Below are 57671 nucleotides of genomic sequence, written 5' to 3' on the forward strand. Positions count from 1 at the left end.
GCCGGCTTCCTGCCGGACGATCGCGCAACTGTCGTGCAACCGCTCGTCGGCAATGCACTGGGTGCGGCATTCACGGCGCTGGGCGGCATGACGCTCTATCTGCTGGCAACCCGCAAGCGCGCACAGGCAGACGCCACGACGCTGTTCTGGCGTCTTTCGATGGCGAGTCTCGTTTGCTGCTGGCCTGTGTGGTTTCTCGCAGTGAATACCGGTCGCACCGCCTGGTTCGTAACGTTCGGTGTACTCGTGCTGGTGGGTTTTGCGTGGTCTGCCGTCAACGGCATGCTCTACAAGATTCTGCCGTTCCTGCTTTGGTACCACTTGCAGGCGTCATTGCCGATGCCGATGAACATCGTGCCAAAAGTAAAGGACATCATTGAGGACCGCACGGGGAAACGGCAATTCGCCGCTCACCTCGTTGCAGTGCTGCTACTTGTCGCGGCAAGTCAATGGCCGGCGCCGCTCGCACGCGTAGCGGGTCTTGCATTGATCGTATCGGCGGTATGGCTGGGCGTGGTTATCGTGAACGCGCTCAAGTGCTATCGGCGCGTCAGCCTTCTTATCGAATCGAAATTAGCCAAGCCGGCTGCGGATGCGCGCCGCCCGGAATAGGGATGCCGTGACCAGATTGCCTGCCTGGAAATGAATTCCGGCAGGCTGGTTCGCTCTCAATTTGCCTTCTATTAAAGGCAGTCTGGCAAGTGTTCGTGTCGCAGCCGCGCGCGAAGAAATATGAACGGAAACTCGCGAAGGCGCGCATTGGCTCGACGTAACGAGTCAATGGCAAGCGAGAGCGGATTCAAATTCTCGTATCGCGCCAACGCCTGTGCAAACCGGACAATTTCATGGCGTTCTACCTTTCGGTCCGGCTCTGTTCGCAGCGATTCGAGTGTGCGCGATATCCCGTTTTTCGGCATGAAGCCGAAGGCGAGACACAGCATGTGAATCGCGTCATAGAGATCGGCATTGAGACCGATCATGTCCGAGCGAGGATCGACTGGTGCGCGTCTGGCCGCTCGCGAGCGCACGAACGGATCGAAAATGGGTAATAGCGGTCTGCCGAACCCGCGCAGTATCTTTTCCGCGCAGTGATTTTCCGCGAAGAACGTAACCGCCGCGCCGCCTTCGCGTGGCAGCGCTTCAAGGTAGTAGTAGCTCCCGTCGTCGGAAACAGGGCCGCACGGCAGCTGCTGCCCGGGCATGTTTCTGAAATGAGCGAGTGGTGTAACGTAGTGCGTCTCCCAAACGCCACGTACATGGGGTTGATCGTGTAGCCGTCGCATTGTCGTTTACTCGAAAGTCCGTCGCACGCGTATAAATTTAGAATTGCGACGGTTTTTAGTATTGCTATTCGTTTTTGTCGGCCTACCGTTCTTCAACGGTGAACGGCCGCCGAACTACCGCCGAACTACCAGCGGCCGTTGCCAAAACCCGATCGGTTCAGCCCGATAGTTACCCGCGCGTGAGCGGCACGAGTGGAATAACCGTTGGCGCCCCTGAAAGCAGGCGTGCCAGAGTCTGTGGCTCAATCGCAAGATCCGCCAGCGTATATTCGTCAAGAACGGCCATGTATGCGCGCGATGCACGCTCCAGCATGCCGCGCAAACCGCAAGCCGGTGTGATGGTGCATTTGTTTTCTGCGGCATTGAAGCATTCGACGATGCGAAAGTCCGGTTCAGTCGCACGCACGACGGAGCCAATGGTAATTTCGTTGGCCGGGAGCCCCAGACGCATGCCTCCCATACGGCCTCTCGTCGTGCTCAGATAACCGGCCCGTCCGAGCGTATGAACGATTTTGCCAAGGTGGCCGCGCGCAATGCCCAGTGAATCGGTTAACTCCTGAATCGTGGCGAGCTCCTCGCCGCGTGCTGCGACGTAGGTCAGAACCCGCAGGCTGTAATCGGTAAAATCAGTCAGTCTCATGAATCACCTTATGAAAGCGTCCTGTTTGCAACAGTTTTCGTGTGTTTGAACAGACAGGTTGGGCTGTATTTCCATGTCCGCGTAGCCACCGTGCTCCCATGGAAATGGACTGCCTCGCGCCTTGCTCCCTTCTTGAGCCAAAATTTCTAGGACTCGCTCAGGTTTAGCGATTCACTGCTCCTACGTGAGTTGCCATCACATTCGATTGCTGCACAGCATTGCGGTATCCATGCCGTGCAGAACAGAAATCGATTCAATCGCGCGAACCACGAGTACGGAAGTGGTCAATGAACTTCACCCGCGCAATCGCGTTGTTCGCGATCGGCGCAGGTTTCCTGCTCGACACAACACAACTGGAATCTGTCTTCCCTTGTTCTTGCGTTCAGGGGAAATACACGTTTACTCCAGCTTGTTTACGAAGCGCCGGATACCTTCAGTCGGCCTGCTGGCGATGAGTCGATCCGGCGCTTTCAACATCTGTCTTGTTGCCGACTTAGCTGCCGCAACCTGCGCCGCCAGCGCCGCAACCGCAGCCGGAGCCGGAGCCCGAAGAGGTCGATTGGCTGGACGTCGCGGCTTCCTCGCCGGTGACGGCGATCACCATATCGATGACGACGCCTTGCGCGCCACGCTCGACGTACTGGATGCGCACCTGATTGCCATAACGCTGCTGGATCTGATTCAGCAGCGGCAGGGGATCGTGGTCATTGATGAAGCGCATCGTGTCGCCTTGCTCGAGCGATTCGAGGGCACCAAAAATCGCAGCGTGGCGGAAGCGCTTTGCAATGCCTCGGGCATCGAACTGGAATACGTTGAGCTGGGTGACGGTCATGGGGACTCCGGTGAAAAAAATAGTGCTTATTTGTGCACTGCGTAAAAAATAGTGACTGCGTTACGGATGTTGGGGGCGGGTTTCGCGAAACGGAACTGCTTCAAGATGCCGCGGGGCCGGTGCTGCATGGCTGCCCTGCGTCAATTTGGCCTGGGACATGCCCGTGGCCGGCGTGCCGATGGCGCATCTACGGTCTTGTAAAGCATCGAGTTGCAGGAAAGTGCCCATCCGATGGTCTGATGGAAGCCATATTAAAACATTCATCACGCGTACATGTTAACCTGGATCATAGATTACAAGTGCATTCGTTGCAAACAGTAAGGTGGGACAGATGCTCGCAGTCGCGCGCGAGCGTGACGAACCGGGGAATCCGGTTGCTTTTGTGGCGCAGGCTTTATAAGGGTCTGAATGGTGCGGATGCATCTATCGAGTCATGCGCGCGTTTAGCGGGCGCATCGGGCGCAGCCCCGCTAAACCCCGCCGCATTCATATCACCCCCAGCAGCTCCTTTAACTGCACCGCACGGGAGCGGCTTACCGGCACCACGCTTCGTTCAACGTCATCCATCACGAGATTCAGACTTTCGTCGGCTTTAACCAGTTCGACGGCGAACGGCAAGCTCACGATATGGCTGCGGTGCACGCGCAGGTAGACGCTGCTGTCCAGACGCAATTCCAGATCCGCAAGCGACAGGTTCGACAAATAGCGGTCGTCGCGCGTAACGATCGTCGTGTAGTGGCCGTCGCCCTGGAAGCGCACGACGTCCTTTAGATCGATCAGAATCACGCGATTCTTGCGAAATACCGGAATCTTGAAGAGGCGCCGCGGCGGCGTTGTCATCCCGGTGAGAACGCCCGGCGAGGGTTCCGTCGTGAGATCGGTGAGATCGTAGAAGAACATGCAGGTGCCGCACGCGCCGTGCAGGCCCGACATGTGCGACGCCTTGATCATGAGAACGTGATCGGCAATGCTGGTCAACACTGCGGGCAGCGCCGAATCTGCTTCGTGGCCGCTTGCGTCGCCGGATTGCAGCAGGTCGCGCAGTTTGTCGCGGCTTCGGGCCGGGTGTAGCTGCACGACGTCCATGCCGAACAGCGTCTCGCGATCGACGCCGGGCGACTGCTCGTCTACGGTGCCGAGAATCCGCAGCGCGACGTCGTTAAATGCACTGACGCGTCCTTCTGCATCGAGCCACACCACGCCCGGGCTGAACTGCTCCAGCCGGTGCTGGAATGTCACGGCGCCGCGTGTGTCGGTAGTGGACAGGGTGTGAGGGGGCGGCTTCATCGAGGATTCTCCCTGATGCGCCCGCGGCTTTGTGCACGGCGTCATCCGTGCGGGAGGCGGTGCTTCCGTTTTATGTCGTTTCCGCTTTTCATGCAAGTTTTCCGCCGTTTGGTGAATTCCGATGACCGCTCGCGAATTCACATTGAATTGCTGCATTGCATTGTGAAATCCTCGACTTCATGCGGATAACAACAAGGAGGCTGATGTGATTCCTCGACCCTTCGAATATCACGCACCTCAAACCTTGCACGAGGCGCTCGCGTTGCTCGGCGAGCATGGCGAGGCGGCGAAACTGCTCGCGGGCGGACACAGCCTCTTGCCGATGATGAAGCTGCGCTTCGCGCAGCCCGATCATCTGATCGATCTCGGCAGGCTTGCCGAACTCAAAGGCATCCGCGAAGAGAACGGCGCGCTGTGGATTGGCGCAATGACGACCGAAAACGAACTGATCTGGTCCGAACTGGTGCAAGCGTGTTGTCCGTTGCTCGTCGAGGGCGCGAGGCAGATTGCCGATCCTCAGGTTCGTTATCGCGGCACGCTGGGCGGCGATCTTTCGCACGGCGATCCCGCCAACGACCATCCCGCGCTGATGATCGCCCTCGATGCTTCATTCGTCCTGCAAGGCGCGGACGGCGAACGCGTCGTGCCTGCCGACGGTTTCTTTGTCGGCGCCTACGCGACGCTGCTGTCCCCCGGGGAGATCATGACCGGCATCCGTATTCCCGTTCCCGCAGCCAACACCGGCTATTGCTACGCGAAGCTCAAGCGCAAGACCGGCGACTTCGCCACGGCTGCGGCTGCGGTGACGTTGCGCGTCGTGGGCGGCAACGTCGAGCACGTTCGCATTGCTCTGACGAATGTCGGCGACACCGTGCTTCGCGCGGTGGATGCCGAGCAGGCGATGACCGGCAGGCCATTCGACGCACGTGCGGTCGACGAAGCGGCCCGGCTCGCGATGGCGGCATGCAATCCAGCGCCCGATCTGCGCGGCGACGCGGACTACAAGCGCGCGATGGCAGGCGAGATGACCCGCAGGGCGCTCAGTGTTTCATACGAGCGTGCGGTCGGCCCGGCACAACCCTGAGCGGCGAGGAGAACACAAAATGGCCAGCAAGACGATGGTGTCGTTCACGCTCAATGGCGGCGAAGTCGATGTCGTCGTCGAGCCGCGGGAGCTGCTCATTCACACGCTGCGCGAAAAATGCCGGCACACCGGGCCGCACATCGGCTGCGACACATCGCATTGCGGGGCATGCACGGTCGATTTCAACGGCATGTCCGTGAAATCGTGCACGCTGTTGACCGTGCAGGCGCAAGGCGCGGATATCCGCACCGTCGAAGGGCTCGCGCAAGGCGGTGTATTGCACGCGCTGCAGGAGGGTTTCATGCAGGAACACGGCCTGCAATGCGGCTTCTGCACACCGGGCATGTTGATGCGTGCGTACCGGCTGCTACAGGAGAATCCCGATCCGGATGAGGCGGAGATTCGCTACTGGATGGCCGGGAACCTGTGCCGCTGCACGGGTTATCAGAACATCGTGAAGGCCGTGCAATACGCGGCGCGCAAATTGCGCGGCGAAGCGGTCGAAAGCTCGCATCCGCTGATCGCGGCGGACGCGGTGCACGCGCAATGACCACCGGGAGAAACGTCATGGGCGATCAAGACGCCAATCTCGACCGACTTGCGGCGCTGGAAGGCATGGGCTGCTCGCGCAAGCGCCGCGAGGATCCGCGTTTCATTCAGGGCAAGGGTACATACGTAGACGACATCGTCATGCCGGGCATGTTGTTCGGCGTGATGGTGCGCAGTCCATATGCGCATGCGCGCGTAAAGCGCATCGACAAATCGCGCGCGCTCGCGCATCCGGGCGTGCACGCGGTACTAAGCGCCGACGATCTGAAGCCGCTCAAGCTGCACTGGATGCCCACGCTTGCAGGCGATGTTCAGGCTGTGCTCGCCGATGAAAAAGTCTGCTTCCAGAATCAGGAGGTGGCGTTCGTCGTTGCCGACGACCGCTATGTCGCTGCCGATGCGGCCGAGCTGGTCGAAGTCGAATATGAGGAGTTGCCGGCGCTCGTCGATCCGATGCGCTCGCTCGAACCCGATGCGCCCGTGATCCGCGAGGATATCCGTGACAAGAATACCGGCGCGCACGGTGCGCGCAGACATCCCAATCATATTTTCACGTGGACGATGGGCGACCGCGACAAGACCGACCGCGTGTTCGAAAGCGCCGACGTCACGGTGAAGCAGGACATCCTGTATCCGCGCGTGCATCCCTGTCCGCTCGAAACATGCGGCTGCGTCGCATCGTACGACAAGGCGTGCGGCGATCTCACGGTCTACATCACATCGCAGGCGCCGCACGTCGTGCGTACGGTCGTCGGGCTTTTGTCTTCGATTCCGGAATCGAAAATCCGCATTATTTCGCCCGATATCGGCGGCGGTTTCGGCAACAAGGTGGGCGTGTATCCGGGCTACGTCACCTCGATCGTTGCGTCGATCGTGCTCGGGCGTCCCGTGAAATGGATCGAGTCGCGCAGCGAAAACCTCTCCACCACCGCGTTCGCGCGCGACTATCACATGACCGGCGAACTCGCCGCCGACAAGGATGGACACATCAAGGCATTGCGCGTGCATGCGGTGGCCGACCATGGCGCATTCGATGCGTGCGCCGATCCGACGAAATGGCCCGCCGGCATGTTTCATGTCTGCACGGGTTCGTACGCGATTCCGAATGCGTTCGTCTCGGTGGACGGTGTGTACACAAACAAATTTCCGGGCGGCGTCGCGTATCGCTGCTCGTTCCGCGTGACGGAGGCGGTGTACGTGATCGAGCGGATGATCGACGTGCTCGCGCAAAAACTCGGCATCGACAAGGCCGAGATTCGTCTGCGCAACTTCATCCGCAAGGATCAGTTTCCGTACGCGACGCCGCTCGGCCTCGAATACGATTCCGGCGACTACGAGATCGCGTTCAGGAAAGTGCTCGCCGCGGTCGATTACGACGCGTTGCGCGCGGAGCAGGCGCGGCGCCGCGCCGATCCGGACGCGGAGTGGCTGATGGGCATCGGTGTCGTGAACTTTACGGAAATCGTCGGAGCGGGGCCGTCGAAGATGTGCGACATCCTCGGCGTCGGCATGTTCGACTCGTGTGAGATCCGCGTGCATCCGGACGGCTCGGCCATCGCACGCATGGGCACGATCACGCAGGGCCAGGGGCACCAGACCACGTATGCGCAGATCATCGCCTCGGAGGCCGGTATTCCGGCGTCGCAGATCGCGGTCGAGGAAGGCGACACGTCCACCGCGCCATACGGGCTCGGCACGTACGGTTCACGTTCGACGCCGGTGGCAGGCGCGGCGGTCGCCCGCGCCTCGCGCAAGATTCGCGAGAAAGCGCGCAAGATCGCGGCGCACCTGCTCGAAGCGAGCCCCGACGACGTGGAGTTCGATCTGGACCGCTTCGTGCTGAAGGGCTCGCCGGATCAGTTCAAGACCGTGAAAGAGGTTGCCTGGGCCGCGTACAACAACGTGCCCGAAGGGATGGAAATGGGCCTTGAAGCGGTGGACTATTACGATCCGCCGAATTTCACATTCCCGTTTGGCGCGTACGTGTGTGTGCTCGACGTGAACCGCTACACCGGCGAGATTCACGTGCGGCGCTTCTATGCCCTCGACGACTGCGGCACGCGAATCAACCCGATGATCATCGAAGGGCAGATTCACGGCGGCCTGACCGAGGGCTTCGCAGTCGCGCTCGGCCAGGCGTTGCCTTACGACGAATCGGGCAACCTGCTCGGTGCGACGCTGCTCGACTATTTCGTGCCGACGGCAATGGAAACGCCGCATTGGGAAACCGACTTCACCGTGACGCCGTCGCCGCATCATCCGATCGGTGCGAAAGGTGTCGCCGAATCGCCGCACGTGGGCTCGATTCCGTGCTTCACGGCGGCCGTCGTCGATGCATTCGCGCATCTCGGCGTCACGCACATGGACATGCCGCACAGCGCGTTCCGCGTGTGGCAGCAATGCCGCGAACTCGGCTTGACGCGGCCGGTTTGAAACGATTGGCGACACGCGGGAGGGACGTGAATGAAAGTCGTACTCGACAGGGCCTTCCCGCTTGCTGCGGGTGCGGACCTCGCCTGGCAATTGATGCAGGATATCGAAGCCGTGGCGGGTTGCATGCCGGGCGCGAAAATCACCGAGCGCGTTGACGATACGCATTACAAAGGCACGATCACGGTGAAGCTCGGACCCGTGACGATGGCGTTCAAGGGCGACATTGAAGTGCTGGCGCTCGATGCCGCCACGCGCAGCCTGCATCTGCTTGGCAAGGGCACGGATTCGACCGGTAGCTCGGCGGCGACGATGGATCTCTCGGCCGCTGTGCAGCCCGAGGGAGAGACCTCCACGCTCGCGGGCAAGAGCGAGGTCACGATGAGCGGCAAGGCGGCTGCAATCGGCGGCAGGCTCATGGGGCCGGTGTCGGAGCAACTGCTCAAGCAGTTCGTCGCGAACTTCGCGGCGCGGCTCGACGCGATGAAGGCGCAGCAACCTACGGTAGGCGCGACGGATGCGAATGCATCGACCGCACCGGCTGCACAAGCGGCACCGCCCGCACAACCCGCCGAACTCAACGGCTTCGCGTTCTTTTGGGCGATGATTCGCGACTGGCTGCGCGGGCGTTTCTCGCACAAGGCGCCCGGACGTTGAGTCGCATCATGGCGCCGACCGACCGCATGCCTGATGTCGTCACCCTGCAGGCGAGGCTCGCGAATCACGGCTTTATCGCCGAGTGCAGTTTTGCAGCCGCGCTGCTCTTGACGATGGAAATGCGCCGCCCGCTGCTGCTGGAGGGCGAGGCGGGCGTCGGTAAAACCGAAGTGGCGAAAGCGCTTGCCCGCTTGCTCGATGCGCCGCTGATCCGGCTGCAATGCTACGAGGGGCTCGACGCGCACGCGGCGCTTTACGAGTGGAACTACGCGCATCAACTGCTGGCGATCAAGCTGTTCGAGCAAGACGCGCGGCCGCTGCGCGACAAGGAGCAGGACATTTTCTCGGAGCGTTATTTGCTCAAGCGCCCGCTGCTCGAAGCGATTACGACAACGCCCGCGCCCGTGTTGCTGATCGACGAAATCGACCGTACCGACGAAGCCTTCGAAGCCTATCTGCTCGAACTGCTTTCGGATTTCCAGATCTCGATTCCCGAACTCGGCGTGATCCAGGCGACCGAACGGCCCTACGTGATCCTCACCTCGAACGGCACCCGCGAAATCTCGGATGCGCTGCGCCGCCGCTGCCTCTATCAATACGTCGACTATCCGTCGTTTCAGCGCGAACTGATGATTGTGCGCATCCGCGTCCCGGAAGCGCCCGAAGCGCTCGCGCGCCAGGTCGTCGAATTCGTTCACGCGGTGCGGCAGATGGCGTTGCACCGCAAGCCTGGGCTCGCCGAGACGCTCGACTGGGTGGCGGCACTGCTGCGCCTTGGCGTGAGCGCGCTCGATGAGGACGGCATCGAGCGCGTCATGGATTCCCTCGCCGCACTCGTGAAGACGCGCGAGGATCAGGCCGGGCTCACGCGGCCTGTCGTCGAAAAGCTGGTGGCATCATGCTGAGCAGTCACGACCGCGTTGCTGCTCAAACGCACGCTCCCGATCTCGCCGATGCGCTCCTCAAGCGTTATGCCGGCTTCGCGGGATGGTTGCGCGCGAACGCATTTTGCGTGACGAGCGCCGACGTTGCCGATTCGATGGAGATCGCCCGGCGCATGGGCCAGTTCGACCGCGATCTGCTGCGCTGGAATCTGCGTGCGCTGCTGTGTTCGCGTGCGCAGGACTGGCGGCGGTTCGACGATCTGTTCGACGCGTACTTCCGTGCGCCGAACCGGCACGAACTGGCTGAAGTCCGTGCGGGCGGCGCCGGGCCGCTCACGCGCGACGAAACAGGGCGCACGCCGCCCGACGCGAGCGAGGGCACGCCGGTCTCGCTCGCGGGACGCGGCAGCGCACCGGGCGAGGGCGCGACGGCTGACGAAGGCGCCACGCAGGCCGATTCGCTCGCGCTCGCGGACTTCCGCCATCTGAACGATCGCAGCGAGCTGTTCGCCATCGATGCCGCGATCCGCCGCTTCGCGCGACGCCTGCGCGGCATCGAAACGCGCCGCGAGCAGCGTGCGAACGAAGGACGCGTCATCGACTTGCGCTGGACGATCCGCCGCAGCGTATCGCGCGGCGGCCTGCCGATCGACATCGGCTGGCGGCGCAAGCGGCGGCAGCGCCCACGCATCGTGCTGATGCTCGACGTGAGCCGCTCGATGAGCCTCTACAGCTTCTTCCTGCTGCGGCTTGCGCGTGTGCTCGGCGAGCACTTGCCCGACGTGCACAGCTTCGTCTTCCATACGCGGCTTGTCCGCGTCGACGCGGCGCTGCGCGACCCCGATCCCCGGCGCGCGCAGGAACGCCTGCATCTGATTTCCGAAGGCTGGGCTGGCGGCACGCGCATCGGCGAGAGCCTCGCCGCGTTCAACCAGCTCTACGCGCCGCGCTTGCTGCATGCGCGCACGGCGGTCGTGATCGTCAGCGATGGATACGATGCGGGCGACCCGGCGCTGCTCGGCGAATCGCTTGCGGCAATCCGGCGGCGCTGCCATTCGCTGGTATGGCTCAATCCGCTCGCCGGACGCCCGGGGTTCGCGCCGGTCAGCGCGGGCATGCAGGCGGCGCTGCCGCACCTCGATCTGTTCGCAGGCGTGCGCGATCTTGCGAGCCTCGAACGCGTGTTTCCTCACATTCTCGGTGCGCTGCAATGAATGCCGACACGACCGAAACCGTCACGAGCACAGCAGACCTGCTGATGTTCGAACAGCAACTGATCGCTGCGGGCGCACCGTTCGCCGTCGCGACCGTGATCCGCGTCTCGCCGCCGACTTCGACGCAGGTCGGTGCGCAAGCGCTCGTGGAAGGCAACGGGACCTTGCATGGCTGGATCGGCGGCGGCTGTTCGCAGGCGATCGTGATCGAGGCCGCACGCCAGGCGATGCGCGCCGGTCAACCGAGGCGCGTGCGCATCAGCAACGAGCCCTCCGTGCACGATCCCGATGTCGAAGCGCACGCGATGCCGTGCGCGAGCAACGGCGCGATGGAGTTGTTCATCCAGCCGACCGTTCCGGCGCCGCTCGTGGTCGTGTTCGGTGCGACGCCCGCTGCGCAAGAGGCCTGCGTGCTCGCGCAACGCGTGGGCTTTCGCACGTGCGTTGCCGCCGACATCGCGCGTGAGCGTGAGGGCGTGTCGCGCTACGACGCCGCGGCGCTCGATCGGGCGGGCGCGTCGTTCGCCCTGATCGCGACACAAGGCGACGGCGACGAGGATGCGCTCGAAGCGGCCTTGCGCAGCGGCGCAGCGGCGGTGCTCCTCGTCGCGAGCCGCCGCAAGGCCGGGCGGCTGAGCGAGACGATGCGCCTGCGCGGTATCGACGACGCAAGACTGGCCGCGCTGCATGCGCCAGCGGGCCCGGCGATTCACGCGCACACGCCGCAGGAGATTGCGCTTGGCGCGGTGGCCGGGCTTGTTGCGTTGCGGCACGAACTGGCGCAAGCCGCGGCGCTCGCGCGGCAAGGCGAGGTCGCCACGGAAGCCGTGCCGCCGCTGCCGCCGTGCGAGGCAATGGGTGCGACCGGAGCCGATGCGGGCCGCTACGTCAATCCCGTGTGCGGCATGAGCATCGAGATCGCGAAGGCATTGCATGTGGTCGAGTATGGCGGTCAAAAGGTCTATTTCTGCTGCGACTGCTGCAAGGCTGAATTCGAGCGTGCGCCCGAGCGCTACCTCGCTGCCGCGTCGCAACGTTCCGATTAACGACATGAGCGGGGCCGATAAAAATAATGGATAGCCTGGTGTTTTCAGCTGTCGTTCTGGCCGCGGGTTTTTCCTCGCGCATGGAAGGCCGCCACAAGCTGTTGCTGCCTCTGGGCGGCGAGCCGGCGGTGCGGCGCGTCGTTCGCGCTATCGTCGCCGCACAACCGCAGGAAGTCGTGGTGGTGACCGGATTCAACGCGCCCGCCGTATGCGAGGCGCTGGACGGCCTCGATGTGCGCTTCCAGAACAACGCGCGCTACTGCGAAGGGCAGATGACTTCGGTGGCGACCGGCGTGGGCGCGCTGCGGGAACCGTGCGATGCGGTGATGATCTGCCTTGCCGACCAGGTGCTGATCGAGACCGCCGATTATCGGGAACTGGTCAAGGCCTTTGCCTTGCTGCCGTACGGTTCGATCCTGGTGCCGATGTTCAGGGGCGCGCGCGGTAATCCGGTTATTTTCGCGGCGAGCTACGCAGCGGAGGTCGTGAGCGGCGATTTGAATCCCGGTTGCCGCAAGCTGATCGCCGAACATGGCGACAAAGTCTCTATCTATGAGGCGTCCGATGACCGCTTCTGCGCGGACATGGATACGCCCGCCGATTACGCGCGCATGGTGGCGCGGATCGGATCCGATGCGGGCTAATCGATGTGCGCGGGCGCGACGCCCGTCGTGCCCGTCAGTAAGAAGACGCCTCAAGCCACAGGTTGATCCCGATGGTGTCGTTGCGAACGCAATTGACGCCGGTCATGCCCGATTCGCCGTGGCGTGAAAGATCGCGGGCGATATTTGGCCGCATTTCAGCCGGAAAGCGGAATCGGCGCTCGTCCCGGTGCGTTTATGACCATACAGTCAGGAGGGAATGTGTAATTTGTGTGGCGCAACGGGCGACATATCCTCATTTAGATGCATGCCGCCATGACGAACGTCAATATATGCACGCGCAATCCGCTGCGCAAACGGCGTTTCCAGGGAAGAATGCCGAAAAAACTACCATCTTGATCATGCTTTACGGACCAAAAGACATGTCACTCAAACCGCCTTTGGAACCAGACGATCTCCCGCTCGTATGCACGGGTTACAGCGATATGGACGCGAAGCGGATGATGCAGAATGTCGCGGGCGCGCTTGCCGCAGTCGCCGTGGCAGTCGTCGTGGCTTCGGGGCCGCTCGTCGTCGCAACGGGCGCGCCGCTTTTTGCAGGCTTTTTCGCTGCTAAAGGCGTCGGGACGATCTGGGGCTGGCTCGACGATCTTTGAGGCTCTTCAGGCCGAGGATTTCGGCGATGCACCGGACGCCTCGCGCATCGCCGGAATCGACAGCCGGAAATATCACTTCGTGCCAACGGCACAAATGAGCGGATGCGAAGGAACGTCGTTGCGGTTGATCGCAACGGACGAGAAACCCGCTTCAATCAAGCTATTCGTCAGCTTCTCGGGGCGGAATGCGTCGTAGGGCGGCCGCTCCTTGTCACGCACGGTGATGGCTACGAGGCCGCCGCGCTTGACGACACGGTATAACTCGCTCAATCCGCGCGCGGGCGCGGGCCAGAAGTAAATACAGTTGATCGAATAGACCTTGTCGAACGAATTGTCTGCGAACTGCAGATGATCGGCCGAACCGAGGGTGAGCCGTACACGCCCCTCGGCGACCGCATCGTGATTCAACCGTTCCGCCGCGGCCAGCATTTCGGGAGAGTGATCGACACCCGTTATGCGGACCGAAGCATTCAATTGCGACGCGAGCCTGATCGCGGCGCCGGGTCCAAATCCGACTTCAAGCATCTGTTCGTTGTCGCGGATGTCGAGCAGCGACAGCGTCCACTCGTTGTCCGGGCGATTGTGCCAGCGCATGACGCCGCCCAGCATTCGCCCGACTAGTCCGTGCGGCAACCCGGGTTGCCCCAAGCGATCATTCATGCGCACTCCCGTGTTTGCCCGGACGGTTGTCGTCGATCGGCCGCTATTTGCCGATGTCACGCCAAAAGCAGCGACGGGCCGGCCGACCCGCACATACTATCGCGGTTCAAGCAACGGGTAGGCGAGCGCGCAGATATGTGACTGGATGCGCACGAGGTCGCTGAGCACAGCCAGATGGAGATAGCGGCGACGGTGCATCTGGCGGCGCCGTACGATCCGCGTGCGTTACGCGTGAAAAGCTGAAATAGAAGCGCACGCCTGCAAACGGCCGGTGACTTGCCGTCCAGTCTTTGCACATAATGGCGCCATGACTTCAGCCGGACCTGGGCATGAACCTCCATCGTCTCGATCTCGTTTCGCTTTCGCTTTTCGCACTCGTCGTTCGCAGCGGCAGTATCAGCAAGGGCGCCGAGCTTGCTCACCTGGCCGTCGGCGCCGCAAGCAGGCGCATCGCGGATCTCGAAACGGCCATCGGCACCGCGTTGTTCGATCGCCATTCCCGTGGTATTACGCTGACCGCAGCCGGTGAGGCGCTCATGCGCCACGCGCAGCGCATCCTCAACGACGTCGACGTGATGACGGCCGACATGTCCGAATACGCGGCTGGCGTCGTGGGCGTGGTGCGGCTCTGGGCGAACACGTCGGCTGTGACGCAGTTTTTGCCGAAAGACATTGCCGCATTCAACGCCGCGCGGCCGGAAATACGGATCGAACTGGAAGAGCAAAACAGCGAACAGGTTGCCTTGGCCGTCGTGGACGGCGCGGCGGATTTCGGCATCATGGCCGACCAGATGCCGACGTTCGGCCTTCAAACCCTGCCATACCGGCGCGACCGGCTGGTTCTCGTCGTTCCCACCGGCCATCCGTTGACGCAGCGCGATTCGGTCTCTTTTGTAGACGCGCTGGAATTCGACTTTGTCAGCCTCTCCCGCACCACCTCGCTCGCACGGCGCCTTCACGCCGCCACCGCGTTCACGGGCAGTCAGCTCAAGCTGCGCATCCAGGTGCGCAGCTTCGACGCGATGTGCCTGATGGTCGCTGCCGGACTCGGCATCGCCGTGCTGCCCGATGCCGCCGTGCGCCCGCACCTGCGCTCGATGGGCCTGCGCAAGATAAGCCTCACGGAAGACTGGGCCGTGCGCGAATTGCTGATCTGCGCGCGCGACCTCAGTGCGCTGCCGAAACCCGCGCGCTTGCTCGTCAGGCATTTGACGGGCGACGCGCAGGATACGCTCACGACATCCTGATTTACCCTGGGTTCTGTCGAGCTTTCGCATTTTGCGAAAGCTCGATTCCGCACTGTTGCATTCCATGTGCGCGACCGTGCGTGGAGAATGCGTCTACACCAACCGCATCTTTCCCTCGATTTTTCCCGCGATTTTTTCCGGACGGGGCTTAAGGATGCGGTCTGTAGTCTTCTCCGTCTTTCGCCCTATATCGAGGAATTCTCCCCATGAGCGGCCAGCCTTCCTTTGCGGCAACGCCTTCCGCGCTCAAGGGCGTGCGTGTGATCGAAATGGGGCAGTTGATCGCGGGCCCGTTCGCCGGCAAGACGCTCGGCGAATTCGGTGCCGAGGTCATCAAGATCGAGCCGCCCGGCGCGGGCGACCCGCTGCGCAACTGGCGTCTGATGAAGGAAGGCACCTCCGTCTGGTGGCAGGTGCAGTCGCGCAACAAGCGTTCGCTGGCGCTCGACCTGCGCGAAGCGCAAGGGCAGGACATCGCGCGCAAGCTGATCGCCGAAGCCGACGTGCTTATCGAAAACTTCCGTCCCGGCACGCTCGAAGGCTGGGGCATGGGTTACGAGCAACTGGCGGCGCTGAATCCCGGGCTCATCATGCTGCGCATCTCCGGTTACGGGCAGACCGGGCCGTATCGCGATTTGCCGGGCTTTGGCTCGATCGGCGAGGCGATGGGCGGGCTGCGTCATCTGACCGGCGAGCCCGGGCGTGTGCCGGTGCGCTGCGGCATTTCTATCGGCGATACGCTTGCTGCACTGCATGGTGTGATCGGCGTGCTGACCGCGCTCTATCACCGCGACGCGAATGGCGGCCAGGGGCAGGTCATCGACGTCGCCTTGCACGAGGCCGTCTTCAACGTGATGGAAAGCCTGATTCCGGAGTACAGCGCGTTTGGTGCCGTGCGCGAAGCTGCCGGTAGCGCGCTGCCCGGCATTGCACCGTCCAACGCGTATCGCTGCGCCGACGGCTTTGTGCTCATCGCGGGTAACGGCGACAGCATCTTCAAGCGGTTGATGACGGCGATTGGCCGAAGCGATCTCGCCGACGACCCCACGCTCGCCAACAACGCCGGCCGCGTGGCGCGCGTCGACGAACTGGACGGCGCCATCGAAGCCTGGACCGCACCGCGTTCGAGCGCGGACGTGCTCGCCGCGCTTAGCGCCGCGCGCGTGCCGACGGGCAAGATCTACACGGCCCGCGATATCGCCGAGGATCCGCATTTCCGCGCGCGGGACATGATCCTGCGGCAGACCACGCGCGACGGCTACGACATCGACGTGCCGGGCATCGTGCCGAAGCTTGCGGGCACACCGGGTTCCGTGCGCACGTCGGCGCCGAAGCTCGGCGACGATACGGACGCGATCCTGCGCGAGATGGGGCTGGCGGAGAGCCAGATTGCCGAACTGCGCGCGAAGGGAGCGATCGCATGACGATCTGGAACGGTGGACAGCGACGCGTCCATCTGCAGGAAGTCGGCACGCGTGACGGCTTTCAGGCAGAAAAGGCCTTCGTCGCGACGGATGAAAAGATCGCGTTGATCAACGCGCTTTCGCATACCGGGGTATCGAAGATCGAAGTGACGGCGTTTGTCTCGCCGCAGGCGATTCCGGCCTTGCGCGACGCAGAAGCCGTACTCGGCGAAATCGAACGCGTGCCGGGTGTGGTGTATACGGCGCTCGTGCCCAACGTGCGCGGCGCCGAACGCGCGATCGAGGCGCGCGCGGACGAGCTGAACCTCGTGATGTCGGCCACCGTGAGCCACAACGTATCCAATCTGCGCATGACGCGCGAGCAGTCTTTCCGGGGTTTGAAGCAGGTTGCCGCGCTTGCGCGCGAAGCGGGGATTGCGGTCAACATCTCGCTCTCGTGCGCCTTTGGATGCCCGATGGAAGGCGACGTAGCGGATGCCGAGGTTTTCGTGTGGGTGCAACGTTTCGTCGAGGAAGCGGGCGCGCATGGCGTGACGCTGTGCGACACGACCGGCATGGCGTATCCGCAGCAGGTCGAAAGGCTCACGGCGCAGTGCATCGCGCGCTGGCCGGAGACCGAATTCACGCTGCATTTCCACAATACGCGCGGCATGGGACTCGCTAATGTGCTCGCCGCGATCGATGCGGGCGCAACCCGTTTCGACGCTTCGCTCGGCGGCATCGGCGGCTGCCCCTATGCACCGGGCGCGAGCGGTAATGTCTGTAGCGAAGAAATCGTGCACGCGCTCGAACTCATGGGCTACGACACGGGCGTCGATCTGGGCGCGCTTCTTGAGGCGTCGAAGCGCCTGCCCGCGCTGATCGGGCATGACACGCCCGGGCAGATCGCAAAGGCAGGACGGCGGCTCGATCTGCATCCGCGGCCAGCCGACTTCGATGCAATCCTCGCGCGGGCCATCGAGCGCGAAGCCGCTTCTCGCCCGCACGGCTGACACGTTTTTTTATAAAAAACATCGAACCTCAAACAGGAGACAACATCATGCAAACCACCTCTGGCGCACAGCCGCCGAATTCCGCCGCGAGCACGCGTAACGCCTGTAACGCCTGTTATGCCTGTAACGCACGTAGCGGCATGACCTCACCCGGTTAAAAGCCGAAGCGGGCACCGCCCGCTCGATCCTGCGGCAAGCATTCGCTTATCTGGGTTTAAACGAAGTGCCTCGCCGTGCCGGCTCCGATAAGCTGCATGCTGTGTCGCGTATCAATGCCTGCCGATACAGCGCGTGGCGATCTGCGTTGCCTTGCGAGCGCGCGCCGCATCGGTCATCCATCGCATTCATATCTCACAACATGTAATGAGGCATCACGATGTCCATTGAAAAATCCGCGGAAATCGCCGCCCGCTTCGACCGGCTGCCGCCGTCGCGCACCGTCTGGTCGATGGTGATCCTGCTCTCGCTCGGCGGCGTGTTCGAATTCTACGATCTGTTCTTCACGGGCTATGTCGCGCCGGGCATGGTGCATTCGGGACTCTTCACGCCCGAGTCACTCGGCTTCTTCTCGGCGCTCGGGCCGCTCAAGGTGGCCGGTTTCGGCACCTTCGTGTTTTCGACGTTCGCCGGGCTGTGGGTCGGCGCGCTCGTGTTCGGCCAGGTGGCCGACCGCTTCGGGCGCCGCATCATCTTTACGTGGTCGCTGATCTGGTACATCGCGTGCACGGCCATCATGGCGTTCCAGACGACCGGGCAGGCGCTGAATATCTGGCGTTTCGTGGCCGGTATCGGCATTGGCATCGAACTCGTCACGATCGACACGTATATCTGCGAGTTGATCCCGAACGCCGAGCGCGGGCGAGCCTATGCGGTCAACCAGCTCATTACGTTCAGCGTGGTGCCCGTGGTGGCGTTTCTCGCGTTCATCCTGAAGAACACGCATCCGATCGGCCTCGACTACTGGCGTGTCGTGATTCTGATCGGCTCGGTGGGTGCGATCGTCGTGTGGTTTCTGCGCCGCAGCATTCCGGAAAGCCCGCGCTGGCTCGCGCGCCACGGTCGCGTCGAAGAAGCCGAGCGCATCGTCGCGGAGATCGAGCGCCGTGTCGCCGCCGAAAAAGGCATCGCGCTGCCGCCGCCCGGGCCCATCAAGGTCGAGAAGGGCGGCCACGGCTCGCTCATCGAAGTGCTGCGCCCGCCCTTTCTGCGGCGCACGGTTCTCCTCTCGATCTTCAACATGGCGCAGGTGATCGGCTTTTACGGATTCGCGGCGTGGGTGCCGACATTGCTGATCAGCCGCGGCGTGCACGTGACGGAGAGCCTTGGCTACGCGTTCGTGATTGCCATCGCCAACCCGTTCGGGCCGCTGCTTGGCGTATGGTTCGCGGACAAGGTCGAACGCAAGACGCAGATCGTCGGCGGCCTTGCGATCATGGCGGTCGTGATCGCGCTCTTCTCGCAGGCCTCGGAGCCGTCGCTTCTGATCGTGCTCGGCGTGATCTTCACGCTGGCGGCGAACGTGATGTCCTACGCCTACCACGGCTACCAGGCCGAGCTTTATCCCACCCGCGTGCGCGCCCGCGCAGTCGGCTTCGTGTATTCGTGGAGCCGGATTGCGGCGGCGTTCGCGGGCCTCGCAATCGGCATCCTGTTGCATCATTACGGCGTGCCGGGCGTGGCGGCTTTCATCGGAATGGCGATGCTCGTCGGGATCGTGATGACGCTGCTCGGACCGAATACCCGCGGCCTCGCGCTCGAAGAAATCAGCCACTGAGCGCGTAAAAGACGACACATGCCGCCGCATGCCGCCCATTCATGTGGCGGCATGCGGCGGCGGTTTTTTTCTACGGATATCGTACGATCCGCAGTCGGCGGAATGCCTGTTTCCGATTAGCCTTCTTGCGCCGTAACGGCGTAGCGCGGCGCGGGCACATTGCTCGACAGGTGCCCCGACATCGTCCGGCGCGCGGCCTCGTAAGCTTCCCATTCCTCTACCGCGTGCAACGACGGGATCGTCACGACCTCGCGGCGATCGAAGCCGGTCAGCGCGGCGTCGACCATGGCGTCAGCCGACATGACGATTTCCTGGGGCAGATGTTCGAGCGGCAGGCCGCCGGTTTGCCAGAAATCGGTCGCCGTTGCGCCGGGCAGGACGGCTTGGATCTGAACGCCCTTGCTGGCGAGTTCGTGATGCAGCGACTGGCTGAAGGCCAGGACGAACGCCTTGCTGCCGCCATAGACGCCGTTGAGAATCTCCGGCGCGATCCCGACAATCGACGAGATGTTGATGACGGCCCCCTTGCCGCGTGCGACGAAACCCGGAACGGCTGCATAGGTGAGGCGCGTGAGCGCTGCGACGTTCAGGTCGATCATCTGGCTCATGGCATCGACATCGCTTTCGAGCAGCGGGCGGTGCGTGCCGACACCGGCATTGTTGACCAGCAGCGTGATGCTCGCGTCGCGCTTCAAGGTTGCTTCAACGGCGAGAACGGCGTTCCGGTCGGTCAGATCGGCTTCGATGATCTCGACGTTCTGGTGCGTCTCGTCGGTGATGCGCCGAGCGAGGGCGTCGAGGCGCGCGCGGTTGCGGGCAACGAGAATCAGGTCATAGCCGCGCCGCGCCAGCCGGTCTGCGTAAATGGCGCCAATGCCAGACGATGCGCCGGTAATGAGCGCGGTACCTTGGTGAGCCTGCGTCATGATGTAACTCCCTTTCAGAGATCTTCACGGATTGCGTGAAGCTATTCTGGCTTCGTTTGACGATGGCGGAAATGACGTATATGGTCGTGATTTAGGTCATTCCTCCACGGGAGGCGGACGTGCACCGCATTGGTTATCTTTTAAGCGACGGCTTCCAGATCATGGCGCTCGCGACCCAGACCGTTTTCGAGTGCGCGAACATGGTCGCGGGCGAGCCCTTCTACAAGCTCGAGAATTTTTCGGCCGAAGGAGGCGACGTGCGTTCGTCGCTTGGCCTGACCGTGGGCACGCGGCCGTTGCGAACGCGCGTTGCGGTCGATACGTGGATGGTGGCGGGCGTCAACGATCCGCTCACGTCGCCCGCGCCTGTCGACGTGCTTGCATTTCTGCGCAAGGCGGCTGGACGCAGCCGCCGCATCGCGGGCATCTGCACGGGCGGGTTCGTGCTGGCCGAAGCCGGGTTGCTCGCGCAACGGCGCGCCACCACGCATTGGGCTTTCGCGCGCGACTTGCAGAAGCACTTTCCGGATATTCGCGTGGAAGACGACCGCATCTACATTGTGGACGGCCCGATCTGGACTTCCGCCGGGATGACCGCGGGCCTCGACCTCGCACTGGCGATGGTGGAGAAGGATCTCGGCGCTGAAGCGGCGCGCTCGGTGGCGCACAAGCTCGTCATGAATCAGCGGCGCTCGGGCGGGCAGTCGCAGCACTCCGAAATGCTCGATCTTGCGCCGAAATCGGACCGTATCCAGGACGCGCTGAACTATGCGCGCAAGAACCTGAACCGGGCGCTGAGCGTCGAGGAACTGGCCCAGGCGGTGCACCTGAGTCCGCGCCAGTTCAGCCGGGTATTCACGCTTGAAACGGGCAAATCGCCCGCCAGGGCGATCGAAGGGCTACGGCTTGAAGCGGCTCGGCTCATGATCGAGCAAAGCCGGCATCCACTCGATGTGATCGCAACGGAAACCGGCTTTCGCGATCGCCGCCACATGCGCGAAGCCTTTCTGCGCGGATTCGGACGGCCGCCGCAGGCCGTGCGGCGCGACGTGCGGGAGTCCGATTAATCCTCACGCGTCGCGCGCTGCCGTGCAGCGTTAAGCGGATCCGCGCCGCTCAGGCCGTCGCGCTGTCGAGTGCCGGATAGTCCGTGAGGCCCGTCACGCCTTTGGCCTGAAGTGGCGACGAAAACGGTTGCTGATTGCCTGGCAGGCTCGTATGGCTGAGTTGGTCCACGTGCCTTCCCCGCGAGAAGATGCAGCGGCCCTTGGTGTGAACCGAATCCGTTACCGTGAGCCGTCCGTCGATTCGACTTGACGTGGGAATGTCAGATGTCCGCGCGTAACCCTTGCCAAGTTGTTAAGTGCTGTCAAATGTGAGGTTTGTGATTCAATTTGCATTGCTTGTAAATTTTAATTTAACGAAGCCCATGTAAAAGAGTTGATTTTATAAATTGGAATTCTGGATATGCCGATACCTGCATATGTGTGGCTTAAAGATGTTGGCGGAGCAGAGATCAAAGGGTCGTCAACCGTCCAGGGCCGGGAAGAAAGTATTGAAATTATAAGTTTCGGGCACAGTGTGAGGCTGCCGATTGATGCTGTTAACGGAAAAATAACCGGCACACGTGCGCATTCGCCGATTTCATTCGAAAAGGAGTTTGATTCTGCGACGCCTTATCTTTACAAAGCTGTGGCGAAGGGACAAACGCTGCAGTCCGCCGAAATCAAGTGGTATCGAATCAACGATGCGGGGAAAGAGCAAGTGTATTTCGTGATGCTGCTCGAAGGCGTCAAGGTCTGCGGCATCAATCCCGGCATGGCTAATGCAAAACTTGCGCAGGCATCCATGCTCAATCACGTTGAAGCGGTGTCCATGATGTACGAGAGCATCACGTGGCACTACCTTGACGGCAATATCAAATATACCGATTCGTGGAATGACCGCGCATAAGGAGGGCGGCAATGGCTTATCAGGGTAAGTTTCTGGTGAATAATGCCCCGTTGTCACCGCTCACAATTTTTGGCGTCGGCACTTTCAACGCCTACTCGGGCAACGATCAATTCCGCAATCGGGGTGGCTGCACGATGGTGCCTAATAACGGCCCCATCCCCGCCGGTAAATACTGGATCGTAGCCCGCCCCACGGGCGGCCTCTACTCGCAGACTCTCGCATGGTCTAAAGACACCCTGAATTCGGTCGTAGGCCATGCGACCCATCATGAGGAGTGGTTTGCGCTCTATCGTGATGATGGGGCGATTGATGATGTGACGTGGATCAACGGTGTCAAACGCGGGCAGTTCCGGTTGCATCCGGCAGGCGGACGCGGGATTTCGCTAGGCTGCATCACCCTGCCCAGTTATACGGATTTCGCGAGAATCCGTAACGCGCTGCTTCACACCGTGAAAATTCCTGCCCGAAACTCGGGGATTCGTGCCTATGGATCAATTGAGGTCATCACGTATGGCAACACTTGTCCGTAGGGCGTTCAAGGTCATTCTGTTCTGCGGCCTGTTCCGTCTTTTGCTGCCGTACGTCCATCCCTACCCCGTGGAATGGACAGATAGTCAGGCGCTCACATGGTTGCACGTTGCGAACCGGTTAGGCATCCGTGACCCCGATGATCTATTTTTTTTGGTGACAGTAGCCATGAACCTCATCGCAACCACGCTTGCGTATATGGCGATCATGAAGCTATGGCGGCTCTACAGGAAAAAGCCTTAAAGGCGCACACGACGAACAAACGCCCCGATGGGGCGTTTTATTTACCCGCGCTGGCCCGCTACGCCCCGCCAAGCCCGTTTAGCGCAATGGAGGGTTTAGTGGGGGGGGGAATATCGAACTGACCGTGGCGGTACTGGCCTATGTGGCAATCATGAGGCTCTATGGTGGTGCTGCCGGACAAAGAAATTGAGGTGATCACGCATGGCAACAATTGTCCGCAGGTTCTTCAAGATTGCGCTGTTTATCGGGTTGCTTCTTATTTCAGTTCGTTATATCCCGCTCTCCAATGAATGGACAGCAGGCGAGGCGCGTGCATGGTGGCGTGCTTCGGACTGGCTTGGTGTCCGCGATCCCGATGACTTGTATTTCGTGGTGTGGGTGACTATCGAACTCGTCGTGGCGGTGCTCGTCTATGTGGCGATCGTGGAGTTATGGAGCTACTACCGGACGAAGCCATAGGCGGACGCTTCGCCAGAGCGCTTTCTTTGTGCGCACGGCGTGAGCACACGCAGTCGTCAGGGTTTTGTTAAGGTACGCATCACTCAGGCCAGCCAGATTCGCTGGTTGCTTGCTGAATTTGGTTGGCCATTCCACAGGGTATTAGGCACCTGGCCTAGGCGGTGCATCTGAGTCCGCGTCAGTTCAGCCGGGTATTCACGCTTGAAACGGGCAAATCGCCCGCCAGGGCGATCGAAGGGTTAAGACTTGAAGCCGCACGCCTGATGATCGAACAAAGCCGGCATCCACTCGATGTGATCGCAACGGAAACCGGCTTTTGCGATCGCCGCCACATGCGCGAAGCCTTTCTGCGTGGATTTGGCCGGCCGCCGCAGGCGGTGCGGCGCGACGTGCGGGAGTCCGATTAATCCTCACGCGTCGCGCTTTACGTAGATCTGATGCCGATGCGCGCCGCTCAGGCCGCAGCGCTTTCGAGCGCCGGGTAATCCGTGAGCCCCTTCGCGCCGCCGCCGAACAGCGTCTCGCGATGATGCTGCGCGAGCGGCGCGTCAACGCGCAGTCGCTGCACCAGATCCGGATTGGCGACGAACGGGCGGCCGAATGCGATGAGATCGGCCCAGCCTGCTTCGATGGCTTCACGCGCGCGTTCGCCGGTGTACCTGCCCGCATAGATCAGCACGCCGGGGTAGGCCGCGCGCAGCTTGCGCTTGAAGTCGGGCGCCATATGCGGGGCGTCGTCCCAGTCGGCTTCCGCGATATGGATGTAGGCCACGCCGATGTTGCCGAGCAAGCGGGCCGCCGCGAGATAGGTCGTTTCCGGATCGGCATCTTCGCAGCCGTTGAGCGTGGTGAGCGGCGCGAGCCGGATGCCGACGCGGCGCGCGTCGCCCGTGCCGTCGACAAGTGCGCGCGCAACCTCATCAAGAAAGCGCAGACGGTTTTCGAGCGATCCGCCATAGGCGTCGGTGCGCGTGTTCGCGCCGGAATCGATGAACTGATTGACGAGATAGCCATTCGCCGCGTGCAGTTCGACGCCGTCGAAACCCGCCTCGATGGCATTGCGCGCGGCCACGCGGTACTGGTTCACGATTTCGCCGATTTCATCCACGGAGAGCGCGCGCGGCTCGGAGGCCTGCACGAAACCGGGCACGCTGTCTTCCGCGCTGGCGATGAACACCTTGACGCCTTCGGCCTGAAGCGGCGAAGACGACACCGGTTGCTGGCCGCCCAGCAGGCTCGTATGGCTCAGCCGGCCAACGTGCCAGAGCTGCGCGAAGATACGGCCGCCTTTGGCATGAACCGCATCCGTGACCTTGCGCCATCCTTCGATCTGGCCCGGTGTGTGAATGCCGGGCGTCCACGCGTAACCCTTGCCGAGCGGCGCGATATACGTCCCTTCGCTCACGATGAGCCCTGCGTCAGCACGCTGAGCATAGTATTCGGCCATCAGGTCGTTGGCCTCGTCGCCGGGCTGGCTCGCGCGCGAGCGCGTCATCGGCGGCATCACGATGCGGTTGGGCAGCGTCAGCGCGCCGAGCTGGAGTGGCTGGAAAAGCGGATCACGGTTCATGCTGTATTTCCTGATCGGGTTTGCGGCGGGTTTGCACGGGTTTGCCATTTCTTTACCGCGAACGTTCAAAACGGGTTTCGCCGGACTAGTCCCACTGCGGCGCAAGAGCTTCGGGGCTCACTTCGCGGCCACCGCGTTCGAGCGCCGCGATCCGGGCCATGTCTTCGTCGGTCAGCTTCAGGGTCTGCGCGAGCAGGTTGCTGGCAAGGTTTTCGCGCTTCGTCGACGAAGGAATGACCGAATAACCGAGGCGCAGCGCCCATGCGAGTGCCACTTGAGCCGGAGTCACGCTGCGCTGTGCGGCGATCTCGCGGATCACCGGGTCGCCGAGCACCTTGCCGTAGGCGAGCGTCATATACGACGTGACGTGAATGCCTTCGCGCTGGAGGAACTCGACGAGCTTGCGGTTTTGCAGATACGGGCTGAGCTCGATCTGGTTGGTGGCGATGTTCTCTTTGCCGACCACGGCGATGGCCTGCTTCGTCAGTTCGATATTGAAGTTGGACACGCCGATTTGCTTCGTGAGGCCTTGCGATTTCGCCTCGGCGAGCGCACTCATGAACTCTTCAAGCGAAACGCCGTTGTTCGGCGCGGGCCAGTGAATGAGCGTGAGGTCCACTTCGTCGGTACGCAGCTTTTTCAGGCTTTCCTTGAGGCTCGGCACCAGCTTTTCACGCGCGTAGTTGTCGACCCAGATTTTGGTCGTGAGGAAGAGTTTCTCGCGTGCGATGCTGGATGCGGCGATTGCCTCGCCGACTTCGGCTTCGTTGCCGTAAATCTGTGCGGTGTCGATGGCGCGGTAGCCGGCTTCGAGACCGTTGCGCACCGAATCGATAACAACCTGGCCTTGCAGACGGAACGTGCCGAGGCCGAATGCGGGGATATTGCTCATGAGGTTCTCCGGGGCAGTGATGGAAACGAGATGTCGATGGAGGAATTGTGCTCAATCCGATCTATGCGAAAAAGATCGACAAACGCTAAATACAATTGAATAAAAATCAAATATTGGTCGACGGAAGATCGCGTGCCGAACTGCGCTGCGGATACCCGCGCTGCAGGACGATCTGCAGGAACACCAGCGCGAGGCCCGATGCGGCGATCAGCGCGCCGACGATGGGCACTGCGGCATAACTGAAGCCCGCGGAAATCGCCGCGCCGCCGGCGGCTGCGCCCAGGGCATTACCGAGATTGAACGCGCCCACGTTGACCGATGACGCGAGCCCAGGCGCCTCGGCCGCAGCACGCATGACGCGCATCTGCAAGGGCGGCACAACGGCGAAGGTGGCGATGCCCCAGATCACGATGGCGATTGCAGTACCCGGACGAGTTCTTGCCAGCAGCGGGAAGGCGAGCATGATGGCGACGAGCAAGATCAGGAAGACGATCAGGCTGCCATTGAGCGAGCGGTCCGCGAGCCGGCCGCCCGCGACGTTGCCGATAGAAAAGCCCACGCCCACGAGCACGAGCATGGCGGTCACGAAAGCGGGCGATGCACCCGCGAGGTGTTCGAGGGTCGGTGCGATATACGTGTACAGCGTGAACATCGCGCCCGCGCCGAGCACGGTCGTGGCCATTGCCATCAACACCACCGGGCGCGTGAGTACCTTCAACTCGCCGCGCACGTGCGGAACCTTGCCGGCTTCGCCCTTCGGGAGCGCGACGCGCAGAACCAGCATCGTGAGCACCCCGAGCGCCGCGATCGCGGCGAACGACATGCGCCAGCCGATCGTCTGGCCGAGCCACGTCGCGGCGGGCACGCCGCCCACGTTGGCGATCGTCAGGCCCATGAACATGGTGGCGACCGCGCTCGCCTGCTTGTGACGGGGCACGACGCTCGCCGCGACGAGCGAGCCGAGCCCGAAGAACGCGCCGTGATTGAGGCTCGTGACGATGCGCGCGAGCAGCAGCGTCGTGTAGTTCGGCGACATCGCCGAGAGCAAATTGCCAAGGGTGAAGATGCTCATCAGCGCGATGAGCGATGTTCTGCGCGACCAGCTCGACAAGGCGAGCGTCATCAGCGGCGCGCCGATCATGACGCCAATGGCGTAGGTCGTAATCAGCATGCCGGCCGTCGGGATGGAAACATGCACGCCCTGGGCGATGACTGGCAGCAGCCCCATGGGCGAAAACTCGGTGGTGCCGATGCTGAATGCGCCCATGGCGAGCGCCAGCAACGAAAGCCATGCGCTGCCGGGTTGCCCCGACCGATCTGGCTTCGATAGTTGCGCCGGGTTCATGCCGTTTTCTCCGTCATGTCTTGATGGAAAGGGTGAAGGACTTCACGGGCGATTTCGCTGAACGCCTCGATCGGTTTTTCGGGTGAAGCGGACAGGATCGAATCGCTTTCAGGGTTTTACGCCCGGACTGCGCTCAGACTGCCTTCGAGCCGGTAGAAGTCGAGCGACGGCGCGGTGAAGAACGATCGCGACGTGCCGGCCGCGAAGTCATCGATATGCACGACGGTCGCCCGGTTGGCTTCCTGCCACGAGATCGCGTAGATCTCGCCGGCGACGTGCTGCCACGTATAGGCGACTTCGCCCTTTGCGCCCGCGAAGTCGCCTTCGGTGATCTCGTAGCGCATGTGGACGCCGTCCTCGGCATAGGCGTTGATCGCCGTGAGGCCGTCGTAGCGCACTTCAAAGGACTTGCCTGCGAACGGCGGGCGTTGCCGGGTCGGGTGGTTCGATGCGTTCATGCGGGTGATCTCCTGCTGACTGGGAAAAGGATTTACTGAGCGCGGTTCACTGAGCGACTTCCACGGTTTCGGCCGTGCGCTCGGGCAAACCATCGCGCTGATCGAGGCGGCCGCTCAGCGCAGTGAGTGCGAATGCGCCGAGCGTCACGGCGGCGGCGATCCACGGGGTATGGCCGATGCCGAGGTGCGCAACGATCAGCCCGCCGAGCGACGAACCGCCCGCCACGCCGAGATTGAATGCGGCGATGTTGAAGCCCGATGCGACGTCGGCGGCCTCGGGGGCGAAATGGCGCGCCTGCTTGACGACGTACACCTGCAGCGCGGGCACGTTACCGAACGCAACGGCGCCCCAGCAGAGCATGGTGATCACAGCGAGCCACCGGTTATGTACCGTGAAAGTCAGGGCGAACAGCACGGCGGCGAGCAGCAGGAAGATGAGTTTGAGCGCCCGCACCGGGCCCGCGCGGTCGGCGAGTTTGCCGCCCCACATGTTGCCGACTGCAACGGACACGCCATAGGCGACCAGCACGATGCTGACCTCGGAGGGCGTGAAGCCCGCAATCTGTTCGAGCAGCGGCGCCATGAACGTGAACGCGATGAGCGAGCCGCCGTAACCCACCGCAGTCATGGCATAAACGAGCGCGAGACGCGGCTCGCCGAGCACGCGGAACTGCTGGAACAGTCCTGCGGGACGCGTATGCGCGAGTTGTCGCGGCACGAAGGCGACGGCGCCGGCAAACGCGATCAAACCGAAGCAGGCGACGATGAGGAACGTGGCGCGCCAGCCGAAGTGCTGACCGATCAAGGTGCCAAGCGGAATACCCGCGACGAAGGCGACCGTCATGCCGCTGAACATGGTTGCGATTGCACTGGCCGCTTTGTCCCGCGGCACGAGCGTCGTGGCGATGACCGAGCCCACGGAGAAAAAGACGCCATGTGCGAGGCCGGTCAGGATGCGGGCCACGATCAACGACTCGTAACTCGGTGCGCGCCAGGCGACGAGATTGCCGACGGTGAAGAGCGCCATCAGTCCGGCGAGCAGCAGCTTGCGCGGCACGCGCCCGGTCAGCGCCGTGAGCACGGGTGCGGCGAGCGCGACGCTGAGCGCGTACAGGCTCACGAGCAGACCGGCAGAGGGCAGGCTGACACCGAGATCGGACGAAATCGTCGGTATCAGACCCACGATGACGAACTCGGTCGTGCCGATGGCAAAAGCGCTTATGGTGAGCGCGAGGAGGGCGAGAGGCATGACGTGCTGTCCTGGCTTCGATGAAGACGGGACGGAGTGTGCGCCCTTTACTTTTGCCGAAAAAGTCGCTTATAAAGGAAATTGTTTTGATTTGAAATCAAAAATGAAGATCACACTGGACGAGCTGCAGGCGTTTGTGAGCGTTGTCGATACCGGCTCCATTACGGCAGCCGCGCAGCAACTCGGTCTGACCATCTCCGCGACGAGCCGCACGTTGGGAAGGCTGGAGGACAAGCTCAAGACCACGCTGCTGCGCCGGACGACACGGCGTCTGGAGTTGACGGAGGAAGGGCGCGCGTTTCTTGGCGACGCGCGCGCGATCATCGCATCGGTGGAAGGCGCGGAGGAGCAGATGGCCACGCGTCGCGAGCGGCCATCGGGGCGGCTGCGCGTGGATGCTGCCACGCCGTTCATGCTGCATGTGATCGTGCCGCTCGTGCAGGGCTATCGCGAGCGCTTTCCGCAAGTCGAACTGGAACTCAACAGCAACGAAGGGATCATCGATCTGCTTGAGCGGCGCACCGATGTCGCCGTGCGGATAGGCCGGCTGAAGGACTCCACGCTGCACGGCAAGCCGATAGGCCGCAGCCGTCTGCGTATTCTCGCGAGCCCCGCGTATCTGGAAGCCCATGGTCATCCGAAGCGCGTGGAAGACCTCGCGAAGCACACGCTGCTGGGATTCAATCAGCCTGAGGCGCTCAACGTCTGGCCGATCGCGGGGCCGGACAATGAGTCGTATCGCATCGCCCCGGCCATCTGGTCATCGAGTGGAGAGACGTTGCGGCAGCTCGCGCTGGCGGGCGCCGGCATCGTCTGCCTGTCCGACTTCATGACGGCGCGCGATCGCCGCGATGGCGCGCTTGTGCAGCTTTTTGCCCGCCAGACACAGGATGTGCGGCAGCCAATCAACGCGGTCTATTATCGGAACACCGCGATTTCCACGCGGATTGCATCCTTTGTCGATTATCTGCGCGAAGCGGTGCGCGGGACGGAATTCGAACAGTAAATTTACAGTCGAATTACTGTTTATTTACAGTTGCGCTCACTTTTTTATTGAATTGACGCTGTGTCAGCCACCTGCCTTTCAAACGGGGCAGGTGGCTTTATTTTGTTGCAGCCTTGAGCCACTCCCTCTATCTCAGTGCGATGGCCATTCCGGTTGCAGCCATTGCGCGTCGATGCGAAATCTAAACCTGCGGGAGCATGGCCTGGCTCGCTTTACGCTGCGTTCAGGCTTTCGCGGCTTGCTCTTTTGCGAGCAGACGTTGAGCCTGCAGGTCGCCGCGTCCAGCTTCCTGCGCGGTTTGCACCGAGGTTTCCGCTGCTTCAGCGCGCGCAGCGAGCAGGGCTTGTGCTGCGGCACTGATCTTGACCGTATACGAAGCTTGCGGCGCCGGCGACTGTGCCGACGACGTCGCGCTGCCCGTCTTCGCGGCCGATGCAGGCTGCGCAGACTTTGCAGCCTGTTGTGCCTGCGTGCTCACACCCGTTGCAACCGAACTGATCTGCTGGTTATTGACTGCTTGTACTGACACGATGTTTTCTCCTAGTGAGACGTCGTCATACGACGACATTACGTATAACGGACACCTCTAACGTATTCTTAATATCTATATTTTCTGTAACAACGCCGTTTCTTAAGCATCCGTTAAGTAATCGCTTTTATTGGCTCTGCGCCCGGCATCCAGGTCATGCTGGATGCACTCAAGCTTCCGCGATTATCGAATGGCGAGCGTAATATTCAGAATGGCAAACGTAATATAAATCCGGGCGATTCGAACGATTCGAATCACCCGGATCACGTCCGCTCAGTCCGCGACGCGTGCGGCGCTGCTGAGCACGGCCTGCGAGATCCGGAAACCCGCCACCGCATCCTTCATCTGCCGGGTTTGCTGATGCAGCGACATCGCGGCCGCCGCGGCTTCCTCGACCAGCGCCGCGTTCTGCTGGGTCATCTGGTCCATCTGTGCAATCGCCTGATTGACCTGCTCGATGCCGGTGCTCTGTTCGCGCGACGAGTCGCTGATGTCGCCGATCATCTGCGCGAGCCGCGAGATCGATTCGGACACTTCGCGCATCGCGTCGCCCGCATGTTCGACGCGTTCCGAGCCGCCGCGCACCTGGTCGACCGAATCGTCGATCAACGCCTTGATCTCCTTGGCGGCGTTTGCGCTGCGCTGCGCGAGCGCGCGTACTTCCCCCGCGACCACCGCGAAGCCGCGGCCCTGGTCGCCTGCGCGCGCGGCTTCGACCGCCGCGTTCAGCGCGAGGATGTTGGTCTGGAACGCGATGCCGTCGATCAGGCCGATGATTTCGGCGATCTTGTTCGAGCTTCGCGCGATCGCCTGCATCCGCTCGACGACGTCGTTGACCACGGCGCTGCCGCGCGAGGTCGCGTCGAGTGCGCCGTTCGCGAGTTCGCGAGCCTCGCCTGCATGCTGCGCGTTGCGGCGCACGGTGCCCGTCATCTCGGCCATGCTCGCGGTCGTCTGTTCGAGCGATGCGGCCTGGTTTTCGGTGCGCGCGGATAGATCGGCATTGCCGGTCGCGATCTCGTCCGCGCCGATGTGGATCGAATCGGCCGATTCGCGTACCGTCTGCACGGTGCGTGCGACGCTGCTTTGCATGTGTGCGAGACCGCGCATCAGACGGCCGATTTCGCTCGCGCCGTGTGCGACGACCGGCTCGTCCAGATGTCCGCGCGCGATGCGTTCGAAGTGGCGGCCCGCTTCCTCGAGCGGCGCGACGACGCCGCGCTTGAGCGTCAGGTACACGCTGGCCGCGAGCACGACCAGCACGACCAGGATGGCGATGCCAACGCCGCGAAAGACTGCGAGACGGCTGTCGATCGAATCGAGCGATGCGCGGCTCGCGGCCGTGCTGAACTGCACGAACGTGTGCAGGTCGTTCAGGTACGCGTCCTGAAACGACTGGGTGGGCTGGTCGAGGAACGCCTGAATATTGTTGGCGTCGAGATACTGGGTCAGTTCGACGAGCGCGTCGTGATAGGCGCGATAGGTCTTTGCGATCGCATCCATGCGCGCGCGGTTCTCGTCGTTGACGGGCGGCGTGTTCGCGAACTTCGCGAACGATTGATCGGCGAGCTGCAATTGCTCGCGCGCGTGATTGACGATGTCGGCAGGCTCGGTGCCGCCGCGCACCATCCGCGTGCCCGCGCGCGACGTGTTGATGCGCGCGTCCATGAGGTGCTGGGTCGTTTCGTTAATCGCGGTTTCCTGGCGGAGCGCGACGCGCGTCAGATCGCCGACGTCGTCGTGCGTGCGCACGAGCGACCAGAAACCCAGGCCGGCGGTGACCAGTTGCAATATGCAGAAAGCGGCGAGCACGCACAGCATGCCGACGGCCACTTGGATTTTGCTGAACATTACGAATACCTGACTGAAGGAGGTGCGGGGGGAGCGAACGGGGCAATGGAGACGATGTGTCTACCCGTCGTTTACGGCGCTGGAAGCCAGGGCTTGAGGCTGGGCGGGTGCGAATTGCGACGCGACCATTCAAACATTTGGGGCGTCGCTTATTTCCTGAGCTGTCATTTACGGCAAATCAACCACTGCTATCTGGCCGGAGCACATGCGGCCGATTCGCGTAGCGGTGGAATCGTTGCCTGCTGCAACGTCTGGATCGCACCGTCCGTGATGAATGGCACGATGCCGTCGGCGGAAATGCGCGCGGCAGTTTCGCGCGCGCATGCGGCGTCGTCCGGCGCGCAATAGTCGATTGAAATCACCGGCAGGCCATAACGCTCTTTCACCGTATGCGCCATGGCCAGCAGCCAGTCTCTGTCCGCCTGGGGCACATCGACATAGCGCGTATGCGCCTGGTCCCAGCCGCGATAGAGCGATTCGAACGCAACGGCGCTCACGTCGTCGTGTATCTGAGGCAGTAATTCGAAGCCGCGATTGAGGATCAACTTTGCCGCAGGGTGGCTCTTCCTGATCGCATGGATGACGCGCACGATTCCTTCGCGCTGGCGTTCGCGTTCGGCTTCGGTCGACGTCACGAGCTGATACGAATCGAGCGTGTCGAGAAAGAAGCCGCGATAGCCGCGCGCCCATAGCGGATCGATGACGTGGCGCACGAAGAACGCTGGCCAGCCTGCACGGCTTTGATCGACCACGTGCGACGCCCAGTTCTGGTTGCGGCCTTTGAGCCAGTCTTTCGGCAATTGCGCGAAGTACGGCCGCTGCGGGGTCATCTCGCCGACGCTCGCATAGGCAAACCACTGCGTGCAGGGCAGCGGATGCTCGCCCGGCTGGAATCCGCTGTCCGGCTCGAGGACCGCGATGTCGTAGTGGGCGAGCAGCGCGGTGGGCGGCGTCGTGCCGTAGTAGAACGCCACGCGCAGATCGGGCGCGGGTGTGTCGCCGCCGGTGCCCGCGTGCGCGGCGGAAGCCATGCCACATGCGTACAGCACGGCGGAGATCAACCGCGCGCCGCGCGAGAGAAGGCGTCGTGCGGACCGCCGGTTTTGAGCCTTGTCGAGGCCGTTATTCATGTGAACAGGCCCTTGCATACCGGCATTCCGGCTTGAATGATGTTTGCCTGCTGAACGTTCATTGGAGCATGTACGTTTCGTATTCGAGGGTGGCGAACCTGGCGTCGAGCGAGCGTATGGCGAGGATCGTCGCGATCAGCAGCGCCGCCGCGAACCCGTAACCATACGCGGCTGGCCCGAGCCGGATCGACACCACCGTCAAGACCGCATTGAGCACGATGAAGAAGGTGGCGAGCCGCAGCACGTCGCGGCGCGTGTCGAGATAGAACATGACGTTGAAGAGGCCGAGCAACAGCACCTGCAGGCTCGCGGCGATGACGTCGACGAGCAGCAGCGGCAGGTACAGCGACGAGATGTGCAGCGCGCCGAGGAGCACCGCGCCGAACGCGAGCATCAGCAGGACCACGACGATCTGGACCTTGACGATTTCGGCGAGACCGGTGCGCACGCTGCGCACCATCATGTCGCGCATCGCGTTGATGCGCTGCAGGGTGGCGCCGGTGCGCACCGCGTCGTAGAACGCGTCGTAGTAACCGGCGAAGTCGGCTTCGATGCGCACGAGGAACGCCGCCATGGCCGGCATGACGCACACGTAAGCAAGAAACACGGGAATGTCGTAGATGACCGATGCGTGGAACCAGCCCACCACGCGCGTGCCCGTGACGTCCGAGAACCAGAAGACGAACTTGTCGATCCACACGCCGAGATTGAACATCAGTCCGACCCAGGCGAGGCTCGGATAGATGAGCCGCCGGTCGAACACTTCGAACGAAATGTAGCGCGAACCCGGATACTGGCGATGCACGATCGTCGAAAGGCACAGGAACAGCAATGCGTGGCCCGCGACGAAACCGCCGAGCAAGCCGGTCAGCCCGTAATGGTTCAGTCCGAGCGCAAGACCGACCACGGCGCTGTAGCCGATTGCGAACGACCACAGCACCTGCCGGTACTGCTTGATGCTCGAGAGGAAGATCACGGCGATCCAGATATTGCTCGCAATCACGAAGCCCGCGATCATCAGCAGCCGGTAGGCGAGCGGCGTTGCGTCGAAGCCCACGCTCATCGCGAGGATGCCGATCGTGCCCGACACCGCCGAGCAGACAAGCTGGATCGCGCGGTAATTCGGCAGCACGAGGTCGTCGCGGTGCTCGTAGAGCCGGTCCGAGACGAAGCGCGTGAACGACAGTTGCAGCGGTCCCGTTACGATCAGGCTGAACGCGATCATGTAGGTCACCGACACCTGAAACTGTGTGATGAGCACAGTCGGTATCACGACGGCAAAACTCAGCGTGCCGATGATCAGAATGCCGAAGCACGAGAGGATCATCGGCCCCGAGCTGATGAGGCCCGCGTAGAGATAGGCACGCGCGACGCCGGTCAGCGTTTCGCGGGCCATCAGCTTGCGCAGTTCGAATCCGATACCGGCCATTAGCGACTCCGGTTGAAGAACGCACGCAGCGCGGCAAGCGCGCCGCCGCGCGTCGTTGCGTGTGCAAGGGTTTGCGTTTTCGCGTGGAACGGGCAGCCGTGCGCGGCGTGGCCCGGCTGCGACGCCGCCGCGCCCGCCGCAGGTCCATCGTGCCCGCGCTCCGGTTGCGCGCTGGCGCGCGCGTAGATGGATTCGTAACGCTCGATCATCTGGCTGCGCCGGTAATAACGTTGCGCACGCGCCATTCCGGCACGTTGTGCCGCAAGCCAGCGTGGTTCGTCGGTCAGCAGGTCGATGGCCGCGCTCGCGAGCCCGGCGGGATTGGCGATCTGCACGACCGCTCCGGCTGAGCCGAGCGCACGATCTTCCGGCTGCGCGCCTTCGATCAGCTCGCGGCATGCGCCGACGTCGGTCGTGATCGCCGGTATGCCGGCGGCGAAGCCTTCCAGCACGACGAGGGGCAGGGCTTCGCTGATCGAACTGAGCGCGAGCACGTCGATCTCGGGCAGCACTTCGTCGATGCGCCGGAAGCCGAGGAACTTCAGGTTGCGTTCCAGCCCGAGGCTTTGCGCGAGCGCGTGGCATTCGTGCGCGTAGGCCGGATCTTCATCCTCGGGGCCGACGATCCAGCCTTCGATGTCGGGCATCGTGCGCGCGGCGATAAAAATGGCGCGGATAAACGTCTTGATGTCCTTGATCGGCACGACCCGGCCAATCAGCGCGACCACGCGCCGCGTGCGCGCCGCGCGCCGTTCGACGAGCGGCATCAGCGCATCGACGTCGATGCCGTTCGGGATCGTGCGGGTCAGCGCGGCACGCGCGCCGTCGGCGATCTGGCGCTGGCGGTTGCCCTCGTACAGCGCGACGATCTCGTCGGCGGCGTCATAGGCCAGCCGACCAAGCGCTTCGAAAAAGCGCAGCCACAGGTCGCGGAAATAGCTCACGTCCGACATGTCGCGCTCGAACACGCCGCGGTTGTCGCGAATCCAGCGGCTTTGCAGCAGGTCGATCTTGCGTTCCTTCGTATAGATGCCGTGCTCGCTGACGACGAGCGGGCGACCGGTGCGGTGATGCAGCAGCGCGCCGAGATAGCCCGCATAGCCCGTCGATATCGTGTGGTAGACCCTGGCCTGCACGGTCTGGGCCGCCACGTTGGCGAGCTGCCAGAGCGGCTGGTGCATGTTGCGCACGGTCCAGAAGTAGTCGGTAAACGACGGGTCGGTGCAGCGTTCGCGATACTCCTGCTCGATGTACTCCCACGATTCGCGGCTGTGCAGAAACTGGTCGGCGTCGAGCTTTCCGCCGTGCGCGAGCATCGAGATCAGTTCCACCATCATGGCGCTGATCTCCGGCTGCCGGTCGCGCTCGCGCAGCAGTTCATGGAACGTGGCGGAGAGCGCGAAGGCTTCGCGGTCGCCGCGCACCTTGCGGCGATGCTGCTTCGGCTCGACCGGCGCGGCGCCGTAGAGAAAGTGCTCTTCGAAGTGCACGACGTTGTCGGGCAACGGATAGGCGGACTTCGGATAGTCTTCCTTGCGTCCGCCGATGAAGACGATGCCGAATTGCCGCTGCGGATAGGCGCGGATCATGTCGTTGACCCAGCTCGATACGCCGCCGCGCACGTAGGGAAACGTGCCTTCGAGCAGCAGGCAGATATCGGTTTGCGCGGCGCGGCGATAGAGCGATGGGTTCATCGTGTCCAGTAATCGATCACGGGTTTGAGCGCCGGGGTGCTGGCGTGCCGCGCAAGTTCGCCGACGATTGCAGCGGCTTCGGCGTGATGTCCTTGCCGGAAAGCTGCTTCGGCGAGCCACGGCAGCAGTCGCTCGCGCGGAAAGTTGAGCTCGCGTGCGCGCTCGAGGAGCGGTGCGGCTTCGTCGGCACGGTCGCGCGCGAGCGCGAGGCGCGCAAGCAGCAGGCAGAGCGCGGCGTCGCGCTCGCCGTTCGCGAGCGATTGCGCCGCGCGCGCATGCTTTTCGGCTTCGGCGATGGCGTGGCGGTAGACATCGCCTTGCGCGAGCCGCTGATAGACCAGTTCGAAATGCAGTTCGGCGAGCCTGCGGTGCAGTGCCTGCTGTTCCGCTTCGGTGCTCTCGTGCTCGAGCGCGTCGCGGCACGCGAAGATCTGGTTCACGATCTCGTTCTCGGCCTGGTCGAGCATGCCGTAGGCGAGCAGGCGCAGATCGTCGACCGGGTCGGCGAGCAGATTGCGCAGCAGCGTGCCGGTGGTCCGGGTCGGCAATTGCTGGATCGAAACGAGTGCGGCGAGGCGGTCGTCCGTCGCGCCATGCCGGTTCGTGAGACGCGCCTGCACGCGCGCGCCCGCGGCGTGCGAGACGCGCGAGACGAGGTGCGAGACGAACTCGGGCCGCCCCACGAGGTCGAGCGCACGCGATGGCCGCACGATCGCCAGCCATGAGCCGGCGTAGCTCGCGACCACTTCGAGCAGCCCGCCCACGCCGGGCATGAAAAACGACAGCACCCAGAGATGGAGGAGCGCGCCGCGCCGCGGCTCGCGCTTCGCGGCGGGCAGCATGCGGCGCAACACGACGGCCTCGGCGGCGGCGGCCGGCGCCTGGAGCAGCAAAAAGCACGCGAGCGCGCCGATTCCGGCCGGCGGGTGCAACGCGCCCCACACGGCCAGGCCTTGCAGCAGCGCGGCAACCGGCATGGCGAGGAGGAGCGCGAGCGCGTTACGCATGGCCCATCGCCCGTTGCAGCAGTTCGGCGAGATTCGTGTTCCCCGACGCGCCCGTCACGAACAACGTGTGCACGCCGATGTGCGCGCGTTCGAAATCGGTGTCGAACTGGTTGCGCAGGTTCGACTCGATGCGGGTGAGGTAGCCGGACACGCCCGTCGCATCGGCCAGCGGCATCAAGTTCAGAAGCACGGAACGCTGCGGCGTTTGCAGCGTCCAGGCGAGATCCGCCGAGCGTCCGCGGCGCAGGACGTGTTCGAACAGCGAGTCGCGCGCTTCGTCGCGCGGGAAGGCGAGGGCGACCACCGACGACGCGACGCCGCTGCGCTGATGCAGCCGCACGAGACGGCCGTATTCGAGGCCGAAGTCGGTCGGGCAGCCTGGCACGGCCTCGATGAGTTCGCGTGTCGCGCGGGCGTATTCGAGCCCGTCGCCGTAGTAGCCGAGCAGGACGAAGAGCAACTGGAGGTTGTCGTGATTGAGCGACAGGAACGGCATGCGCTGCACGACGAGCAGCGCGCGCGTCTCGCCGGTGGCCGAGATGAGCGGCGCGCAGGCGATATACCGGCTGTCGCGCACCGCGCCGTCCGCCGACTTGAGGTGGGCGAGCTGCCCGGTGGAAAGGGCGAGTGCGGGCAGCGGGTCGGCGGCGTCCAGATCGAAGGGCTCGCCCGCTGTTGCGAGCGGCGTGAGCCCGAGCTTGCCGTTGTGCACGGGGTAAAGCGCCGCGACCTCGATCTGGCAGGACCGGGCGATGAATTCGACGAGCCGCGCCGTGCCCGGCAACGCTGCCCTGGCTGCCGTATCGGGTTCGCTCCTGGCCGCGTCGGCGGCATTGCCCGCCGCGAGCTGGCGCAGTTCGTGGATCGAGTCGCGCAGCGTGGTTGGACGCGTGAGCAGGTCGCGTTCGAGCCGCTCGTGCGAGAGCCGCAGCAGGTAATGGTTATCGGTGAGCGCCGTGAGCCGCTCGTTCAGATAGTCGTTGACCGCATTGGCGCGGTCGGCGCGCACGTTCCAGGTGTCGGCGAAGTGTCCGGTGAGGATCACGAGGACCCCGCCGCCGACAAAGAATGGCGTAGGCCACGGCGTCCCGGCCGGGTACGCGAACACCCAGGTCAGCGCGAACAACAGCGCCGAGGTGAGCCCGGGCGCGACGCCGTAGCGCAGCGCGACGAGCGTCGGAATGAGCCACAGCCAGGGAAAACCGCTGTTGAGCACAAGCGGGTCGGCGCGATTGACGAGCCAGGAAAGCACGAGCGGCACGATCGTGACGACTGCGGTCTCGACCCACGCGAAGCGCCGCCGCGCGACCGGCGCGAGCAGGCTGCGCAGCCGGCCGGGGTTGCCGTGGGAGCGCTCGTACAGGTGCCGCCGGCCGGCGGGTTTGCGCGTGGCCTGTTCGCCGGGGCTAACGGTCTGCGTGTCCATCTGCGTCTCGATCTGCGTCTCGGATTGGGCGGTAGCGGGCGCGTTCAGCCATGCGCGGCGAGCGGCGCGAGCAGCTTGCCGACGAGGCTCTGCGCCGTGCCGCCAAGCGCCGAGCGGCTCCAGCCGCTGCGCGAACCCGTTGCGCTCCAGACCACACGCCCCGAGGGCAACTCGCGCAGTTCGAACGACAGGGCGACGACAGGTTCGCCATCCACGCCGACCTTGTAGCGCCACTCTTCCACGGCGCCGCTCAGGACGAATTTTGCGTGGTGCGCGCGGGCCCATTCGAGGCCCTGCTCGATGCCAGGCTGCGCGGTGGTGTCGAAGGCCGCGCCGTTGTCGGCGGCGGGCATGGCCGCCACGCTCGCGAAGCCGTGCTTGCGCAGCGTGTTCGCCGCGATGGCCTGGGCGGCGCGCCCGGCATCGGGCGTCTCCGTGAAATTCGCCAGCGGCAGCACGGCGACGCTGTCCGGCGCGGCGATTGCCGGCGCGGGCGTCGAGTCGACGCTCGCACACGCGGCGAGCCCCAGCATGCATGCAGCGGCCAGCGCGTGCGCCCAGTTCCTGCGGATGCGTGCGATTGCATTCATGTGCGTTCTTCCTTTTCGATTCGTCAGTTGTCTATTGTCGGTTGTCTTTTGGGTCATACCGGCGGCCTGCGCCATTCCGCTTCAATTCGCGCTTCAAATCGCGCTTCAATACAGCCAGCGATAGCGCGCGCCGATCATCGTGACGGCCGTTCCGTTCTGGGCGACCTGCTCGCGCTGGAAATAGAGCGCGGCCTGGTCGCCGCCGAACACCGATCCCGCGATGCCGAGATTGGCGTCCACGCCCCATCCCTGTACGGTGTCGTGCACGATGCCGACGTCCAGATACGGTCGCCACGCGTGCGTGTAGCGCTCGGCCAGGTCGTTGCCGAAGCCCGCGTAGAGGCCGAACTGCGTGTAGCTGTTCGGCATGAACGCCGTGACGCCGGGCCCGGCGGCGCCGGCCGGCACGAGCCGCGCAAGCAGGGCATCCGGACGGCCGCTGTCGTTGTAGCTGCCGTGCGCGCCGACCAGGCGCAGCGTGTAGTCCGGATAATCGGTGCGGATCTTGTAGTCGACTTCCGCCTGCTGAACGATGCCCGTGCCGACGAAGTTGCGCGCCTGGCTGTAGAAGCGGTCGGCTTCGACGTTCGCGTTGAACGACCAGCGCGAATCGATCTGCCACGCGAAACCGGCCGTCACCAGATCCTTCATGCCGCCGACCAGGAGCGTCTGCACCTCGTCGGCTTGCGCGTTGCGCGCGATCGAGCCCGTGAGCGTGAGCGACGACGCCTTGCCCACCGTTCCGTCGAGCCGGAACGTATAGAACGAGTCGAGTCCGTCGCGCCGCCCGAAGGCCGCATTCACGGTTGCGTCGCGTGTTTGCCGGCGCAGATAGAACGCTGCCGCGCGGTCCACGCCTTCGACATTGATGAGCTGCGTCTCGTCGGCGCTGTGCTGGAAACGCTGGCGCGCGGTGAGGCCGATCAGGTAATGGTCGCTCAGCTTGAGGCTTGCCGCGATGGTCTGCTGCACGTAGTCGAGCGGGTGCTCGACATAGCTTTCGACGGACGCGCCGATCGACTGGTCCCAGAAGAGCGACGTGTCGACGAGGCGCGTATGCAACTCGTTGTCGTCCGGCGCGCCGTCGAGACCGGCGAACGCGTGCGCTTGCGCGGCGCCCTCGCGGTCGGCGAGGCGCTCGGCGTCGATGCGCGAATAGAGCGACAGCGCCGCACCGCGCGTGTCGAGAATCTCGGTGACCTGCCGGGTGTCTTCTTCGGCCAGTGCGATCGTGAGCCGCTCGTTGCGGTCGGCGGCGAGATCGGCTGCGTAGCGGCGCGCGAGCCAGCGCCTGGCCACCTCGTTGCGCTCGCCCGAGAGCGCCCACGCGACGGCGACGTCGCGCGCCACCGCGTGGCGCAGCCGCCGGTACTGCGCGTCGCGCTCGTTCGGCGCGGGCAGCGGCGCAACACCTTCGGCATTGCCGAGCAGGCTGGCCGCCGAGGGATCGTCGGGTGCTTTCGCGGCGGGCGTCGAAAGGGCGTCGAGCAGCCGCGCGGCGGCGTCGCCGTTGGTGAATTCCTGCGCGAGCAGCGCGCGGCGCGCCTGGAGTTGCTGGCGCGCTTCCCATTCGTTGCGCGCGGGCGTCGTGAGGCGCTTCGCCGGCTTCCCCTCGCCTGGTTTCCCTGCGTCTGGTTTCTCGGCACTGTGCGTCTCGTGCAGCAGCGCGAGCCAGACGCGCCGACGCACCGCCCACGCCTGCTCCGTGTGCCCGGCCATATCCTGCGCGTCCGCATACGTGAGCAGCCACAGCGGATCGTTCTGGTTCGAGGCGGCCTGGCGGCGCAGATAGCGCAAGGCGGCTTCCGGCCGGTTCAGTTGCATTTCCCCGGCGGCATAGGGACCCCAGAGCGATTCGTCCTCGAGCGAGCGATCGCGCCAGCGCTCGAGCGCCGCGCGCACTTCGTCCACGCTGCCCGCGTCCACCGCCATCCACAGGTACGCCGCGCGCGTATCGTTGCTCGCGCCCGGCATCGCCACCGCGCGGCGCAGGTCGGCGAGCGCCGCGCCGGTGTCGCTGAGCTGGCGCTCATACTCCGCGCGCGCGGCGAGGAATTCCGGGTTGCGTTCGGCAGCCGCGCGTTGCGCGGGTGTGAGCGAGGCGAGCAGCGCGCCCGCCTCATCGAGCGCGTGCGCGGCAACGAAATACGTGAGCGCGTCGTGCAGCGCCTGGACGTCGCCCGTCGAGCGGAAGTTGCGCGTCGCCGTGCGCGCGGCATCGATCGGATACGGGTAGTAGAAAAAGGTCATCGCCGCGAAATCGTCGGCGGTGGTGCCGGGGCTCAGCAGCAGATGCCGGTAGGCGATGTTGGCATCCGCGTCGTCCTCCAGCAGCCGCGCGAGCTGGGCGTAGGTGCGCCAGTAGAGCGCGTCGCCATCGCCCTCCGGCAGCTGCACGCGCTTGAGTGCGGCGAGCGCGCCCGCGTAGTCGCCGCGCTGATACAGCAGGTTCGCGCTGCGCTCGGCGTACTCGATGCTGTGCGGCACGGCCTGCTGCAGCGCCTCGTAGGTCGTGAGCGCGGTGTCGAAGTGACCGCTGCGCTGTGACAGCCACGCGTAGCGGCGCTCGATGTCCTCCGTGCGTGCGCCGTGCGCGCGGGCTTTCAGGAAGGCGAGCCCGTCCTCGGGGCGGCCGAGCCGTTCATACGCGGCGATCACGCCGTCGACCAGCGACAAGTTGGCGGGCTCCGCGTCCGACGCACGCACGAGCGACTGCACGTAGGCTTCGTCGTCGTGCAGCATCGGCGCCATGCGCTGGACGTTGCGCCAGCCATCGGGGTCGTCGGTTGCCTTGGCGTACGCGAGCCACGATTGCATCGCCGCCATCGGCTCGTTGTGCCATTCCTGGACCTGCGCGAGGCGCTTGCGCCACTCGGGCTCGCTGCCTGCGCGCGCGACCTGCTTTGCCGCGACGGTCTCCGCGTCTGCCAGATCGTTCGCTTCGAGAAAGGATTGATAGAGCGTGAGGGCGAGCTTGTCGTCCTGCAACGGTTTATCGACGGTTGCGGGCGCAGATGCCGCTATCCGCACGAGCCGTGGCCGTTGCGCCGCCGCGTAATCGATTCCGACGATGCCGCCCGCTGCGCGGTGCGCAGGCGCGGACACAAAGCGGTCGATGCCGGGCAGCCGCAGCCAGACTGCATGCGCTGCGTGCGGTGCTTGTGGTGTGCCGGGGCGGGTGGACGCAGGGTGTGCGGTTGCCGTGACGGTTGGCATCGCGGCGGCGTGCGCGGCGGCGTGTGCGGCGACGAGCCGTATCGCGCCCGCCTCGGGCGTCCGCTGCACGACGAACGGCAGGAGTGCGCGCGCGTAGCGTTCGACCAGTTCGGGGCGATTGGCCGCGCGCGCGAGTTCGAGCATGACTTCGAGCGTGGCGCGGTCTTTTGCGAGTGCACCGATGTGCGCGTCGCCCTGCGCCAGCGCGTCGTCGAGCAGACTGCCTGCCTGGAGTGCGCGCACGGCGGCAATGAAATCGCGGCGTGCTTCGTCTGTGGTCGACGCCATGGCCTGGGCGGTGAAGAAAGCCGATGCCGACTCGCGGTACGCGCCGGTCGCGAGATCGTAGCGTGCCGCCTCGCGTTGCCAGTGCAGTTTGCGCGCGGGGTCGGCCGCGACGAGCCGTTCGTCGTAGCGCGCAGCGGTGGCCGGTGCGTTTACGGCGAGCGCCTGGGTCGCGAGCCATTGCAGCTGGTCTGCACTCCACGCTTCCGGAACCATGGCTTTGAGCAGCGCCTGCGCATGGGCGATATAGACCTCGCGGTCGGACGAATGGGGCTCCGCCGCGAAGGCACGCGTGAGGTCGCAGCGCAGCAGCAGGTCGTCGGCTTCGCGGCGCTCGTCGGGCGTGCCGAGCGCGGCGAGCCGCGTGGCGACCTGCTGGGCGTCGTCGAGCCGGCCAAATCCGAGGTACTGGGTGCCGAGCGCCTTCAGATACGTCGAGTCCTTGGGCGCGCTGCGCAGCCACGCTTCCAGGTAGGCCGTATTCAGCGCGTTCGGCGTGTTGTCCCCGAGCACGCGCGTGCGTAGATGCGCCGCGTTGTAGGTACCGGCGAACGTCGCCACGAGCGCGATCGTGGCGCCCGCGAGCATGGAGGTCGTGGCGATGCGGGGCCGGTCATTGGCCACAGGCGACCTCGACGGGCTGGTACGTCACCCGCACGCCGGGGACTGCCGGCGTGACGATGCGCAGCGTGTCGCCCTGGCGTTGCGTGGCGAGCGCGCGGCCACCGCTACTCGCACGGCACTGTGCCGCGTGCGCGATGGCGACGAACGGCTGGTAGTAGCCGCCGAATTCGAAGCGCAGCCCGTGCGCGGTGCGCGTGAAGTTGCGCACGAAACCATTGGCCTGAGCGATGTACGGGAGTGCGCCGTTCGGATCGGACCGGACGAGCGAGAAACGCGCGCTGCCGCCGTCGATATGGATATAGGTGCCGTCCGGGCCCGGCGCGTAACCGGTGACGCCCGTGGCATCGGTCATGCGCGGCACGTCGCTTGCGGCCCAGTGCAACTCGCGCACGTGACCGTTGCCGCGCACGAGCCATGCGTCGCCTTCGCGCGCGACCGCGAAGGTATGCCAGTCGAGCACCTTGCGCTCGTAATCGGCGATCTGCACGGGCAGCACCGGCTGCGCGAGCACGGTGCTGAAGATCGTGTCGAGTGCGCGCAACGACGCGAGCTTGGTGCCGCTGTACATGTGGTAATAGACGTCGATCGGCTTGAAGCGCAATGGCCGGTCGGTCATGTCGAAGGTTTGCAGCACCTGGGTGAAGCCGTAGAACGGGCCTTGCCAGTCGTTCGTGTAGACGTTTTCGTCCTGGTTCGGCGCGAGCACCTGGTACGCGCCGGGACCCTTGTCGATGCTGATGGGCGCGATGTTCGTCCAGCTGTTGTTGTTGCGCGTGATGACCGTGTCGCCGCCGTTGATGTTGAATACGCCCGCATCGTAGGTGCGCTTCACGGCAACGGCTGGCGGCATGCAGTCGCCGGACCATTGAAGAACGTCCACCATCTTGCCGGGCGGCGCAAGACGCGTGTTGATGTACTTGATCGAACCGAAGATCTCGCGGTCGAGATTGAAGCGATAGCCTGGAATGTTCAGCGAGAACGCAGCGTCGGAGCCGCCGCGGTCGGTTTGCCCGCCGCTCTTGCCGTCGACTTCCTCCCAGATGAACGGGTGCGAGTACGTGTGCGTGCCGATCTCGACGTACGGCAGCGCGAACATCTTGCGCGCGATGGCTTCGAGACGCGGCGAAATCGCGGGATACAGGCCGTCGGGGCCGACTTCGCCTTCGATGACCGACAGCGTCGTCGGGATCGGATAGCGGGTCCAGATGCGCTGATAAAGCGCCTCGCCCGAATAGTCCGGGCCGGGAAATTCGGCGCGCGAGGCAAAGCCGTCGCCGTCCACGTGGCTCATGAAAAGACGCCGTCCGTTTTCGGTCGTGACGCTCGGGCCCGGCAGCGCGGCAAGCCGCAACGCCGACTTCAGGAAGTCGATCGGCTGGATCACCCAGCGCTCCTGGTTGATGCCGTTCAGCGAGATCTCGGTGTACTGGTTCAGCGCGAAACCGCCCCACGGCATCACGCCCGCGGCGTCCACGCGCGTACCATTTGCGTCGATGGCGAGCAGCGAGCGGCCCGCGCCGGTCACGCGCACGTTGGGCAGATCGCGCGGATCGGGGGCCGGCATCGCTTCGAAGCCGATCATGGGGTCGCGCGTGACGATCGACAGCGGCCCCTTGAGCGGACCGCTCACGGCGGCGAGTCCTGGAAGCACGCCCGAATCGCCAGCCGCGAAACCGAACTGGCCGAGAAAGGCGATCGGCACGTGCGCGCCGCCGACCTGCCGGAGCCAGCGTCGCCACGCCATCTGGTTGTCGACGTCGCCGTGCTGGATCCATACCACCACGCCCGCATATTGGTCGGGCGTGACGTTCGCCGGCAGCGCGCCGGTGATGTCCACATACTGGGCTTCGTATCCGAGGTAGTTGAGCGGCGTGGCGAGCACGCGCACGCCCGGCGTGGAGTCGATCTGCTCGTCGGCTTCACGGTCCTGCACGACCAGCACCTTGCGCGGCATCACCTCGACGCGGCCGATGCCGACGACGTCCTGCTCAGCAGCGGTTACGTAGGGATCGAGCCCTGCCGACAGCACTTGCTGTGCAGTGCGGCGCGCGCACGCGCGGTCAGTCGCCGGGCAGTATTCGAGCGAGACGACCGGAATGCCGGTCTCGTGCGTGAACGCCTGCGCCGCTTGAAGCGCACCTGGCGCAGCGCCGGGCTGTGGAACGGGCTGTGTGGGGGCCGGTGCCGCGTCGTCGGTCTGCGGTTCGGTGAAAAACGGGCCGGACAGCACGGCGTAGATGTCCCTGGCGTGCGCGCGAGCCGTGTTCAATGCGTCGTCGCCCGCGAGCACGATCGCGGCGTCCGGATATGCTGCGCGAATTGCGCCGAGGGCATCGCGAGCCGCAGGCGTATCGAGCACGAAGCCGTGAAAGCCGCGTCTCCAGAGCGGAGCAATTTCCTGCTCCATGAAACTGGCTACCGGTTCACCGGGTTGCGCCGTCGTGCGCGCGACGTAAATCGTATGTGCAAGCGGATGCGAGGCTGGATCGAACGCGCGTGCCGGATCGAGCACGACGGCGTCGAACGCCTGGAGCAGATCCATCGGCGGATTGTCGGCGTCGAAAGTGGCGAGATTGACGTGGCGCGGCCCGGTCGTTGCGGCGGCAATCGTCATCGCTGCGTCGGCTGGCGTTGCACAGGCGACATGCGAATACGCACTGACCGCGATGCAGGCGGCCAGCGTGCGCATTAGTTTGAAACACCCCGTCGAACGTAAAGCCTCTCGCGTGGAGAGCGCCATCTTATGTGCAAGACTTGCCAACTTCCGTACCCGGATAAATTGAATCGTCGGAAACCAGATCGACACGCGCCATTCAATCTGTGGTAATGCGGATTTGTCACGAGACGCTGCTTGCGCGCAGGTGCTTGACTCCGTCTGTAGGAGGCGAAGTTACCACGAATTCCGTGTGAGCTTGAAGTCATTTAAAACCCTGGGCGTTAATGCGTTGTTTTAGTCAGACGTCGCCCTGGCAATTAAAGAAAGGGTGCCGCACCGCCCACGCTGCGTGCGTTTTCGCACGTTCCGGCAATATACGCTGGACTGGTTTTATGGCAAACGTTTTACATTCGCGCGTTAGTCCAGTTTTGAAAACGGGTTTCCGGATCATGCGGCGGATAAAAGGGGTTGATCAGGGCGTTGATTTACACGCGAAAATAGTGGCCGATGAATGGTTCTAATGAACCGCGGTCAACGGAATTACCCATCATGTATTCTTTTTAAGTGTCCGATGCCCGGATGGATCACTGCGTGCCGCCGCCGTGAATCGCTCGATGAAGGTCCGCATGCGCGTTCGCGACGGGCGGCTCATCGCGTCGACCCGCGCGACTTCAGGGAGGAAACGAGTGTGCAGCCATGATTCAAAACCGGAGTCGTCCAGCAGGACATCGATGATGCATACCCATTCGGATCAACCGCTTCCCGACATTATCGAACCCGGGTTGTCGATACTTTTTTGTGGAATCAATCCAGGGATGTCCGCGGCGGCGACCGGGCATCACTTTGCGGGCAGGGGCAATCGATTCTGGCGAGTCCTTCATCGCGCCGGCTTTACGGACGAGGAGTTGCGCCCCGAGAACGACCGGCAACTGCTGGGCTATGGCTGTGGTTTGACGACCGCCGTCGCGCGTCCGACTACGCGTGCAGACGAGTTGTCGAAGGCGGAGATTCAAGCTGCGGCCGCGCAGTTTGAACAAAAGGTTCGACACTACGCGCCGCGATTCATTGCTTTTCTTGGCAAGATGGCGCTCTCCGGAATGTCCGGTCAGCGCACGGTTCAATGGGGCTTGCAAGATGCCGATTTCGGCGGCGCGCGTACGTGGGTCCTGCCGAATCCGAGCGGCTTGAACCGCGCGTTCAGCCTTGATGCACTCGTTGCTGCGTACCGTGAACTTCGTGTTGCGGCTGAGTCCTCCTGGCAGGACTAGCAAGACGCAACCGTTGCGCGGGCAACGCGGGCTTTCGTGAAAGTGTTTTCTCGCTCCTGCCTCGCTGTCGCGCGGCATGCCGGATCAAGCTGCCGCAACGCGATCCTTGAGGCCCGGCGTCATGAAGTCGAGAAACGCACGCAGCTTCAACGGGAGGGGTGTTTGTCCCGTATGCACGAGACTGACCGGCAACGGCGCCGCCTCGAAGGCTTCGAGCACGACGCGCAATTCGTTCGCGCGTATTGCGTCTGCCACCTGGTAAGACAGCACACGTATCAACCCGGCGTCCAACCTGGCCGCAGCGATTGCGGCATCCGCCGTGTTGACGGCAAGCTGCGAATGAACAGGCACCGACTGCGCCGACCGGCCGGACCCGAAAGCCCAGGCGCGCATGGATTCGAGCGCCTCGAACGTAATGCACTTGTGCCCGGCGAGCTCGCCTGGTTGCTCCGGCGTGCCATACGTTGCCAGATAGCGCGGGCTGGCACAGATGACCCGCCGCACTGTTCCGACGCGCTTCGCGACCAGTGTGCTATCGGGCAATTCGCCAATCCGTATCGCGACATCGGCGTGCTCGTCCATCAGATGAACGACGCGATCCGTGAGGACCAGATTGATGTCGATGTCCGGATAGTGCGCGAGAAAATCCGCAATCACGGGCACGACATGCAGACGGCCAAAAGCAATGGGTGCGGTGACGACGAGTTCGCCCTTGGGCGCCGCGTATTCGCCCGTCGCGGCACGCTCGGCTTCGCCGATCTCTTCAAGAATGCGCCTGCACGCGGCGACGTATGAGCTTCCGGCTTCCGTCAATGAAAGCTTTCGTGTGGTGCGGTGAAGCAGACGCGTTTTCAGATGCGATTCCAGTTCCCCCACCTTGCGGCTGACCGTGGCCAGCGGCATGTTGAGGTTGCGCGCGGCAGCCGAAAGGCTGCCCGAATCGACGACCGCGACGAGGATGGACATGGCTTCGAGGCGATTCATGGAGCCTGCCAGTTAATGGAAGGATGAATTTCGATCCTGCTGGATTCTCTTTGTTAATGCAAGCGTGTAACTTTGGCATCCTGGTCGGCCGCACAATCGCCGGTGCGATTGGCGCGGCCTATGGATGGCGTGCGGTATCCGGCGCCGAAGCGGCGTTCATGGTACCGGTCCGGATGGCTGCCGCACTTCTCTTGCTGAAGGGTGCGCCGTCCACTAATCTTTTCTACGGGCGCCTGCTCGCTTTGCTGTGGCCGCTGGCGCGGGACAACCGCCCGATTCGCGCGTCGATGATTGTCCAGGCACTGCTGTGGGCCTGTTTCAACACCTTCCGGGTCTATCCCGCCGCGCTGCGGGCGGTGTGCGCCGGTTGTCGCCAGCTTCGTGAGGTGCTGCCGGATTCGTGCGTCTTTGAAGGGAGACGGGAAAAATGAAGTTCGCGATGAAAACTGAAATCGGGGCAGACGATCGCGCAACGATCGAGCATGCGATGAAGACTGTCGATGCCGATGCGAAAGTGGATCTCGACATTGCCGCACAGACGGTCAGTGTCGACTCGTGGCTGATGCCAGAGGAGTTTCTCATCGCGTTCTACGAGGAAGACTACGACGTGGCTATTGCCGAGTGGTAAGCCGCAAGAGACTGAAAGCGGTCTTGCGTCGGTTGGAAAAAAGACCGAACCGGCCCCGCTGTTGCAGGCGTCGCCATGCGGCCGCCGTCATGGCGGGAGGCGGCGCGTGCGCGCCTGGCGTTCCCCTACTGGTGACCCACGTGAGACTTGATCGCCCGCCATGTGGCCTGCCAGATGGGCCAGTGGACATGCTCGGAACCCGCCTGGGTGGCGCGCCAGGCGAGAACCGCCGCAGCGGCGATTACCGCAATAAACACTGCGGGCGCGATCAGCGATCGCCATTCGTTTTTCATCGCTGTTTTTGGATCGGTTGCCATCGGGTGCTCTTGTTATACCGCGTCCTGCGGCTTTCTTGTAGCTTGCAAGGGTCTTCTCGTGGCTGCTGGGAGCGGCGTGACATGCGGCGCGCACGCCTGAGACAGACATCCAGTGGATCCTGCAAGCATAAAATTGTGCGGAAGGCATTGTTCCCTGAATTGAATTCGGCAATTTAACTGAAATCAAACTGCCAGCGAAAACAGTCCGTAAGATGTAGGGCGCTCGCGCCGGTGCGGCGGAGCGCCAGATTGCCCGGGGCCGTAAAGAGGGAATCCCGGAGTCTGGGCAGGAGACGCGTAAACTGATGGAAAGGGCGGGCGGCACAGCGAGGTGTCACCCGGCCCCTGACGTTTAAAAATGTGGCAGAAGCCATGGAACGGCAAGGAGTGGAAATGGAATCGCGAATTCAGAATAACTCGTTCATATCGAAGGTGATGCCAGCCAGCGAAGCCGCTGCGCTGATTCAACCGGGCATGACGGTGGGTATGAGCGGGTTTACCGGCGCAGGCTATCCGAAGGCCGTACCGCTCGAACTCGCTCGGGTGATCGAGGAGGCTCACGCGCGGGGAGAGCGCTTTGCAATTCGCGTGCTTACAGGCGCATCGACTGCGCCGGAACTTGATGGGGCGCTCGCCAAAGTCGGCGGAATCGATTTTCGTCTGCCGTATCAGAGCGATCCGGAACTGCGCGCCCGCATCAATCGCGGCGAAATCGAGTACATGGACATCCACCTGGGGCAGGTGGCGCAGTATGCGTGGTTCGGCTTTCTCGGCGAAATCGACATGGCGGTGGTCGAGGTTGCCGGCATCCTGCCCGACGGCCGTCTGATTCCGTCGACCTCGGTGGGCAACAACAAGACGTGGCTCGATCTGGCGAAGAAGGTGATCATCGAGGTGAACTCGAATCAGCCGGCCGGACTCGACGGCATGCACGACATTTATTACGGCACGGCGCTGCCGCCCGACCGCAAGCCGATTCCGCTCGTCGCGCCCGGCGACCGCATCGGCGAGCCGTATCTGCGCGTCGACCCCGCGAAGGTGGTGGCGGTTGTCGAGACTCACGCGCTGGACCGTCTCGGCCGCTTCGCCCCGGCGGACGATACGAGCGCGCGCATTGCCGGACATCTCGTCGAATTCTTCCGGCACGAAATTTCGCGCGGACGACTGCGGCCGGAGTTGCTGCCGCTGCAGTCGGGCGTGGGCAATATCGCCAACGCGGTGCTCACCGGCCTGCGCGACGGCGGCTTCGAAGGCCTCACCGCATTCACCGAAGTGATCCAGGACGGCATGCTGGACCTGATCCGCACGGACACGATGCGCGTCGCTTCGGCCACCGCGCTCTCGCTGAGCCCCGAGGGCGTCGACGAATTCCAGCGCAATATCGACCACTATCGCAGCCGCATCGTCTTGCGTCCGCAGGAAATGTCGAACCATGCCGAACTGGTGCGGCGTCTGGGTTGCATCGCCATCAACGGCATGGTGGAGGCGGATATCTACGGCAACGTCAATTCCACGCACGTCGCGGGCACGGCGATCATCAACGGCATTGGCGGATCGGGCGATTTTGCGCGCAATGGCTTCATGTCGTGCTTCGTGACGCCGAGTACCGCGAAAAACGGCGCGATTTCGTGCATCGTGCCGATGGCAAGCCACGTCGACCACACAGAGCATGACGTGACCGTGATCGTGACCGAGCAGGGCCTCGCGGACCTGCGCGGACTCTCGCCCAAGCAGCGCGCGAAGGCTGTTATTTCCCAATGCGCGCATCCCGACTATCGTCCGCTCCTCGAAGACTACTTCGAGCGCGCCAGCCGCGACAGCGCCGGCAAGCACACGCCGCATCTGCTCGGCGAGGCGCTGTCCTGGCATCAGCACTATATGGCGAACGGCCGCATGCGATAACCGTGTGCGCCCCGATGGGCGCACATGTGCGGCGCTGACCCGACGGCGGGCTCGATGGCTGGAGCCCGCTTTTTCGTCCGCTGCGTCGCTCGATGCATGCGATTGCGACGCTTCTTCCTCGTAGTGACGGAATAGTCGCTTCGGGGGAGAACGCCCAACGGCGGCGTTTAACGCGCGACATCCTGAGAATTAATCAGGATGTCTATTCGTTATGAAAACAATAGCGCCGCCAGAAACTCGACCAACCCGTGGATCAGGCGTTCCTGTCGTCGCTGGAACTCGACAGTGCGTCTGCAAGCACCAGCCTTGATTCCGAATACCGGCGCCGCCTGGCGCGGCCCGCCAGATTTTGCACGAAAAATGCAATGGCTGCGCATTGGAAATGTCAACGTTTTACCTGGTTTGCGGATCATTTCGTGACGTAACGCAAAACGCGCTCTATTTTCTCCTAACATTTCACGCAGAGGCACCGTTAACCGAACAGGTGAAAGGTTTCCCTGTATAACTACGTGCATACGCAACTGCCGTGTGCTTGCATTCATTCGCCGAAGTGACAATTCAGAGGAGAACGACGAAGCGCCATTGACGGGGAAAGTACCACCCCCACGTATCACACCAGGATATCACCCCAGGGTATCGCCCCGGTTTGGCTGGCGGGGCAGGCAAAAATTGGCATGGACAGATATTCAACTGTCATGCGCGCCGGACAGCATCTCGCTGGCGCATCAAAAAAGGGCCGCGCGCGCCCGGACGCTCTGGAGGCGAATGATCATGACCGAAGGACAGGTCAATACAACTTTTGCACGAACAGGCGCACGGTGTGTCCGTGCGTCGATGTCGTTACCGATTCCTCGTGGACACGGGGAAAATGCGTCCGGCAACAGGCAGGGATTTAAGGCGAAATGGAATTGAACTTGCTGGCGTTGCAGGACGTCATGTTGTCCGCCATGACGGGCAATCCGCCTTTGGGCGAAACGATGTACGTGCTGTGCAGCGAAGTTCAGCGTATTGCGCCCGATGTCGTCGTAGCGGCGGTCAGGCTCGATAGCGACCGACGCATGCGCCCGATCCCGTCCCCGAGTCTGCCGTCCAGCTACGACGCGGCGCTTGACGGCAGGCTGGCCGGACCTGCAACCGGAACCTGCGGCCCCGCCATGATGTTGGGCGAGGCGGTGCTCACGCGCGACATTCGCGAGGACCCGAACTGGCGCATGCTCACGCATCTGGTCGAACCATTGGGTCTGCGCGCGTGCTGGTCGCATCCGGTCAAGGATCAAGGCGGTCGGGTATTGGGCAGTCTCGCGTTCTATTTCAGGCAACCAGGCGAGCCGGGCGACGCTCACGTGAAGCTCGCCGAGGCGTGTCTTCGGCTGTGCTCGCTGGCCTTCGAGCTTGAGGACACCCATAGCAGCCTGCAGCGGCTCGCGTATTTCGACGCACTGACCGGATTGCCGAATCGCGGCATGCTCGAACGGGAGGCCGGGCGCATCCTCGCGCAGGCGCGCCGGGCGGGTGCGAGCGTGGGGGTGCTGATGATCGACGTCGATCACTTCAAGCGATACAACGATACCCACGGACATCTGGCCGGCGACAAGGCGCTGCGCCTGATCGCCAACTGCATTGCGGGTGGCGTGCCGCATCCGGGAGATATTGCGGGCCGCTACGGCGGAGAGGAATTTTGCGTGGTGCTTCAGGATGCCGATCCACGCGAATCGATCGCGGTTGCCGAATCGATCCGGCTGACGATCGAGGAGGAACTGCACGCGAAAGCCCCCGGCGTGAAGGCCAGGCTGACCGTCAGCATTGGCGTATCGAACTCAGACGAACATGCCGACGATTCATTCGAAGACCTGATCGAACGGGCGGACCGCTGCCTGTATGAAGCCAAACGTACGGGGCGAAACAGGGTAGTCGGGCCGCGGCTGCGGTCGGAGGACGATCCGCAAGGCCAGTCCGGCGCAACAGGCTTCCACGATAGCCGGGAGATGCCGGGCGCGATCGAACTGGATGAGATTGCGAATCTGTATGGCGAAGATCTGGCGCCAGCGATGACGGCGCTCACGGAGGTGCTGCAACCCGACGCCGAGGTCCTCATCGACGAGTTCTACGAGCAGCTCAGCGACTTGAAGGGCGTCGGCAAGCTGATTCGGAGTCTTGCGCAAACGGAGCTGGTTCATCTGAAACGGCGCCAGACAGGGCACCTGATGCTGTCGGCATCCGCCGGCCTGAGCGCCGGTAAGCATCGCGCCAGCAGCATGCGGGCGGGACGTATCCATACGCTCTTCGGCATGAATGCCCGGGATCTCGCGCACAGCCAGGAACTGCTGCAAGCCGTGGTGAGCCGCCGTGTCGATGCAAACACGCATCACGCCGCGTTGGCCGTGCTGTCCCGGCGGCTGAGCCGCTGTCTGACCTGGCAGATAGAAGCGTCGCGACTGGTGTGGGAAAACTCGCGAGAGGTGTTGCTGCGCACGACCGAACTGGCGTGGAGCGCCACCAGTCACACCGATCTGATCGACAAGGCCGCGACCATCCTCGGTGCGCTCGACGGCATCGTCGGCTGTTCGTTTGGCCGCCCGGGCATCGAGGGTATTTTCCGTTTCGAATCCGTTTCCGGTGACCGGCTGAAGGCGTATTTCGCCGACATCGAGGCCACGGATTCCAGCGTGGTCATGAAAGGAGCGGGGCCGCAGGGGCAGGGGCCGACCGGGCGAGCGTGGCTCGGCGGACAGGTCGAGCGCTGTATCAATTTCGAAACCGATCAGAGGATGGGGCCGTGGCGCGAAATCGCGCGGCGACACGGCATTCGCTCCAGCGTGGCGATTCCGCTGTGCCCGCCCGATCGCACGCCGAGCACGGTGCTGTCGTTGTACAGCGACTTGCCTGGGGGCTATTCGTCGGCTGAGCAGGCCTCGTTTATCCGCCAGGTACAGGCGGTGATGACGTTTGCGATTGCACGCGTCGAGAGCGGCTCGCGAACCTCGCACGCACTGCCGTGGTCCACGCGGCAGCGCTGGGCAGGCCTCATCGGGACGTCTGCGCTCGAAATGCACTATCAACCGATCCGGGATCTGCGTTCGGGGCGTGTGGATCGTGCCGAAGCGCTGGTCCGCCTGCGCGACGGCGACGATACGCTGTCGCCCGGCAAGTTCTTTCCGTGCCTGTCGCGTGAAGACTTCGTCGTGGTCTATACGCAGGGGCTGCATCAGGTATTGAGTCAGCAGAATCGCTGGCTGCGCGAAGGGCTCGACATACTGGTTTCGGCCAACCTGCCGGCCGAGGCGCTGTTCGATCCGCGCTATTACGACATTACCCGTGAGGCATTGCGCCGATACGGCAGCCGCCCGCAACGGCTGATGCTCGAAGTGCTGGAAACGTCGGGCACGGGCGCGACCGATTGCGAACGCTACGGTCTGGAAAAATTCAGATCGCTCGGCATCAAGCTGGCCGAGGACGACCTGGGCGCCGGGCACAGCAGCCTGGATCGTCTGCGCGCATTGCCATTCGATGTGATCAAACTCGATCGCAGTCTGATTCAGGGTGTCGAATGCACCCCCATCGACGTGCTCAGTTCGATCTACCAGCTAACCAATCTGTGTCATGCGCTCGGCAAGTCCGTCGTAGTGGAAGGTGTCGAGAGCGTTGATCTGATCGATGCGGTCGCGTTGCTCGGCGCCGATGCGGTTCAGGGTTACGCCGTTGCGCGGCCGATGCCGGCTGCCCGTTTTACCGACTGGATACGGCTGCATGGCGCGGCTTACCAGATACCCGACCGGATGTATCCCAGGGGGTACCTCGCGAAGCTTGCGAAGCTGCTGATCTGGGAGTCTCACGTGCAGTTGCTGTTTGGATCGGCTCAGTCCCGTGTACTCGAATTTGCCGATGGGCACACACCGGTCTTGCCGTTCAGAATGGTTGATCCTGAATTGCAGACCTCGCTTCTGGGGGCTGCGATGAATCACGGTATTGCGGGCGCGGAATATCACGCCGCTCGCGAGAAACTGATCGCGGTGTTGAGCAGATGAACATGAACAACCTGCCGCGCATGTGACATGTAACGTGTGACATGTGAAATTCTGGAACAGTGTTCCGGGCAGTGTGTGTCGAATCAGAGCAGTCGCCGTTTGTCTCCAGCGTGTTGTCGCTCTGCGGAGCAGGTGTGTCACGTATTGGTACGGTTCGTGCAGTAGTACGTTGCGGGTGCAACGATAACCCGTAAACCACTGGAGCCTTTATGAGTTACCTTAGCATTGCTGATCGTACCGATAGCTTCTTCATTCCCTGTGTAACACTCATTGGTCCGGGTTGCGCGCGAGAGACCGGCACGCGTGCGAAGTCGTTAGGCGCCAAAAAGGCACTCATCGTGACTGACGCGGGCCTGCACAAGATGGGCCTGTCCGAGCTTATCGCGGGCTACATTCGCGAGGCCGGCCTTCAGGCTGTGATCTTCGCGGGTGCGGAACCCAACCCGACCGATGTCAATGTTCACGATGGTGTGAAGCGCTTTCAGGACGAAGGTTGCGACTTCATCGTTTCGCTAGGCGGCGGATCGTCGCACGACTGCGCCAAGGGCATCGGGCTTGTCACCGCAGGCGGCGGCCATATCCGCGACTATGAGGGCATCGACAAATCCACGGTGCCGATGACGCCGCTGATTTCGATCAACACGACAGCGGGCACGGCGGCGGAGATGACGCGCTTTTGCATCATCACCAACTCCAGCAATCACGTGAAGATGGCCATCGTCGACTGGCGCTGCACGCCGCTGATCGCGATCGACGACCCGCGCCTGATGGTGGCCATGCCGGCGCCACTGACTGCCGCAACGGGCATGGATGCATTGACGCACGCCGTGGAAGCCTATGTCTCCACCGCGGCAACGCCGATTACCGATGCATGCGCCGAGAAGGCAATCGCCCTGATCGGCGAGTGGCTGCCGAAGGCGGTGGCGAACGGCGAATCCATGGAAGCCCGCGCGGCGATGTGCTACGCGCAATACCTTGCGGGCATGGCGTTCAATAACGCGTCGCTTGGTTACGTGCATGCGATGGCGCACCAGCTCGGCGGTTTCTACAACCTGCCGCATGGCGTGTGTAACGCGATTCTTCTGCCGCACGTGTCGGCGTTCAATCTCATTGCCGCGCCCGAGCGGTTCGCGCGTATTGCCGCGTTGCTCGGCGCGAATACGGCGGGGCTGTCCACCGCGGACGCGGCTGCCGCCGCCGTCACGGCGATCCGCAACCTTTCGGCGTCCGTCAACATCCCGTCGGGTCTGGCGGGCCTCGGCGTGAAGGCAGAGGATCACGAAGTAATGGCGCACAACGCGCAGAAAGACGCGTGCATGCTGACCAATCCGCGCAAGGCAACGCTTGCGCAGGTCATCGCCATTTTCGAAGCGGCGATGTAAGCCGTTTCTTCCTCTTGCCCGGCTACATTAAAAAAGCCGCATGCGCCTGGCGCGCATGCGGCTTGATTCCGCGGCCTGATCCAGCCGCGTGAAACGAGGTCCGATTTACATCGAAACCTTGTTGATGAACTGGCGCTTGCCGTCCTTATAGCCGTAGATCGAGATGATGCCCTTCTTCAGGTCGCCCTTGGCATCGAACGTCGTTTCGCCGATCACACCCTTGTAGTCGGTCGTCGGCATCGCAGCGAGAATCTTCGCCGGTTCAACCGAGTTCGCGCGCTTCATTGCGTCGGCGATGATATAGACAGCATCGTACGTGTACGGCGAATACAGCACGACGTCCTGGCCATAGCGCTGCTTGTACTTCGACGCGAACGTTGCGCCGCCAGCCATCTGGTCGAGGCCGATGCCGGCAACCGAGCAGATGATGTTGTCGGCGGCCGGGCCGGCCAGATCGACGATGTTTGCCGTGCAAACGCCGTCGCCCGAGAGAATCTTCGCGCGCAGGCCGAGCTGCTTCGCCTGCTTGGCGAACGGGCCGCCCGTGGCGTCCATCGAGCCGATCATGATCGCGTCGGGGTTTTCGCCCTTGATCTTCGTCAGAATGGCGCGGAAATCGACGGCCTTGTCGTTCGTCGCGTCGTGCGACAGGACGGTCAGACCCGCGGCTTTCGCAGCCGCTTCGAACTGCTGCGCGAGGCCTTGACCATAGGCGGTCGAATCGTCGACGATCGCGACCTTCTTCACGCCCATTGCCTTCGCGGCGTAATTCGCCAGCGCCGGACCTTGCTGCGCGTCGGTCGCGACGACGCGGTACGTCGTCTTGAAGCCTTGTTGC

At 63.3% G+C, this 57671-nt stretch carries 50 protein-coding genes and 2 pseudogenes (2 of these 52 cut by a window edge); 28 read left to right on the forward strand and 24 right to left on the reverse strand.

Annotated features, from left to right (window positions below):
• Positions 1–612, forward strand: partial view of a hypothetical protein gene (locus tag Q0L30_RS03070; protein WP_296651005.1) — the 3' end only. It extends 729 nt beyond the left edge of the window; 612 of the gene's 1341 nt are visible here — the last part of the coding sequence; its start codon lies off the left edge, out of view; the stop codon is at positions 610–612.
• Positions 613–683: 71 nt separating this feature from the next.
• Here the strand turns inward: Q0L30_RS03070 and Q0L30_RS03075 are convergent, their stop codons facing one another.
• The 4 genes and pseudogenes from Q0L30_RS03075 to Q0L30_RS03090 all read right to left on the reverse strand — a co-directional run bounded on the left by Q0L30_RS03075 (position 684) and on the right by Q0L30_RS03090 (position 4042).
• Complete coding sequence (locus tag Q0L30_RS03075) at positions 684–1202, reverse strand: hypothetical protein (RefSeq protein ID WP_296651007.1); 519 nt, start codon at positions 1200–1202, stop codon at positions 684–686.
• Positions 1203–1452: 250 nt separating this feature from the next.
• Positions 1453–1923, reverse strand: coding sequence for an Rrf2 family transcriptional regulator (locus Q0L30_RS03080; RefSeq protein ID WP_296651008.1), 471 nt, complete (start codon positions 1921–1923; stop codon positions 1453–1455).
• 604 nt (positions 1924–2527) lie between these two features.
• Positions 2528–2755: pseudogene (locus Q0L30_RS03085) on the reverse strand (DUF2249 domain-containing protein); the annotation flags it as partial.
• A 486-nt stretch (positions 2756–3241) separates the two neighbouring features.
• Entirely contained in the window at positions 3242–4042 is an 801-nt protein-coding gene (locus tag Q0L30_RS03090) for a LytTR family DNA-binding domain-containing protein (RefSeq protein WP_296651009.1), read from the reverse strand.
• A gap of 205 nt (positions 4043–4247) precedes the next feature.
• Between Q0L30_RS03090 and Q0L30_RS03095 the strand changes: the two genes are divergently transcribed.
• From Q0L30_RS03095 to Q0L30_RS03135, 9 genes are all read left to right on the forward strand, one after another.
• The gene (locus Q0L30_RS03095) at positions 4248–5126 is read left to right on the forward strand and encodes a xanthine dehydrogenase family protein subunit M (RefSeq protein WP_296651011.1); all 879 of its coding nucleotides are present in this window, start codon (positions 4248–4250) and stop codon (positions 5124–5126) included.
• 19 nt (positions 5127–5145) lie between these two features.
• On the forward strand, positions 5146–5676 hold the full coding sequence (locus tag Q0L30_RS03100) for a (2Fe-2S)-binding protein (protein WP_296651013.1): 531 nt from the start codon (positions 5146–5148) through the stop codon (positions 5674–5676).
• 17 nt (positions 5677–5693) lie between these two features.
• Positions 5694–8108: an aerobic carbon-monoxide dehydrogenase large subunit gene (locus tag Q0L30_RS03105; protein ID WP_296651016.1), complete on the forward strand. Its 2415-nt coding sequence runs from the start codon at positions 5694–5696 to the stop codon at positions 8106–8108.
• Between the two features lie 30 nt (positions 8109–8138).
• Positions 8139–8762 (forward strand): SRPBCC family protein, encoded by a 624-nt coding sequence (locus Q0L30_RS03110; RefSeq protein ID WP_296651019.1) that lies wholly within the window; start codon positions 8139–8141, stop codon positions 8760–8762.
• A gap of 8 nt (positions 8763–8770) precedes the next feature.
• Positions 8771–9667 carry a MoxR family ATPase gene (locus Q0L30_RS03115; protein WP_296651239.1) on the forward strand — a complete coding sequence of 299 codons (897 nt, stop codon included), beginning with the start codon at positions 8771–8773 and terminating at the stop codon, positions 9665–9667.
• Entirely contained in the window at positions 9661–10860 is a 1200-nt protein-coding gene (locus Q0L30_RS03120) for a VWA domain-containing protein (protein WP_296651020.1), read from the forward strand. The genes Q0L30_RS03115 and Q0L30_RS03120 overlap by 7 nt, the downstream gene beginning before the upstream one ends.
• The gene (locus Q0L30_RS03125; RefSeq protein WP_296651022.1) at positions 10857–11906 is read left to right on the forward strand and encodes an XdhC family protein; all 1050 of its coding nucleotides are present in this window, start codon (positions 10857–10859) and stop codon (positions 11904–11906) included. Before Q0L30_RS03120 ends, Q0L30_RS03125 begins: the two co-directional genes overlap by 4 nt.
• A gap of 38 nt (positions 11907–11944) precedes the next feature.
• Positions 11945–12550 (forward strand): nucleotidyltransferase family protein, encoded by a 606-nt coding sequence (locus Q0L30_RS03130; protein ID WP_296651025.1) that lies wholly within the window; start codon positions 11945–11947, stop codon positions 12548–12550.
• Between the two features lie 290 nt (positions 12551–12840).
• The gene (locus Q0L30_RS03135; protein ID WP_296651027.1) at positions 12841–13164 is read left to right on the forward strand and encodes a hypothetical protein; all 324 of its coding nucleotides are present in this window, start codon (positions 12841–12843) and stop codon (positions 13162–13164) included.
• Between the two features lie 72 nt (positions 13165–13236).
• On the opposite strand, the gene Q0L30_RS03140 is transcribed toward Q0L30_RS03135, so the two are convergent.
• Positions 13237–13917 carry a class I SAM-dependent methyltransferase gene (locus Q0L30_RS03140; RefSeq protein ID WP_296651029.1) on the reverse strand — a complete coding sequence of 227 codons (681 nt, stop codon included), beginning with the start codon at positions 13915–13917 and terminating at the stop codon, positions 13237–13239.
• A 236-nt stretch (positions 13918–14153) separates the two neighbouring features.
• Here Q0L30_RS03140 and Q0L30_RS03145 point away from each other — a divergent pair, with 236 nt between their 5' ends.
• From Q0L30_RS03145 to Q0L30_RS03160, 4 genes are all read left to right on the forward strand, one after another.
• Positions 14154–15071 (forward strand): LysR substrate-binding domain-containing protein, encoded by a 918-nt coding sequence (locus Q0L30_RS03145; RefSeq protein ID WP_296651032.1) that lies wholly within the window; start codon positions 14154–14156, stop codon positions 15069–15071.
• 206 nt (positions 15072–15277) lie between these two features.
• Complete coding sequence (locus Q0L30_RS03150) at positions 15278–16495, forward strand: CaiB/BaiF CoA-transferase family protein (RefSeq protein WP_296651035.1); 1218 nt, start codon at positions 15278–15280, stop codon at positions 16493–16495.
• On the forward strand, positions 16492–17487 hold the full coding sequence (locus Q0L30_RS03155) for a hydroxymethylglutaryl-CoA lyase (RefSeq protein WP_296651038.1): 996 nt from the start codon (positions 16492–16494) through the stop codon (positions 17485–17487). The genes Q0L30_RS03150 and Q0L30_RS03155 overlap by 4 nt, the downstream gene beginning before the upstream one ends.
• Before the next feature lie 448 nt (positions 17488–17935).
• Positions 17936–19261: an MFS transporter gene (locus Q0L30_RS03160; protein ID WP_296651242.1), complete on the forward strand. Its 1326-nt coding sequence runs from the start codon at positions 17936–17938 to the stop codon at positions 19259–19261.
• Between the two features lie 116 nt (positions 19262–19377).
• Here Q0L30_RS03160 and Q0L30_RS03165 read toward each other — a convergent pair whose 3' ends face one another.
• Positions 19378–20187 (reverse strand): SDR family oxidoreductase, encoded by an 810-nt coding sequence (locus tag Q0L30_RS03165; protein ID WP_296651039.1) that lies wholly within the window; start codon positions 20185–20187, stop codon positions 19378–19380.
• 119 nt (positions 20188–20306) lie between these two features.
• Here Q0L30_RS03165 and Q0L30_RS03170 point away from each other — a divergent pair, with 119 nt between their 5' ends.
• The 6 genes and pseudogenes from Q0L30_RS03170 to Q0L30_RS03195 form a co-directional block, all read left to right on the forward strand.
• Positions 20307–21254 (forward strand): GlxA family transcriptional regulator, encoded by a 948-nt coding sequence (locus tag Q0L30_RS03170; RefSeq protein WP_296651042.1) that lies wholly within the window; start codon positions 20307–20309, stop codon positions 21252–21254.
• Between the two features lie 400 nt (positions 21255–21654).
• Positions 21655–22140, forward strand: a complete 486-nt coding sequence (locus tag Q0L30_RS03175) for a type VI secretion system tube protein TssD (protein WP_296651045.1) — start codon at positions 21655–21657, stop codon at positions 22138–22140.
• Positions 22141–22151: 11 nt separating this feature from the next.
• Positions 22152–22670, forward strand: coding sequence for a DUF2778 domain-containing protein (locus Q0L30_RS03180; protein WP_296651047.1), 519 nt, complete (start codon positions 22152–22154; stop codon positions 22668–22670).
• Positions 22651–22911: a hypothetical protein gene (locus tag Q0L30_RS03185; protein ID WP_296651050.1), complete on the forward strand. Its 261-nt coding sequence runs from the start codon at positions 22651–22653 to the stop codon at positions 22909–22911. Before Q0L30_RS03180 ends, Q0L30_RS03185 begins: the two co-directional genes overlap by 20 nt.
• Before the next feature lie 201 nt (positions 22912–23112).
• Entirely contained in the window at positions 23113–23370 is a 258-nt protein-coding gene (locus tag Q0L30_RS03190) for a hypothetical protein (protein WP_296651051.1), read from the forward strand.
• 149 nt (positions 23371–23519) lie between these two features.
• A pseudogene (locus tag Q0L30_RS03195) lies at positions 23520–23777 on the forward strand (helix-turn-helix domain-containing protein); the annotation flags it as partial.
• Positions 23778–23824: 47 nt separating this feature from the next.
• Here the strand turns inward: Q0L30_RS03195 and Q0L30_RS03200 are convergent.
• The 5 genes from Q0L30_RS03200 to Q0L30_RS03220 form a co-directional block, all read right to left on the reverse strand.
• On the reverse strand, positions 23825–24940 hold the full coding sequence (locus tag Q0L30_RS03200) for an alkene reductase (RefSeq protein WP_296651056.1): 1116 nt from the start codon (positions 24938–24940) through the stop codon (positions 23825–23827).
• 85 nt (positions 24941–25025) lie between these two features.
• Entirely contained in the window at positions 25026–25832 is an 807-nt protein-coding gene (dkgB, locus tag Q0L30_RS03205; protein WP_296651057.1) for a 2,5-didehydrogluconate reductase DkgB, read from the reverse strand.
• A gap of 106 nt (positions 25833–25938) precedes the next feature.
• Entirely contained in the window at positions 25939–27177 is a 1239-nt protein-coding gene (locus Q0L30_RS03210) for an MFS transporter (protein ID WP_296651060.1), read from the reverse strand.
• A 116-nt stretch (positions 27178–27293) separates the two neighbouring features.
• A complete protein-coding gene (locus Q0L30_RS03215) occupies positions 27294–27635 on the reverse strand; it encodes an adenylate cyclase (RefSeq protein WP_296651063.1) in 342 nt (113 codons plus the stop codon).
• Positions 27636–27681: 46 nt separating this feature from the next.
• Entirely contained in the window at positions 27682–28884 is a 1203-nt protein-coding gene (locus tag Q0L30_RS03220; protein WP_296651067.1) for an MFS transporter, read from the reverse strand.
• Positions 28885–28987: 103 nt separating this feature from the next.
• Between Q0L30_RS03220 and Q0L30_RS03225 the strand changes: the two genes are divergently transcribed.
• Positions 28988–29890, forward strand: a complete 903-nt coding sequence (locus tag Q0L30_RS03225; RefSeq protein ID WP_296651070.1) for a LysR family transcriptional regulator — start codon at positions 28988–28990, stop codon at positions 29888–29890.
• Between the two features lie 223 nt (positions 29891–30113).
• Here Q0L30_RS03225 and Q0L30_RS03230 read toward each other — a convergent pair whose 3' ends face one another.
• The 10 genes from Q0L30_RS03230 to Q0L30_RS03275 all read right to left on the reverse strand — a co-directional run bounded on the left by Q0L30_RS03230 (position 30114) and on the right by Q0L30_RS03275 (position 46360).
• A complete protein-coding gene (locus Q0L30_RS03230; protein WP_296651073.1) occupies positions 30114–30419 on the reverse strand; it encodes a hypothetical protein in 306 nt (101 codons plus the stop codon).
• A 273-nt stretch (positions 30420–30692) separates the two neighbouring features.
• The gene (locus Q0L30_RS03235) at positions 30693–32270 is read right to left on the reverse strand and encodes a methyl-accepting chemotaxis protein (RefSeq protein WP_296651075.1); all 1578 of its coding nucleotides are present in this window, start codon (positions 32268–32270) and stop codon (positions 30693–30695) included.
• A 188-nt stretch (positions 32271–32458) separates the two neighbouring features.
• On the reverse strand, positions 32459–33418 hold the full coding sequence (locus tag Q0L30_RS03240; RefSeq protein WP_296651078.1) for an endo alpha-1,4 polygalactosaminidase: 960 nt from the start codon (positions 33416–33418) through the stop codon (positions 32459–32461).
• Between the two features lie 40 nt (positions 33419–33458).
• A complete protein-coding gene (pelG, locus tag Q0L30_RS03245) occupies positions 33459–34829 on the reverse strand; it encodes an exopolysaccharide Pel transporter PelG (RefSeq protein WP_296651080.1) in 1371 nt (456 codons plus the stop codon).
• Positions 34829–36523, reverse strand: coding sequence for a GT4 family glycosyltransferase PelF (pelF, locus tag Q0L30_RS03250; RefSeq protein WP_296651082.1), 1695 nt, complete (start codon positions 36521–36523; stop codon positions 34829–34831). The genes pelG and pelF overlap by 1 nt, the downstream gene beginning before the upstream one ends.
• On the reverse strand, positions 36520–37530 hold the full coding sequence (locus Q0L30_RS03255) for a hypothetical protein (protein ID WP_296651085.1): 1011 nt from the start codon (positions 37528–37530) through the stop codon (positions 36520–36522). Before Q0L30_RS03255 ends, pelF begins: the two co-directional genes overlap by 4 nt.
• Positions 37523–38956 (reverse strand): PelD GGDEF domain-containing protein, encoded by a 1434-nt coding sequence (locus Q0L30_RS03260; RefSeq protein WP_296651088.1) that lies wholly within the window; start codon positions 38954–38956, stop codon positions 37523–37525. The genes Q0L30_RS03255 and Q0L30_RS03260 overlap by 8 nt, the downstream gene beginning before the upstream one ends.
• Before the next feature lie 44 nt (positions 38957–39000).
• On the reverse strand, positions 39001–39546 hold the full coding sequence (locus tag Q0L30_RS03265; RefSeq protein WP_296651090.1) for a penicillin-binding protein activator LpoB: 546 nt from the start codon (positions 39544–39546) through the stop codon (positions 39001–39003).
• Between the two features lie 105 nt (positions 39547–39651).
• Complete coding sequence (locus Q0L30_RS03270) at positions 39652–43671, reverse strand: tetratricopeptide repeat protein (protein ID WP_296651092.1); 4020 nt, start codon at positions 43669–43671, stop codon at positions 39652–39654.
• The gene (locus tag Q0L30_RS03275) at positions 43661–46360 is read right to left on the reverse strand and encodes a sugar ABC transporter (protein WP_296651095.1); all 2700 of its coding nucleotides are present in this window, start codon (positions 46358–46360) and stop codon (positions 43661–43663) included. Before Q0L30_RS03275 ends, Q0L30_RS03270 begins: the two co-directional genes overlap by 11 nt.
• Positions 46361–47058: 698 nt before the next feature.
• On the opposite strand from Q0L30_RS03275, the gene mug reads away from it, so the two are divergent.
• Positions 47059–47595 carry a G/U mismatch-specific DNA glycosylase gene (gene mug, locus Q0L30_RS03280; RefSeq protein WP_296651097.1) on the forward strand — a complete coding sequence of 179 codons (537 nt, stop codon included), beginning with the start codon at positions 47059–47061 and terminating at the stop codon, positions 47593–47595.
• A gap of 84 nt (positions 47596–47679) precedes the next feature.
• Here the strand turns inward: mug and Q0L30_RS03285 are convergent, their stop codons facing one another.
• Complete coding sequence (locus Q0L30_RS03285; RefSeq protein ID WP_296651100.1) at positions 47680–48579, reverse strand: LysR family transcriptional regulator; 900 nt, start codon at positions 48577–48579, stop codon at positions 47680–47682.
• Positions 48580–48602: 23 nt separating this feature from the next.
• Here Q0L30_RS03285 and Q0L30_RS03290 point away from each other — a divergent pair, with 23 nt between their 5' ends.
• Both Q0L30_RS03290 and Q0L30_RS03295 read left to right on the forward strand, forming a co-directional pair.
• On the forward strand, positions 48603–49010 hold the full coding sequence (locus Q0L30_RS03290; protein WP_296651102.1) for a hypothetical protein: 408 nt from the start codon (positions 48603–48605) through the stop codon (positions 49008–49010).
• Positions 49007–49207: a copper chaperone gene (locus tag Q0L30_RS03295; protein ID WP_293039003.1), complete on the forward strand. Its 201-nt coding sequence runs from the start codon at positions 49007–49009 to the stop codon at positions 49205–49207. Before Q0L30_RS03290 ends, Q0L30_RS03295 begins: the two co-directional genes overlap by 4 nt.
• 125 nt (positions 49208–49332) lie before the next feature.
• On the opposite strand, the gene Q0L30_RS03300 is transcribed toward Q0L30_RS03295, so the two are convergent.
• Positions 49333–49524: a hypothetical protein gene (locus tag Q0L30_RS03300; protein WP_296651108.1), complete on the reverse strand. Its 192-nt coding sequence runs from the start codon at positions 49522–49524 to the stop codon at positions 49333–49335.
• A gap of 393 nt (positions 49525–49917) precedes the next feature.
• On the opposite strand from Q0L30_RS03300, the gene Q0L30_RS03305 reads away from it, so the two are divergent.
• The 4 genes from Q0L30_RS03305 (at position 49918) to Q0L30_RS03320 (ending at position 56833) form a co-directional block, all read left to right on the forward strand.
• Positions 49918–51426, forward strand: a complete 1509-nt coding sequence (locus Q0L30_RS03305) for an acetyl-CoA hydrolase/transferase family protein (protein WP_296651111.1) — start codon at positions 49918–49920, stop codon at positions 51424–51426.
• Between the two features lie 198 nt (positions 51427–51624).
• The gene (locus Q0L30_RS03310; protein ID WP_296651117.1) at positions 51625–51846 is read left to right on the forward strand and encodes a hypothetical protein; all 222 of its coding nucleotides are present in this window, start codon (positions 51625–51627) and stop codon (positions 51844–51846) included.
• A gap of 482 nt (positions 51847–52328) precedes the next feature.
• Complete coding sequence (locus tag Q0L30_RS03315) at positions 52329–55451, forward strand: diguanylate cyclase (protein ID WP_296651120.1); 3123 nt, start codon at positions 52329–52331, stop codon at positions 55449–55451.
• A gap of 209 nt (positions 55452–55660) precedes the next feature.
• Positions 55661–56833, forward strand: a complete 1173-nt coding sequence (locus tag Q0L30_RS03320) for an iron-containing alcohol dehydrogenase (protein WP_296651122.1) — start codon at positions 55661–55663, stop codon at positions 56831–56833.
• 105 nt (positions 56834–56938) lie between these two features.
• Here Q0L30_RS03320 and Q0L30_RS03325 read toward each other — a convergent pair whose 3' ends face one another.
• A protein-coding gene (locus Q0L30_RS03325) for a branched-chain amino acid ABC transporter substrate-binding protein (protein ID WP_296651124.1) crosses the window boundary here: on the reverse strand, positions 56939–57671 show its 3' portion. 398 nt of this gene lie beyond the right edge of the window; the window shows 733 of its 1131 coding nt (coding positions 399–1131); its start codon lies off the right edge, out of view; the stop codon is at positions 56939–56941.

Origin of the sequence: Paraburkholderia sp. (assembly GCF_024281035.1) — a bacterium.
Classification (GTDB): Bacteria; Pseudomonadota; Gammaproteobacteria; order Burkholderiales; family Burkholderiaceae; genus Paraburkholderia.

Excerpts from the sequence above, each read along its gene's own strand:
- Q0L30_RS03175 (WP_296651045.1), top strand. The coding sequence starts at position 21,655 with ATGCCGATACCTGCATATGTGTGGCTTAAAGATGTTGGCGGAGCAGAG.
- Q0L30_RS03300 (WP_296651108.1), bottom strand. The coding sequence starts at position 49,524 with ATGGCAACCGATCCAAAAACAGCGATGAAAAACGAATGGCGATCGCTG.
- Q0L30_RS03290 (WP_296651102.1), top strand. The coding sequence starts at position 48,603 with ATGAATTTCGATCCTGCTGGATTCTCTTTGTTAATGCAAGCGTGTAAC.
- Q0L30_RS03145 (WP_296651032.1), top strand. The coding sequence starts at position 14,154 with ATGAACCTCCATCGTCTCGATCTCGTTTCGCTTTCGCTTTTCGCACTC.
- Q0L30_RS03235 (WP_296651075.1), bottom strand. The coding sequence starts at position 32,270 with ATGTTCAGCAAAATCCAAGTGGCCGTCGGCATGCTGTGCGTGCTCGCC.
- pelG (WP_296651080.1), bottom strand. The coding sequence starts at position 34,829 with ATGGCCGGTATCGGATTCGAACTGCGCAAGCTGATGGCCCGCGAAACG.
- Q0L30_RS03215 (WP_296651063.1), bottom strand. The coding sequence starts at position 27,635 with ATGAACGCATCGAACCACCCGACCCGGCAACGCCCGCCGTTCGCAGGC.
- Q0L30_RS03090 (WP_296651009.1), bottom strand. The coding sequence starts at position 4,042 with ATGAAGCCGCCCCCTCACACCCTGTCCACTACCGACACACGCGGCGCC.
- Q0L30_RS03260 (WP_296651088.1), bottom strand. The coding sequence starts at position 38,956 with ATGGACACGCAGACCGTTAGCCCCGGCGAACAGGCCACGCGCAAACCC.
- Q0L30_RS03155 (WP_296651038.1), top strand. The coding sequence starts at position 16,492 with ATGACGATCTGGAACGGTGGACAGCGACGCGTCCATCTGCAGGAAGTC.
- pelF (WP_296651082.1), bottom strand. The coding sequence starts at position 36,523 with ATGAACCCATCGCTCTATCGCCGCGCCGCGCAAACCGATATCTGCCTG.
- Q0L30_RS03115 (WP_296651239.1), top strand. The coding sequence starts at position 8,771 with ATGGCGCCGACCGACCGCATGCCTGATGTCGTCACCCTGCAGGCGAGG.
- Q0L30_RS03315 (WP_296651120.1), top strand. The coding sequence starts at position 52,329 with ATGGAATTGAACTTGCTGGCGTTGCAGGACGTCATGTTGTCCGCCATG.
- Q0L30_RS03305 (WP_296651111.1), top strand. The coding sequence starts at position 49,918 with ATGGAATCGCGAATTCAGAATAACTCGTTCATATCGAAGGTGATGCCA.
- Q0L30_RS03135 (WP_296651027.1), top strand. The coding sequence starts at position 12,841 with ATGCACGCGCAATCCGCTGCGCAAACGGCGTTTCCAGGGAAGAATGCC.
- Q0L30_RS03110 (WP_296651019.1), top strand. The coding sequence starts at position 8,139 with ATGAAAGTCGTACTCGACAGGGCCTTCCCGCTTGCTGCGGGTGCGGAC.
- Q0L30_RS03220 (WP_296651067.1), bottom strand. The coding sequence starts at position 28,884 with ATGCCTCTCGCCCTCCTCGCGCTCACCATAAGCGCTTTTGCCATCGGC.
- Q0L30_RS03100 (WP_296651013.1), top strand. The coding sequence starts at position 5,146 with ATGGCCAGCAAGACGATGGTGTCGTTCACGCTCAATGGCGGCGAAGTC.
- Q0L30_RS03275 (WP_296651095.1), bottom strand. The coding sequence starts at position 46,360 with ATGCGCACGCTGGCCGCCTGCATCGCGGTCAGTGCGTATTCGCATGTC.
- Q0L30_RS03125 (WP_296651022.1), top strand. The coding sequence starts at position 10,857 with ATGAATGCCGACACGACCGAAACCGTCACGAGCACAGCAGACCTGCTG.
- Q0L30_RS03105 (WP_296651016.1), top strand. The coding sequence starts at position 5,694 with ATGGGCGATCAAGACGCCAATCTCGACCGACTTGCGGCGCTGGAAGGC.
- Q0L30_RS03075 (WP_296651007.1), bottom strand. The coding sequence starts at position 1,202 with ATGCCCGGGCAGCAGCTGCCGTGCGGCCCTGTTTCCGACGACGGGAGC.
- Q0L30_RS03080 (WP_296651008.1), bottom strand. The coding sequence starts at position 1,923 with ATGAGACTGACTGATTTTACCGATTACAGCCTGCGGGTTCTGACCTAC.
- Q0L30_RS03185 (WP_296651050.1), top strand. The coding sequence starts at position 22,651 with ATGGCAACACTTGTCCGTAGGGCGTTCAAGGTCATTCTGTTCTGCGGC.
- Q0L30_RS03165 (WP_296651039.1), bottom strand. The coding sequence starts at position 20,187 with ATGACGCAGGCTCACCAAGGTACCGCGCTCATTACCGGCGCATCGTCT.
- Q0L30_RS03190 (WP_296651051.1), top strand. The coding sequence starts at position 23,113 with ATGGCAACAATTGTCCGCAGGTTCTTCAAGATTGCGCTGTTTATCGGG.
- Q0L30_RS03160 (WP_296651242.1), top strand. The coding sequence starts at position 17,936 with ATGGTGATCCTGCTCTCGCTCGGCGGCGTGTTCGAATTCTACGATCTG.
- Q0L30_RS03255 (WP_296651085.1), bottom strand. The coding sequence starts at position 37,530 with ATGCGTAACGCGCTCGCGCTCCTCCTCGCCATGCCGGTTGCCGCGCTG.
- Q0L30_RS03180 (WP_296651047.1), top strand. The coding sequence starts at position 22,152 with ATGGCTTATCAGGGTAAGTTTCTGGTGAATAATGCCCCGTTGTCACCG.
- Q0L30_RS03285 (WP_296651100.1), bottom strand. The coding sequence starts at position 48,579 with ATGAATCGCCTCGAAGCCATGTCCATCCTCGTCGCGGTCGTCGATTCG.
- Q0L30_RS03295 (WP_293039003.1), top strand. The coding sequence starts at position 49,007 with ATGAAGTTCGCGATGAAAACTGAAATCGGGGCAGACGATCGCGCAACG.
- Q0L30_RS03210 (WP_296651060.1), bottom strand. The coding sequence starts at position 27,177 with ATGAACCCGGCGCAACTATCGAAGCCAGATCGGTCGGGGCAACCCGGC.
- Q0L30_RS03320 (WP_296651122.1), top strand. The coding sequence starts at position 55,661 with ATGAGTTACCTTAGCATTGCTGATCGTACCGATAGCTTCTTCATTCCC.
- Q0L30_RS03120 (WP_296651020.1), top strand. The coding sequence starts at position 9,661 with ATGCTGAGCAGTCACGACCGCGTTGCTGCTCAAACGCACGCTCCCGAT.
- Q0L30_RS03265 (WP_296651090.1), bottom strand. The coding sequence starts at position 39,546 with ATGAATGCAATCGCACGCATCCGCAGGAACTGGGCGCACGCGCTGGCC.
- mug (WP_296651097.1), top strand. The coding sequence starts at position 47,059 with ATGATGCATACCCATTCGGATCAACCGCTTCCCGACATTATCGAACCC.
- Q0L30_RS03200 (WP_296651056.1), bottom strand. The coding sequence starts at position 24,940 with ATGAACCGTGATCCGCTTTTCCAGCCACTCCAGCTCGGCGCGCTGACG.
- Q0L30_RS03150 (WP_296651035.1), top strand. The coding sequence starts at position 15,278 with ATGAGCGGCCAGCCTTCCTTTGCGGCAACGCCTTCCGCGCTCAAGGGC.
- Q0L30_RS03310 (WP_296651117.1), top strand. The coding sequence starts at position 51,625 with ATGTCTATTCGTTATGAAAACAATAGCGCCGCCAGAAACTCGACCAAC.
- Q0L30_RS03240 (WP_296651078.1), bottom strand. The coding sequence starts at position 33,418 with ATGCAAGGGCCTGTTCACATGAATAACGGCCTCGACAAGGCTCAAAAC.
- dkgB (WP_296651057.1), bottom strand. The coding sequence starts at position 25,832 with ATGAGCAATATCCCCGCATTCGGCCTCGGCACGTTCCGTCTGCAAGGC.
- Q0L30_RS03225 (WP_296651070.1), top strand. The coding sequence starts at position 28,988 with ATGAAGATCACACTGGACGAGCTGCAGGCGTTTGTGAGCGTTGTCGAT.